The sequence below is a fragment of the Ruegeria sp. YTSC325 genome, assembly GCF_059609525.1.
On record NZ_JBXWLY010000001.1, the window covers coordinates 503146 to 551664 of the forward strand.

A 48519-nucleotide genomic window follows, 5' to 3' on the forward strand; every position below is an offset into this window, starting at 1 on the left:
CTGCTATTTCCGTAGTACCTCGCTCATATAGCGGATAGCCACTCTCATCGAAGACTGGCAAGTCGATCCATCCAAAATCGCGGTGAAACCCAGTTGCATATATGACGGTTGAAACATTTGCTGCAGCCAAGTCGAAGAACGGCGGTTCAGGTTTGGGCTGCCAGTTGATCGGGACAACAATTTCCTTGGGATCATCGAGCCCATTCTCTGCAACGAACGTGTCGATGCTCTCCATTTCCGCGCGACACACATCGTCCACTGTCTTGAGCGTCTCTTCAAGTCCGCCCGCCAAAATCAGACACCCGTCTTGTACACCCTCAACCTTGCTGTGTAGCTTGACCCCGTCGAGCGCCATCTGGCGCAGATCAATAATACGACCACCCTCTCGCCCAGAGAGATGTGGATGGGCTTTGAACCGGATAGCTGTCCCTTTGGGATGGTCTTTTACCGCCATGTTCATGTACCCAGTCGCCAAGTCCCATTCAAAAATGTCGCGCCCCCTATAGCGACGTGGGATGCGGCCAGCACTGCCCACTGCGAGATGTACGTCGCGCCCGGATAAGTGCAGGTCCTCGGCGACCTGACACCCTGACTGACCACTTCCAATAATGAACACCGCACCATCCGGTAGGCTCGCTGAATTGCGATAGTCACACGTATGTATGCCAGTAACTCTTTCGGGCAGATCGTAGTGCCAACTTGGTATATTCGGGTGTTGATGCGTGCCAACGGTGACGATCAAGTTCTGCGCTCTGATTTCGCCATCTGATGTGGTTAGTTTGAACCGACCCGGTCCTGCACTTGCCTCGATTCTAGCCACCTCGACGCCCCCTCGATAGGGCGGACCAAAACTGCTCGCATAGTCTTCGATGTACTTGACGATCTCATCGCGGAGCATGAAACCATCGGGATCATCCCCATCGTAATGGAAACCTGGAAGTCGGCAGAGTTTGTTAGGAGAGACCAGGCAGAACGAGTCCCAACGGTTACGCCATGTGTCGCCAATCTGCCCGCGGTCCAAAACAACGTGATCATGACCAGCCTGCTTTAAGTGCCAGCTAACGGAAAGACCAGCTTGACCTCCGCCCACAACCACAGTGTCAATCAGGGTGTACATAGCAGCAAACCTCTCTATGAAACTCTATCGGCGACAGCTAGTTGCTTCAACGTATCAATGTCCGCTCAGGGCTCAAAGCTGTCATTCGCTGCAGCGCCGCGCAACGTGGCCGTCTGAACGACCGCTTTGCGGACAAAGCGGACCTTGCAAAGTTTGGTGGTCGAGGCCAACTTTGGGCATGGTTTATGGTAAGATCCTTGCATGGCCTGCGAGGGAAGGTACCATGATCGACGCCGAACAGCGATTGATAGACCACAACATCATTTTACCTGCGCCGCTGAAATTGCCTGTTGGTATGGTGTTGCCATTTCCGTGGATTAACGTTCGGGGCGACCGGGCGTTCATATCTGGTCATGGACCACAAGAAACAGACGGTACACCTGCCGGTCCATTTGGAGCAGTCGGAGAAAATGTGTCTGTGGAAGAGGGCTACGCCTCAGCACGCAAAGTCGGGCTTTCTATTCTCGGCAGTCTAAAGCGCGAACTTGGCAGTCTAAACAGAATAACGGGGTGGTGCCGAGTTCATGGGATGATCAATTGCAAATCTGGCTTCAGCGATACGCCTGCGGTTCTCAACGGTTTCACGGATTTGATCATTGACGTCTTTGGAGAAGAGATTGGCCGCCATTCACGTACGGCGGTCGGGGTGGCAGGTCTACCAATCAACTTCCCAATTGAAATCGAAGCAGAGGTTATTGTCTCAACGGTCTAGAATACACGTGGATCCGGAACGACATACTGGTCAAAAAGTAGCAGGAATGTCGCTTCGCCGAGCAGAAGTACTGTATGGAAGAAGGCATCTGGGTGAGCCAGAAAGGAGACTTCATGATTAAGTTTATGCCTAAGTTTCTGATTGTAACGGCGCTTTGTACGATCCAATACTCTCAAGAAGCACTCGCGCAAAGTCACACCCACGACGCTGAAGTCACACCGTACGCCGGTCTGCAATCCCGGACCATCAAAAGCTTATCAGAGACCGATTTAGAAGAGCTGCGGCGCGGCGGAGGTTGGGGTTTTGCTTTACCTGCGGAGCTGAATGGCAAACCGGGCCCAGCACACTTGCTCGAATTGCAAGATGAACTTGGACTTTCGAAGGATCAGGTGGAAAGAATTGAAGCGATCTATTCAGAAATGCGCAAACAGGCAATCGTCGCAGGCGAGCGGTTTATTGAGGCCGAAGCGGCGTTAAGTGAAGCGTTTGCCGGTGACCAGCTTGACTTAGCCGAGCTAAACAAACTTGTTAAAGAGGCCGAAGCTGCCAGGGCCGAACTACGACTGGTTCATCTGTCCCGGCACCTGCAAACAACACCGCTGTTGAGCGCTGATCAAATCCAGCAATACAACATTCTAAGAGGGTATGCGAACGACCCGTGTTCTAGTGTGCCTGAAGGCCACGACCCAGCCATGTGGAAAAAACACAACGGTTGCAGCTGAATCGTTTTGAAATCAGAGCAAACTAATGTTGGACATAGAGCTGGGAAATCTGATTGCCCTTCATCCAATCTCTCAGCTGTGCCGAGCAAACACACTCGTCGTCCCATCCAGACCAACGAGCAAGGTTTCGTAGGGCTCTCGTTCGTCTGAAAAATCCATGCCGGGCGATCCCATTGGCATGCCTGGAACTGTCAGGCCGAGGCCTTCAGGATGTTCGGACAAAAGCCGATAGATATCTTCTGCCGGGACATGACCTTCGACAAAATAGTCCCCAACAATTGCAGTGTGGCAACTGGAAAGCCCATCTGAGATTTTCATTTGTTCTTTAAGCGACCACAGCTGCTCCTGTCCCACGTCTAGCGTATCGGCGCGAAATCCTGCGGAAATCAGGTGATCTACCCACGCGGAACAACAGCCGCAGGTTGGCGTCTTGTAGACTTTGATGAGTGGGGCTTCTTGTCCGACGGAAGGAGTGGCCAACACTGCTGCTGTACCCGCTAGTAAAAATTCGCGTCGTTTCATTGGTCTCTTCTCCGCTTCCTCATGGGACTACAAGGATATTGTGCCAGGGCCAAAGTTTTCAATGTTGCCGGACTAAGCATCAAACGGGCAGTTTCGATACAAGATCTGAATCTCAATCCAAATAACACTGGTCGCCAAACGTTTTGTGAGTTGCGTCGCGTATGGCTCAAGTTCACTCGAGCGTTCGGCAATTGACCTCGCGATCAACGTCGTGGTGAGGTCCATAGCAACCTTCTAAGCCGTGGCCATGCCAATTGCCTTGGTGGTGCCTGCCCGTGCACCCTGACAATGCAATCACTATGGCCAAGAATGCCGCTCTGCGCGAGTGCTTGATCCAACTGTTCTGTTCCATGTGCCAACCAAACTAGCTGCAATCAGGAGACCTATGCTTTGACGTAGGTCAACACCCCATTGCAGCGGCTTCTCAACAGCGGCAGTTAGTAGACGTCCACCTGTTGGCATTCGGAAAAGAGGAAGGCGACGACATCGCTCGGCTTGCCGAAGACTTCCTCGAACGCCCGGGCACGATATCTGTCAGCGGCAAACGCGACGGGAAGATCGTAGGCAACGTGCTGTTTACTCCGTTTAACTTCGTAGATCACCCAGAGGCGAACTGTTACCTGCTGGCTCCTTGCGGGGTGCTACCAGCGTATCCCCGCGTCTTTCCCTGAGTAACACGCGGTGGACGGAAGCGGAATTTGGTGTGTTGTTGTGTAACCGATATCCGAACTACCCGCCCAAACGAAATACCAGCATTCTTAAACCACAGAACCTTCAAACGAGACAGCCCGGCCGAGGCTAGCTTGGACTGCAAACTCTGGTTGTTTCTTCTGTTCTGCTAGCAAACGGTATCTGTCTGAAATTGCTGCCCACACTTGTCCCAAATTCGCAAGCGCGTAAGGTGGAGGGAATTTGCAACCGGGGCAGAAAACGCTTTGAAGCCTAAGAAGAATGAACGCTTTGTGTTTGTCTGTGACCAAGCCACAAGGGAGATTGGTCAGGAAACTCTGGCCCGTTTGCTGCGTAGGGTTGGGGTTGATCCGAAGCAACAGGACAAGATCGGCATAACAGCTCAACAGGAAGCCACGCTGATACGGGAAGTCTGCCGCTCGCTTGGCGATATCACCTTTGCCGCCCGTGCCGGACAGGAGTTTCGGCAGGCTCACACCTTAACGGCCTATATCGCCAGGAGTTCCGACACTTTGCGCCAGGCGATTGAAAATTCTGCCCGGTTCTACGTCCTGGCTGACCCGGCCATTGAGCTCCGTCTTTTTCGCACGGATGAAAGAGATGCCATGGGAGTTTCCGGCACCGATGGCGCTTTGCTGCGTCATCACCGTTTTCAGGAGTTCCTTGTATTTGGTCTTCTGGCTCGGCTGAGAACTCTTGCAGGCGCTGATTTTCACCCCCATAAGCTCTGTTTTCGCCACGAGGTTGGGACGGATCCTCGTGTCTTCGAGAAGCTTGTTGGCGGTCCCGTGGAATTCGGTGGCGACTTCAACGGAATTGTGTTCGGCAAGACAACTCTGGACATGCCGCTTGCCAACCATGACCCGGATTTGGTCGAGTACCTTTCCGAACTGGGGGCTGCCCAATTGAAGAAGGGTGGATATGGGATGGACAGCCTTCGCGCCCGGATCGAAAAACTCATCATCGAGCGTCTCCCCGGTCATGTGCTGTCAGCTGACGAGGTTGCTGCGGAACTGGGTTTGAGTCGACGCACGGTGACCCGCCAACTCGGTACAGAAAACACCAGCTTTCGCGAGGTGGTTGAGGATCTTCGGTTCGACCTCGCCAAGACCTATCTGGCCGATGGTCTCAGCATTTCAGAAATCGCTTTCTACCTTGGCTATGGAGATCATGCGGCGTTTTCAACGGCCTTCCGCCGATGGGCTGGTGTAAGCCCCCGAGACTATTTGAAGGCACTGTAGCCACTTGGGTTCCTCCCCTACCAGACAGCAACAAACCCGGCGGGAATTGTCCCAACCGGGTTTGAGGCAGAAGGTCAGAAAACTCTGACCCAGGTTGGAAGGTGTAAACCTTTCCAGGTGTTCTTTTTGCACCGGAAATCAGCGCTTCTTGTGGTGGCTCTTTACGTTTCCGTGGCCGTTGTTGTCGAAGTTGTCATGGCGATCTTCGAAATCATTCTTTTGCACGGCACCGGCAACGGCTCCGACGGTGGCTCCAACTACTGCGCCTTCAGCCGCGTCGCCCCCAGTGGCTTCAGCTACCACCGCCCCTGCTACTGCACCTTTAACGGCTTTCTCGGCGACATAGTCGGCTTGAGCTGACATGGTCAGCGTCAGCAGCATAGCGGCGGCGAGAGCGGAAAGTAGAGTGGTTTTCTTTGCGTTTGTCATGGTTCCAACCTTTCTGACAGTGGCGTCCTTCGTGTCCGCCTTCTGACAATCAATTTGATGGAAACACGGGTGATATTCTTGTCGCACTGGGACGGATATGTTTGAATTTGGGACATTAGTCGGATCAGCATTCTGATCACCTGAGGCAGAATTAGTTGATTGGTAAGAAAGTTGCCGATCACATTGGAATGCAGAGTCTGCCAAAATGATCAGGCACAGTCACTCTACCCCAATCATCTGAAATCGACTGAGCATCTGCCATGGTAAAACCCCCGTTAAGCGCAAAATTGATAACACGAAAATTCGCTAATCGAGAAAATTGCGGTTAGAAACGAAGGGGGTTTTAAAGCTTCAAGTGGTAGATTGCGCTCTTCGGCTCAGTGGTAGGTCGCAGCCCTAAACCGACATTCGCAACTAGGCCCTGCATTTCCCAAGTTGCAAACGAAGTGATCGCTCGCCGATTGCCGCTGTCGCCTACCTTTTCAGGCGTTCCCAAACCAAAATACCCCGTCCTTGTTTTCCCCCGAAAACGACCCCTTCCGCTGTCAATTCCAAAAGCTCGCCAATTAGCTTCACGGTTCGCAATTTGTCCTGCCCGGCCCAAGATGCCTCGGTCGCAGCATGAACCCGGTGCCGAACGACTGCGCCTTCAATTGACCAATCACCGCAATACGAGAAGTAACTGGGGTCGCCATTTGAGTTCGTTCCCTCGACATGCGTGTCGGGGTTCCAAAGATGAGCCGACATGAATCCATCGCCCGCGTAGATAATACGGCCCTGCGGGTTGTCGCCATAGGGCAGGAGAGTGGAGCCGTCGTCAAACTCGGTGACAAAACTCTTCAATACCCATGTTCCGATTATCGAGATGGTCGTCCTCATTCTGCCAAGGCTAACTCAGCAAATGGCTACCCGGCAACGACTGGGTCGGGCTCGGTCCTGTCATTCCCTGCGCTGGACACAAAATCGACCTCGCAAACTTTGCTGCCGCTCCATTCCATCATTGTTTTGCTTGGCCGACTTAGTTGTTTATCAACAATGCCATGAACCCAAGCCAATCAATCTAAAAGGCACCAAGCGTGAACTAGGGAAGATTTTCTGACCCGGGATGACGCCAGAGTTGCATCGCTCCCAGCACAGGGTGATGAAAAGGTGCCTCGAATTTAGCACCCAAGCGTTTTGCCAGGGCAAATGACCGGGGATTGTCTTCGACAATCAAGCTGATTGCGGTCGTCCAACCGAGAGTTGAATACGCAAACTCGCGAGCCGCAATCGAGGCTTCGAAAGCGATGCCCTTACCCTCGCCGCCTTCGAAAACAGACCAAGCTACTTCAGGCTCAGGCCAACCTTCGGGAAACCACAACCCTACCACGCCAAAAGGCTCATCAGATAAGCGGTCGGCGACGATCCAACGACCAAATCCACGCAGAACCAAATGGCCAAACAGTTCACCGAATTGAGCATAAGCCTCTGTGCGTGTGAAAGGACCGCCGACCGTCACCGCCCGTTCTGACATCCGGAACTCGGCGAATGGCTCGAAATCAGACGCCCGCGGTGCGCGAAGGCGTAGGCGCTGTGTTTCGAGAATTGGGATATTTGCCAAGTGCGGTGTCATGTTTTCTCAGATGCTGATTGTCTTAATACCACCCATTTTAAACTTCAGGCTATTTCTGTTTTGGGCTCAGAGCGGTCGTTCGCTGCGGAGCGGCGCAGTATTGTCAGATTAGGGTCCGCTAAGGGCTCGGTGCGGTCCTTCGCTGCGGTGTGCATCAATGTCCGCTCACAAGAAAACCAGGTGCAAAAATCGTCAGCTGTCACCCAAAATGTCACCCAGAACAGGGAAACATCGCTACTAGTGATGCCAGAATGCATCCAGTATTCTGATATTGTTAAGGGAATTTGGTAGCGGAGGAGGGACTTGAACCCCCGACACGCGGATTATGATTCCGCTGCTCTAACCAACTGAGCTACTCCGCCATGGGTGAGAGGCGATTTAAGCGAGGGGCCCAAGAGGGTCAAGAGGGAAATGGCCCCGGTGCCAGATTCTTTTTTGACCCAGTCTCACGTCGTTCCGGTATCGGAGTTATTCACCTCTACTGTGCTTTTGGCGATGCGACGTATGAAGTCGGCGCAGGCGTCGGGTGCGGTTATCGGGATCATGTGACCCAGCCCCTCAAGCCGCTCTTCGGCCAGGCCGAATTGAGCCATCGGAGCGCCATGTGCCTCGGGTGAAAGGATCGCGTCCTGTGCGCCATACAGGATGCCTCCGGGGGTTTTAAGGTCACCGTAGCGGGCCACTTGTCCCTCAAGGCTTTCGTCAATGCCGACAATGTCCTGCGAAGCGGTTATGAATGCCGAAGCGCGCAGGCCCAAAGCCCCACCAGCGCGGTCGAGAAAATCACTGGGCGCCGGTTCGGGATCAAACACCGCGCTAAGTGTATGTGGGGCAGTTTTTGCGGCAATTGGAACGGCAATGGTGTTGCCGATAAAGGTGCGCAGCCATTGGGTGCGGATCTCTAGCGGTTTAAACACGGCGGGCGGCCCGGGCATCACCTGTGTCAGCGGGGCCAGCAGGGCCAATGCTTTTGTTTTTTCAGGATAGTCCAATGCCATGGCCAATGAGACCGCCCCCCCGAGCGAATGCCCGACAAGGATTGCATCAGACACGCCTTTGGTGTCCAGAAACTCCTGTATCATGCGGCCCTGTTCTGGTAGCCGGCCCAGTTCAGCAGTATCGCGGGTCGAGTAGCCGCAGCCGGGGCGGTCCACAGCGAGGACGTGGTAATCATCGGCCAGCAGGTCGACCATCGCATAGGTATAGTGTTGCAGCTGCCCACCGAGGCCATGAATCAGCACAAGCGTCTGTTTGGAGGGGTCGCCTTTTTCGACATAGTGGATATTGCCCCCACGCACAGGAGTGATCTGACCCAGTTGAGGAACACGGACAAGCCCGTCGCGGGTCAGTTTTCGGGTCCAGACATTCATGACCACGAAAAATACGGCGATCAGAAGGACAAGGATCAGAATTACGTTCATCTCAATTCTCCGCGTGTTGGGAAGGAAGGGGTTGGTAATGTTCTAACCCCGAGCGCGCCATACGCTTTTCAAATTCGGATACAGTGCCGGGCCATAGCGTGGTGTTGCGGCCTTGGGCGTCCTGATACCATGACGTACATCCGCCAGCCTGCCAAACGCTGTCCGTGTGCCGGTCATGCATTTCTTGGGTGAAGGCCGCCTGTTTTTTGGGGTCGGGCGTTACAACCTGCAGACCGTCGCGCTGCATTTCGTCCGAAACACGGCCGATATGGCGAACCTGCGCTTCTATCATCAGCACCACAGAATTGTGCCCCAATCCCGTATGGGGCCCAAGCAGAATGAAGAAGTTCGGGAAGCCTGCAATCGCAGTACCCAGATTGGCTTTCATTCCGTCAGCCCATGCGTCGCGTAGGCTTACACCGTCGTCGCCCGAGATATTCAGGTACTCGATCATATCGGTGACGTGAAATCCGGTGCCCCAGATCAGTATATCGGCCTGTGATTGGGACCCATCCGCAGCTGTGATCTGATCGCCCTCGATTGAGGTCACGCCCTGCGGCACAACAGACACGTTGGAACGCGCAAGAGTTGGATACCAGTCGTTCGAGCTGAGGATACGCTTGCAGCCAATTTGGTAGTTGGGCGTAAGCTTGGCGCGCTCGTCCGGGTCACTGATCGCCTTTTCCATGGCAGAGCGCCACATCTTCATGGCAAAATTCACAGCGCCTTTTTCTCCGCGAAAAACCCGGTGGCGGTATTCGAATACCATGTAGATCAGCTTTCGGCGCAATTTCGGTAACATGGGAACACGCTGGTACAGCCTGCGGACCCACGGCGCGATTGGGCCATCCGGGCGCGGCAGAACATATGGGGCGCTGCGTTGGTAGATTGTGACATGCCCCGCCATTTTCGCGATCTCGGGGACGAATTGGACTGCGGAGGCTCCGGTGCCGATCACCGCGATACGTTTACCCGACAAAGAGACGTCGTGATTCCACTGGGCAGAGTGGAAACTTGGCCCGGTAAAACTGTCCGCGCCGGGGATGTCTGGAATGCTGGGCACGTGCAGTGCGCCTATGGCGGAAACCAGTATCCGCGACGACCAATGCTGCCCGTCTTCGGTTTCAACCTGCCATCGGGCTCCGTCCCACCGCGCGGACTTAAGCTGTTGATGAAAATGGCACAGATCGTACAAGCTTTCGTCTTGTGCGACTTTACGCAGATAAGCCTGTATTTCCGCCCCGCCTGCGTATGCGCGGCTCCAGTCAGGGTTCAGATGAGTGGCCATTGAATAAAGATGCGAAGGCACATCGCAGGCAACGCCGGGATAGGTGTTTTCACGCCATGTGCCGCCGATATCGCCCGCTTTTTCAAGGATCGCGATATCGGTAATCCCGCGCTTACGGGCCTCAATCGCCATGATCAGCCCCGAGAACCCGGCACCAATAATCAGCATGTCGGTCTTGTGTTCCACGCGCCCGCCCCTCCCAAAACGATCCAGATGGTATGTGAAGGATATAGGCAGGGCAGGGCGCGTGGATAGGGTCTCGTAGGGTCAGGGGTAGATCACGGTTCGATTAGGCGCGCAGTTTTTCACCTTTTGCATCGAACGGAGGCTCTTGCAGGATGGTGGCCTTGTGCGGGCGGCCCAGCACCATCACTTCGACCTCATCCCCGGGTTGAGCGTTTTTGACATAACCCAGCGCCAGGGACATACCGACCGTGTAGCCATAAGTGCCCGAGGTCACACGGCCGATCCCTTTTCCGTCCTTGAAGATCGGCTCACCACCGGTTGCGTCGGCATTGGACGCCGTCACGTCGGCCTCATCCAGATGCAGCAGGACCAGCTGCTCTCGGGCAGGGTTTTCAAGAACCTTTTGCGCGGCCTCCTTGTTCAGGAAGTCTTTGTCGAACTTGCACAAACGATCCAGCCCAACTTCGTGCGGCCAGTATTCGGGGCTGTATTCGCGGCTCCATGACCCATAGCCTTTTTCGACCCGCAGCGACATCAGTGCGCGACTGCCCACGGGGCCTGCACCGAATTCTTTGCCAGCTTCCAGCAGTGCCTCATATAGCTGCGCCTGATCTTCGGTCTTGCAATGCAACTCCCACCCCAGATCGCCGGTGAAGGACACGCGGAGGGCCAGAACTTCGACGCCTGCAAGCTCGATCATCGCGGACCGCATGAACGGGAAGTCCTCGGTTGCCAGCGACGTGTTGGTCAGGCGTTGCAGGATCTGGCGCGATTTCGGACCGGCGACGTTGAAGCCGCACATGGCTTCGGTGTGGCTGTCGAATGTGGTGCCTTTGGGCAGCGGAACCTGCTTGAAGAAGCGTTTGTGATATCGCTCGGCCATACCCGAGCCGATGATCCAGAATTCATCCTCGGCCACGCGGGTGACAGTAAAGTCCCCGGCAATGCCGCCGCGTTTCGAGATCAGCGGCGTCAAGCAAGACCGGCCAACCGCCTTGGGCATGGTGTTGGCGAAGACTGCATTCAACCAGTCCTCGGCACCCGGCCCTTTGCAGACGTATTTGGCAAAGTTCGAGATGTCGATGATGCCTGCTCGGTCGCGCAACATCTTGCATTCTTCGCCCACAGGGGCCCACCAGTTCTGGCGGGTAAAGCCGTTGGTATCCACCGTGCACGGCTCATCCGCGAACCATAGCGAATGTTCCCAGCCGACATTCAGGCCGAATACCGCACCCATGGCTTTTTGGGTTTCGTAGATCGGGCGCACGCGGGCAGGGCGGCCTGCGCTGCGCTCCTCATTCGGGAAGTGGATTGCAAAGCGGTGGGCGTATTGGTCCTGCACCTTGGCTTTGGTGAATTCCTTTGTGGCCCAGGTGTCAAAGCGGGCCATATCCCAGGCGAACATGTCGTATTGGGTTTCGCCTTCGATGATCCACTGCGCGGCCATAAGGCCCATGCCACCGGATTGCGAAAATCCGGGGATGATGCCGTTGCAGCAGAAATAGCCATCAACCTCGGGTACCGGCCCCATTAAGACATTCGAATCCGGAGACCAGATCATCGGGCCGTTGATGACACGCTTGATTCCGGCCTCACCTACAGCAGGAAGGCGTTCGATAGCGTTCATCATGTTCTCTTCGATCCGCTCCAGATCGTCGGGGAACAGGTCATGGGCGAAGTCCAGCGGCGTGCCGTCCTCGGCCCAGAATTTCATGTCTTTCTCATAGGCCCCGACCAACAGGCCGTTGCCCTCTTGCCGCAGATAATATTCTCCATCCCGATCACTGACCGAGGGCAGGCGGGTGCCATGCGCCTGCACATCTGCCATTGCCTCGGTCACAAAATACTGGTGTTCGGTGGGCTGCAGAGGCAGCTCGATTCCCGCCAGCCGCGCCACTTCGCGGCCCCACAGACCGGCGGCATTCACCACCCAGGGCGTTTTGATGTCACCCTTGGGGGTGCGCACGATCCAGCTGCCATCCTCTTGCTGATCGGTTGCCGTAACCGGAGTGAAACGATGAATCTCGGCCCCGCGCTGGCGCGCGCCCACCGCATAGGCATTGGTCACGCCCGACGGGTCCACATTGCCGCCATCGGGTTCGAACATCACGCAGCGGATGCCGTCATAGTTGACCAGAGGGTTCAGGCGTTGGGCCTCTTCAATGCTTATCTCATAGAAATTCATGCCATAGAGCTTGGCCTTGGCCGCCTGCAGGCGAAGCTGATGCTCGCGCTCTTGGGTCTGCGCCAGATAGAGCGAGCCGGGCTGGAACACGCCGCAGCTCTGGCCTGTTTCGGCCTCAAGCTCTTTGTACAGGGTCATGGTATAGTGCTGAATGCGGCTGATATTGGTGCTGTCATGCAGCCCGTGGATATTCGCCGCCGCGTGCCAGGTTGAGCCCGAGGTCAACTCGTCCCGTTCCAGCAGCACCACATCTGACCACCCCAATTTGGTCAGATGATACAGGATAGAACACCCGATCACCCCGCCGCCAATTACCACCGCCTGTGCATTCGTTTTCATGAGCCTGCCATATCCAAGTTGGGTTCTTCGCGCTTTGTGTCACCAAGGGTGTTGCGCGGACAACGGACATAAATTTCAAGTTGAGTTGAGCGAGTTTAACCTGACGCTAATCTCAGAATTCCAACCGATGAGCGCGCCCGTAGGCGGCCAGTCGTGCGTTCAGGGGCTCTGCCTCAGGCGCGCCGGATTCCAGAGCGAACACAAAGGCATGGGTCAGATAGAAACAGGCCGCGTCGATATCCTGCACCGCTTCGCGTTCGTCTGCGGCCATCGTGTAATAGCGAATGAGGGCGCCATGATCGTTGTGATCATGGGCCTCAAGCAGCAGGCGATCCAGATCGGTCTTGTCCATCGGGTCTCCGTCAGGGCCGATCAGCAAAAAGCCGACCAGCCCGCTATCTTACTCTGCGCGACCATTTTCGATCTGCGAGGCAACCCAATGGTGGAAGTTATGGGTCGGACCGTCCATCGCGGGCGAAAAACGACCTCCGTCGAACAACACTCCGTGGCGGCCTTTCTGCATCCCTTCGACTACAAAGACGTCTTCTTCGAATACGGTCTTCCACAGCTGCGCATTCGAGGCGCGCAAGCCGTCGTGCTGCGGTGTCTCGTCGATGCTTTTCGCATAGTAAAGCTCGATGTGTTCGACCGTGTTTTCGTGGTCAACCGGCTCCAGCACAATTGCGAAGGCGTGGTCTCGCTGCACGCCCAGCAGGACATTCGGGTACAGCGCCACATATTCCGCGCCCTCATTCCATTTGTCGCTCAGGCCGTCAAAATCATCAAAGGTAGCGCCGTCTTGATCGGTCAGCTGTCGATAGACCAATGTACCCTGGCCCGAGTAATGCCCGCGCTCTTCGATATTGTAATGGTCTTCCAACCGGGAATAGCTGTTCAGGCCGGGGTGGACCCAAGGCAGGTGATAGCTTTCGCAATAGTTTTCGACTGCCAGCTTCCAGTTGGTCTTGACCTCAAGCTTGAACGAAGAGGTCTCGCCACCGTGATGCACCGGTTTGTCGAACTCTTTCCAACGGTCCATTAGCGCGGCGTTGGCGTCCTCGAATGCGGGGGCGTTGCCGTCCACGTTAACAAAAATCACGTCACGCCAAACATACGAACGGACTCGGACAAGACCCAGATCCTTGCGGTCGACATCCTTGTGTGTGTTGTGGCCGGGGCCGCCCACATGAGGGGTCGCGCGTAGCTCGCCTTTCAGGCTGTAGCACCAGCTGTGGTAGGGGCAGCGGATCGCGCCGCCGATCTTGCGGGGGGTGTCGACCAGTATCATGCCCCTGTGGCGGCATGTGTTCTGGAATACACCGATTTCACCATCCCGGTCGCGCACGATCAACAGGGGCATGCCCAGAAAATCGACCGGTTTGGCATCGCCTTCCTCGGGAACGTCCTTGCCGAACCCGATCCCTGACCAGTTCGCATACAAGACGGACTTGCGTTCCTCGGCAAAGACGACCGGGTCGATGTAATGCTCGTTCGGCAGACCGTTGGCCACATTCACATCGGCCAGAACCGAGGACAGCGGGCTATATTTGTTCATCGGGCTCTCCTGAGGGTATTGCTGGATGCGTTTCATCCGTTTTGGCGGAAGGGCCTGCCTTTTCTCAATACCAGAAAACCTCATCAGTGGGTGACTTCACCTAAACCGAACCATCCCGTACCTCTTGAAGAATCCAGTTTTTCAACGCGCGTGCGCTTTCAGACAGTTCGTCATCCGGCCGCCCTACAAGGTAGAATTGGTTAGGCGCGGTCAGGTGATGCGGCCCAAGGGTCACCAGTTTTCCCGATTGCAGCATGGGTTGAATAAGGCGCTGCCAACCAAGCACCAGGCCTGCCCCTTTGCGCGCCAGCTGCAACGCGACCGAATAGCTGTTCACGCGGGATATGATCGGGATTTTACCGGGGTAGCCAAGTTGCTGGAACCATTCGGGCCACGTGGTCCAACTGCGGTCATCTGATTCAAGATGAATCAGGCGCTGTGCGGCAAGCTGTTCCAGATCGGCGCCGGTCAGTTGCCGGGCCAGTTCCGGGCTTGCCACAGGGGTCAAGTGGTCGCGAAACAGTGGTGTATGCGATAGGCTAGGGTCACTATCGCGACCATAGCGTATAAAAAAGTCGATATCCGGCCGGTCACGGAATGGTCTGTCCTGCGCAATTTGATCTACGTTGACCTCGGGCATCTCGCGCCAGAATCGGATCACAGCCGGCGACAGCCACAGGGCTGCTACGGCGGTCGTGGATCCGACAGTGACCTTACCCACCGACACGCGACCACGAATTGTGGCCAGAGTCTTTGAGATGTTGGAAAATGAAGATGACAGTGCCTCGAACAAGGCTTTTCCGTCTTCTGTCAGTTCAACCCCGCGATGCTTGCGTTGGAAAAGGGCCGTTTCCAAATCGCCTTCCAACGCCTTGATCTGGTGACTGACAGCACCGGGCGTCACCGATAACTCTTCGGCCGCATTCTTGAAACTCAGATGCCGCGCGGCGGCTTCGAATGCGGCAAGCGTTGTCAGCGGGGGTAGGTTGTAGTGACGTCTGGACATAATCGCAGGGACCTTGGGTGATGCATTCGCATGAGTTTGGTTCATGTCAATATCAAGACATCAGTGCAAGAAAACCAGTGTTCTCAGGTTTTTTGAAAGCGATTGGACAAAACGATCAACCGGCTTGCGGCCCCGCACGGACGCCCGGGGTGACGGTATTCAAAGCAGGCATCTGTGTCGTTTCCTGCAAACAGGTTTCGCAATCAGTGACGTAGGACGCCTCCGAATCCCTCAATCTGGACCACAAGATCGGAGGACTGCCCAATGAACATTCGCACCGCAACCCGCGCCGGAGGCCGTCAGGCCCGCCGCGCCCTGCGCACCGCGCCGAACTTTGACATGCTGCCTGGCCTGACTCGAGGCATTCCTTTGTGCGAAGTTATGGATGGTGCGCAAGTAGACCGTATCGATGCGGCCTCGATGGACATTCTGGAAAATGTGGGTGTTCAGTTTCGAGACCCTATCGCGTTAGAGGATTGGAAACGGGTTGGGGCCAAGGTCGAAGGAGAGCTGGTCTATCTGGACCGCGGGTTGGTGCGTCAGCTGATTTCCTCGATCCCAAGCGATTTCACCTATCACGCGCGCGATCCGCAAAAGAATGTGCGCTTGGGCGGACCGCATTCGATCTTTGTGCCAATGACCGGGGCGCCGTTTTTGCGCGATCTCGATGATGTGCGCCGCAATCCGACGCTGGATGATCTGGCGATGTTTCACAAGTTGTCGCATATGCTGCCTGCGTTGCATTCCAGCGCGCACCACATCGTCGAACCCTATGACCACCCGATCAGCCAGCGCCATCTGCGGATCACCTATTCGTCGATGAAACATTCCGACAAGACTTTCATGGGCATGACCACTAGCCCCAAAAACGCCGAGGACGTGATGGAGATGTGCGCCATTCTGTTCGGCGAAGACTACCTTGAGGATCACCCCGTCACGACCGGTAATTGCAACGGCAACTCGCCACTGGTCTGGGATGAGACGATGTTGGGCGCGATGCGGGCATTCTGCCGTCGCAATCAGCCGGTGCTGTGCTCTCCTTTCGTGTTGGGTGGGGCAAATACGCCGGCCTCGGTTCCGGCCACCGTGGCGCAGCTGAACGCCGAGGCGCTGAGCGCGCTGGCCTATACGCAGGTCATTCGCAAGGGCGCACCCGCGATCTACGGGCATTACCTGTCAACCGTTTCGATGAAATCCGGCGCGCCGATGGCGGGCACACCCGAGATCAGCCTGATGAATTTCATGATCGGCCAGATGGCGCGGCATTACGGGGTGCCGTGGCGGACCTCGAACACATTGGGCGGGGCCAAGACCTTTGACGCGCAGGCCGGATACGAATCCGCCACTACCTTGCAGGCGGTGATCCATGCGGGAGCCAACTATATCTGGCATTCGGCGGGCTGGAATGAGGCCGGGATGCACTGTTCCGTGGCCAAATTCATCGTCGATGCCGAACAATGCGCCATGGCCTATCGTATGGCCGAGGGGCCGAAGTGGGGTGATTTCGATCAGGCTTTGGCGGCTGTGCCGGATGTTGGCCCCGGCGGGCACTACCTCGGCCATCCGCACACGCAGGACAATTTCCAAAGCGCCTTTTTCATGCCCGAACTGTTCGACAACAACTCGATCGAGCAGTGGCAGGCCGAAGGCAGCATCGAGATTACGGAACGCGCCCTGAATCGCGCCAAAACACTGCTGGACGAATATCAGGAACCGAAACTGGACGAGGCGAAGGATGAGGCCCTGTTGGACTATATCGCCCGGCGCGAGCGCGAAATCCCGGCCGCCGACGAGTTGAATCAAAGCTACTGAAATCATCTCCCCCGAAACTTGCCCGCCCGTCCCCTCGGGTGGGCTTTTTCAAACCAGAGGTACTATGGACCTGACAGGAAAAACCTCCCTTGTGACCGGCGCCGCAGGTGGGATCGGAGCCGCCATCGTGCAACGCTTGCGCGCCGCCGGGGCACAGGTTGCCGTGACTGACCGCGACGTGGCCGGGATCGCTGCCGACGCCCACTTGCCCGGAGACCTGCTTGACGCATCTTATGCCGACTCGCTGCCGCACGCCGCCTCGGATGCGCTGGGCGGGTTGGACATCGTGATCAATAACGCAGGTGTCATCACGCGCGGGGCCGTGACCGAGACGACGGACCCGGACTGGGTGCTGTCGCTGGGCGTGAATGTCGAGGCCCCGTTCCGCATCTGCCGTGCTGCCATTCCGATCATGGCTGCAGCGGGGGGCGGGGCCATCGTAAACACTGCGTCTTGCTGGGGCCTGCGCCCCGGCCCGAAACATGCCGTTTATTGCATGACCAAGGCCGCCATTGCCTCGCTGACGCAATGTATGGGGATGGATCACGCCCATCAGGGTATACGTATCAACGCAGTTTGTCCGAATGAGGTGAACACGCCTATGTTGCGCTCGGGCTTTGAAAAACGCGGATTCGATCCCGACAGCGCAGTTGCCGAGTTGGGCCAGACCGTCCCGCTCGGTCGAATTGCCGAACCCGAGGACATTGCGGATGTGGTGATGTTTCTGGTCTCGGACGCGGCGCGGTATATCTGCGGGGCCTTGTTGGAAGTGAACGGAGGCAAACCCGTCGCATGACCCGATTTGAAGGAAAAACCGCCTTGGTGACAGGCGGGCGCAGCGGGATCGGGCGTGCCATTGCTCAGCGTTTGCGGGATGAGGGCGCGCAGGTGTTCACCGCGCAGCGCGGTGCGGATGCCAATGGGATCGAGGTCGATTTCAGCGATCCCAACGGCCCGAAAGCCGTGGTCGATCAGGTCGTCGACAGGGCGGGGCGGCTGGATATCCTGATCAACAATGCAGGCATGATGCAGGAGGCCCGCGTTGACGAAATGAGCCTTGAGGATTGGCAGCGCACTCTGACCGTCAATCTGACCGCGCCGTTTCTGCTGATCAAAGCCGCGCTGCCGCATTTGCGAAAGGAAGGGGGCAGCATCGTCAATATCGGCTCGATCGAGGGTTTGGGCAGCAATCCTGGCCACGCCGCCTATGGCGCCTCCAAGGCCGGGCTGCATGGTTTGACCCGCGCCGTTGCCGTGGATCACGGGGCCGAGGGCATTCGCTGCAATGCAGTTGCACCCGGTTGGATCGACACAGAACTGAACGTGGAATTCATCGCCTCGATGCCGGACCCCGAGGGGTTTTCCGAGGATATCAAACGCATCCATCCCGTCGCCCGTACCGGCCAACCCGCCGAGGTGGCGGCTTTGGTCGCGTTTCTGGCGTCGGACGAGGCCAGTTTCATCACCGGGCAGGTCTATACGGTTGACGGCGGGCGTATGGCCAAGCTCAGCTTGCCCTGATTATTCATCCCGCGCCCGCCACTCCTTCCAGCGCAGTACCACATTCGCTCCAAGCTCGCGAAAAGGCTGTGGAGGCAGGCGTTTTGGCGGTTGTTCCTCCTCAAAATGGCGGGTGATGTCGGATTGATGTCCGCAAGCACGTTCCGCCGCAGCGATACCCGTCAACGTGCCGCGCGCGGTGCCCAGCCCGTTCTGAACGCAGCCCGAGAAGACACCGGGTTCGATCTGCCGCGCGACCGAGACGCCGTTCAGGCTCAAGCACAGATGGCCCGCCCATTGGTATTGCATTTGCAGACCCGCCAACTGCGGAAAGCGCTGATCGAACTTGCGTTGCATGACGCGGGCGGCCCGGTTCAGATCGCGCGCTTTCACCGCCATACCGGGGCGCAGCGCGGCGCAGGTGCGGGTAACGATCCGGTTGCCGCCCTGACCGCTATCAATCCTACGCATCGTCGTTCCCATCGGGTCGGACGGTGTTACACCCCAGCGTGACTGCCCGCCGATATGGGCCATCTGCTCGGCGTCCAACTCGGTTGTCATGGCGGCAAACAGGAACAGTTGCATCAGCCGGTCGGTCTCGATCCCGAAGCTTTCCAGATGCCCGTTCACCGTTAGGATCACCGTGCCCGTGCTGACCGACCCGTGCGCCGTTTGAACTTGCCACGCGTTGTCTTGTTTCTGAAACCCCGTGACCGCCGAGTTTTCAAACACCGCGACCCCATGTTCGACCAGCCCCTCTGCCAAGCCGCGCACATAGCCCGCCGGTTGCAGCATCACCGTCCCCGGCGTGTAAAGCCCCGAGCGATAGTGGCGAGACCCGGTCAACTCATGCATCTGCTGTGGGTCCAGCATTTCACTGGTCTCGCCGAGACTGGCCAGATGCTGCGCGTAGCTTTCGTTGTGAGCGTGACCGGCTGCGCTGGCTGCGCCGTTTACCTTGCCCGCCGGGTCGAAATAGTTCGGGTCGATCTGATATTGCGCGACGGCCTCACGCGCAAAACCGATGGCCTGCCGGTTCAGCGCGATCATCGCCCGGTCATCGCCCGCGCCCGCATAATCATCCGAGGCCAGATCATGCGGCAGATCGATCATAAAGCCCGAGTTCCGCCCCGCAGCCCCCTCGGCGACACGTCCGGCCTCTAGCACCACGATCTTGGCGTCGGGCTGCAATTGGGTCAGTCGCCGCGCCGCAGACAACCCGGCAAACCCGGCACCGATGATGGTGAAATCGGCGGTGATGTTGTCGCTGAGTTCCAGCGCTGGCGGAGGATCGCCCAGAAGGACGCTCCACGCCGCTGGCCCGCGGTGGAGGGGCAGGGAGCGAGCGGTGTAGCTTCTCAATCCACCGCCTCATCTTCGTCATCGGCCAGATCAATCCAGATGGTCTTCAGCTGGGTGTATTGATCATGCGCGTGAACGGAATTGTCGCGCCCGCCAAAGCCCGATTGCTTGTAGCCGCCGAAGGGCGTGGTGATGTCGCCCTCACCAAAGCTGTTCACCGTGACCGTGCCCGCCCAGATCGCCCGCGCACCGCGAATGGCGCGTTTGACATTGGCCGTGAAGATCGAGGCGCACAGGCCATACTCGGTGTCATTGGCGATCCTGATGGCTTTATCAAAGCCTGAGACCTCGATAACCGACAGCACCGGGCCAAAGATCTCCTCTTGCGCCAACACCGCATCGTTTCCGGGCACTTCGACCACCGTGGCCTCGACAAACCCATCCTTCGCGGTGCCACCGATTACGACATTCTCGGCCTGTTCAAGATAGCCGCAGACCTTGGCGAAATGCCCCGCGCTCACCAGCGCGCCCATACGGGTTTCCGGGTTCAGAGGGTCGCCGATATTCCACTGTTTCGCGTGATGGGCGATGCGTTCCAGCAGTTCAGCCTTCACGTCCTTATGCACGATCAGGCGGGACGCGGCCGAGCAGTTCTCGCCCATATTCCAGAACGCGCCATTGACGATATGCGCGGCTACACGGTCGAGATTCTCGGCATCCTCCATCACGATGGCGGGGTTCTTGCCACCCATCTCAAGCACCACCTCTTTTGCGTTGCTTTCCGCCGAATAGGTCAGGAACCGCTTGCCGGTGACGGTGGAGCCGGTGAAGGACACCATGTCGATATCCATGTGCCGGCCGATGGGCTCGCCCACCTCGGTCCCGCCACCGGGCACGATGTTCAGCACACCGCGCGGCACCCCGGCTTCCATCGCCAGTTCGGCCAGCCGCAGGGCGGTCAGCGTCGTCTCGGCCGCTGGTTTTACCACTACCGAACAGCCTGCCGCCAGAGCAGGCCCGATCTTCCACGCCAGCATCAGCAAAGGGAAGTTCCAGGGCAGCACCAGACCCACGACGCCAATCGGCTCACGCACCACCATGGCGATGTGATCGTCGCTGGCGGGCGAGACCTGATCGTAAATTTTGTCGATCGCCTCGGCGTGCCATTTCAGGCAGTGAATGGTCTCGGGCACGTCCACGGTTTCGCAGTCATAGATGGTCTTGCCGCTGTCGATGCTCTCCATCACCGCCAGCTCGCGGGCATTTCGCGTCATGAGCTTGCAAAGACGGATCAGCACGTCCTTGCGTTCGGACGGGTGGAGTTTCGACCAACGGCCATCATCAAACGCCTCGCGCGCCTTTTCGACGGCAAAATCCACATCGGCCGCACCACAGGCGGCGATATCTGTCAGTTTCGCGCCTGTTGCGGGGTTCACCGTCGAAAACGTCTGGCCCGAGATCGCGGGGCGATAACCACCGTCGATGAACGCCCCGGTGGGCAGGTCCAGCCCTGCGGCGATGGATGTGTATTCGTCCTGTGTCAGCAGTTCCATGCTTTATTCCTCCGCCACGATGTCAGCGATTGTCTTTTTCAAAACGCGCGTCACCTGTTCCAGCGCGCGCTTGTCATCCTTGTTCAAACCTTTCAGCGGAGGCCGCATCCCCCCCGCATCAATCCCGTTCATTGTGACGCCGTGCTTGATTGTCTGGATGAACTTGCCGCCCTGTTCCAGCACCCGCATCAGGGGCATCATCGCTGACATTATCCGGCGACCTTTGGCGAAATCGCCTTCGACCACGCAGGCTTGATACAGAGCCACATGCTCGGCAGGCAGAAAATTCGATCCGCCGCAGACCCAGAAGGGCGCACCCCAGGCGAAGAATTCCAGTGCCTGGTCATCCATGCCGCAGCCCAGCTGGATATGAGGGTAGTCGCGCGCCAGCAGATGAACCCGGTTGATATCGCCCGAGCTTTCCTTGATGCCGCAGAAATTGCGGCTACGGCCCACGCGGTCAAGGAACTCCTCTCCCATCATCGTACCGGTGCGGTGTGGATAGTTATACAGCATGACGGGCAGGTCGGCGGCTTTGTCTATGGCCAGCGCGTTCAGCGCGTTTTCCCGGTCGGTGGGCACCGCATAGGGCGGGCTGGCCAGCAGGATCGCGTCCGTGCCGATCTCTCGCGCGCCCGAGGCCAACGCAATCGAATCCGCCGTCAACATCGCACCGGTGCCGACCACCAAGGGCAGACGGCCCTTCAACTGCTGATGCGTGAAACGTGCCAGTTCCAGCCGTTCTTCGACCGTTTGGGCATAGTTCTCACCCGTTGATCCGCCCGAGATCAGCCCATGCACGCCATGGTTGATCAAAAACTCGATCACCTGCGCCAGAGCATCCCAATTCACGGACCCATCGGCGTGGTAGGGCGTGACTACGGGGGTATAGATCCCCTCAAACTTGAAAATCGGGTTCATTGCGTCCTCATGCAGGTTTCGACAGGGGCGCGCCCATGGGCACATCCAGCGCGTCAGGCATCACGAACAGCTCAATCTGATCGCGTGACAGGTTCCAGTGGTCCTCGGCCAGCTGCGCAGCAGCCGCCTCATCGCCCGCCTCGATGGCGGCGATGATGGCGTCGTGCTGGTTGCTGGCCTGGGACAGGTTCTCGGTCATTTTGGCTGTTTGAGGCCGGTAAAACGTCATCCCGATACGGGCGTGGTCAATCAAAAGCCGATTGAACGAGGGCAACAAGTAGACATTGCCCGACATCTCGCCGGTCACGTCATGGAACCGGTTGTTTGCCAGCGCGCGATCTTCGGCGGACCCAGCACGCAAAGCCGCCTTGAACGCCTGCTGCGCATCCTTCAGGGCGTCGATCTGCGTTCCTGTGGCGTTCTGCGCAGCCAGCCGCAGGATGGCGCCGTAAACCATCGGTGCGGCCAGAAAGAAATCGCGTAGGGTGGTATATGACATCTCGGACACGCGCGCGGATCGGTTGGTGCGCAGGTCCAGATAACCCTCACCGGCCAGTTGCCGGAACACCTCGCGCAGGGGCGTGCGGGACAGGCCGAACGCATCAGACAGATGTGCCTCATCCAAATCGGTTCCAGGCTGCAGGCGCAGGGTCAAAATACCGACCTTCAGATGTTCGGTCAGGTCCGCTTTGCGGGATTTGCTGTCGTCTTTCACCTGGTCCGCCCCATTCTTGATCGATTCGTGTCTGGTCTTTCATTCTGTATTCTATAAAAATACAAGTTGTATACAGAAAAGAATCGTGCAGCATAGCGCCCCATAGAAACCGGATCTGTTCATGCGCAAAACGCGGCACATCACCTTCATCTTGATCGAGGAATTCTCGCACCTCGCATTCTCCTGCGCGGTCGAACCCTTGCGGATCGCCAACCTGGTGAGTGAGCAGACGCTTTATGATTGGACGTTAATTTCAGAAGATGGAGAGAGGGCTGTTTGCTCGAACGAACTTGTGACGCTGGTGCATGGTGGTTTGGGCGATCTGCCAAAGACGGATCAGTTGTTCGTTTTGTCCGGCATTCATATGCGCAACCACGTCACCCGTTCGCTTTTGGCTACTCTTCGCCGGGAACGGGCGAGGGGAACCGCCATTGGTGCCTTGTGTTCCGGCGCGTGGCTGCTGGCCGAGGCGGGGTTTCTAGACGGAATGCAGGCCGCGATCCATTGGGAGTACCATGACGCCTTCATGGAAGCATTCCCCGAGGTGAATCTTGTTCGCAGTGTCTTTGTGGCGGATGAAAAGCACATAACCGCATCCGGTGGCACAGCGACTGCGGACCTGATGCTGCACCTGATTGAGCGGGATCACGGCGAAGAGCTGGCTGTCGCTGTGGCCGACCAGATGGTTTACAACGCCGTGCGAAATGCGACCGCTAAACAACGCGTATCGCTGCAATCGCGCAACGGGATGCGCAATGCCCATCTGGCCAAGGCGATCCACATAATGCGCGATTGTATCGAGTTTCCGATTTCTCCATCGCAGATCGCCGATGGGCTTGGCATTTCAACCCGACAGTTGGAGCGTTTGTTCGGCAAATACCTAAACACCTCACCTAAGAAGTATTTCATGGAACTGCGGCTGGAAAAGGCGCAAAGGCTGTTGCTGCAGACCGAAGCCTCGGTCACAGAAGTTGCCATGGCATGTGGTTTCGAAAGCCCCGGTCATTTTTCGCGGGTGTATCGCTCAAGTTTCGGGGTCACGCCTCATGCGCAGAAAAGCAAGATCGATTGATTTGTGGTGACGGGGGGAGCCGCTCTGTCAATTGGCGAGGTGGGCTGGACATGCGCTCACCCCCGTGTTCCCGCTTGTACCCCCTCGTTAAAATCCAACTGGTCAACAATTCCGCGAGATTGACTGTGTTTAAACCGTAATATGGGCGTAACTATTGCCAGAACATGTCAACTCCGCGCTGTTTTTTGGCGCGGAAACGATCATCCTGCCTCATTTCAAATGCCTCTTCTGGGCCACAGTTTGGCCCTTAAAGATAAGTTAATCTTAGGCATGTTTGCCTTAAGCACGAGTTTGTGGCACTTTTGTAAAGTCAGAAATCAGACTGACATGTTAATTTATGGCAGAAAATCACATTCGAATGGCCTTGAAGTTTCCCATGTCCTTCTCAGGAGTTAAAGCTGGAGGACCGAAATGAATTTAGAAACTCAAGAAACTGCAATTTTCTCGGGTTTGCACGGCTTGCCTGTCGAACAGCGCGAGGCGCAGATTTGTGAAGCGGCACACTCGGCCCAAACGGCATTCGAACAGATTTCCCAAAGCGCATCCTGCAACATGGAAGCGAGTGGTGATTTCCAGAAGCGGGTTTTCAAAATCTTTCGGTGGTATTTCTTGTCTGCCTTCTGCACCCGGTTGTTGTCCGAATCCGTCCATCGGCTTGAGCATCAGACCCTGCAGGTATCTATGGATATATGCAGCGCGGTCAAAATGATCCTGTCCGAAAGCGATGTGGAAGAGTCGATGGCGCTGGTTCGGGTTGAAAAGACTTCTCCGATGGTGGTCAGGGCCAACGACATCGGTGCGCGCGGACATACTGTGGGATGGGTCGCCGCTGGGCTGCACGAAAAAGGCCGGAGCTTTCCGGGCGAGATTGAAAATGCTCTGGCAGGAGCGTTGGCTGCGTCCCGCCGTCTGAACTAATACATAGCTCTGAGGTGTTCAATTGCGCGGCAAATGGCGGTGATGCTGCGCAATAACGCATTGTCGGCGCAGGGACATTAGGCTTAGTATCCGCACATCTACATATTGTACTGTAAGGTGGTGCTGCTGGAGAGAATTGAACTCTCGACCTCTCCCTTACCAAGGGAGTGCTCTACCTCTGAGCTACAGCAGCGCTGTGGGCGGGTGATTAGACTCAAACGAAACGCGGCGCAAGGGTGTCTGGACGGTTTTTTTCGCCTCCTGTAGAGAAAGATCATGGCAGACAAAGATACACCAAAAAAACACGGCAAATCCGGCGATCCGCGCGAGGAGCGACTGAAGGCTGCGCTTAAAGCGAATATGGCGCGACGTAAGGCGCAAGCCAAGGCGCGGGCGATATCCGGAGAGAAGACCGACAAGGACGAGGGATAAGAGCACATGGATTCGATTCTGGTTACGGGCAATGGTCCGTTGAACGGTCAGATACCGATTGCGGGGGCCAAGAACGCATGTCTGACGCTTATGCCAGCGACGCTGCTAAGCGAAGAGCCGCTGACGCTGACAAACGCACCCCGGCTGAGCGACATCAAGACGATGACTGCCTTGCTGCAATCGCTGGGGGCCGAAGTGTCGGCCTTGCAGGACGGACAAGTGCTGGCCATGTCCAGCCACAACCTGACCAGCCATACCGCTGATTACGAGATAGTGCGCAAGATGCGCGCCTCGAATCTGGTGCTTGGTCCGCTACTGGCGCGCTTTGGTGAGGCCGTGGTCTCGTTGCCCGGCGGCTGCGCGATTGGTGCGCGACCTATGGATCTGCATGTCGAGGGACTTGAGGCGCTGGGCGCTGAGATCGAGTTGAAAGACGGGTATCTGCACGCCAAAACGTCGGGTGGGTTGAAAGGGGCCGTGCATGAGATGCGGTTTGCCTCTGTCGGCGCGACCGAGAACATCGTCATGGCTGCCACGCTGGCCAAAGGCGCCACCGTGCTGAAAAACGCCGCGCGTGAGCCCGAAATCGTCGATCTGGTAGAGTGTCTGCGGAAGATGGGTGCGCAGATCTCGGGCGAAGGGACTTCGACAATCGAAATTCAAGGCGTCGACCGGTTGCACGGTGCGACCCATCAGGTTGTAACGGATCGGATCGAACTGGGCACTTATATGTTGGCACCGGCGATCTGTGGCGGCGAGGTTGAACTACTAGGCGGACGGATGTCTCTTGTCGACTCTTTCGCCGCTAAGCTGAATGCCGCAGGCATTGAGGTCACGGAAACCGCAAACGGGCTGAAAGTTACGCGCAAGAACGGACGCGTACGGTCTGTCGATGTTGTCACCGAACCCTTCCCCGGATTTCCGACCGATTTGCAGGCGCAGATGATGGCGCTGATGTGCACTGCCGAAGGCGTGTCCGTTCTTGAAGAGCGGATTTTCGAGAATCGGTTTATGCACGCTCCTGAACTGGTACGTATGGGGGCCAATATCGAGGTCCATGGCGGTACCGCTACGGTTACGGGCGTCGAGCGTCTGAAAGGTGCACCGGTGATGGCGACGGATCTTCGCGCCTCGGTCTCGTTGATTCTGGCCGGTTTGGCGGCCGAAGGTGAGACGACTGTAAGCCGGGTCTATCATTTGGACCGGGGATATGAACATGTGGTGCGCAAGCTGGAAGGCGTGGGTGCAAAGATTGAACGGATCAAGGGCCAGTAATGACAGATGCAAGTTTCCACGACGGTCGTGAGGCCCCGCTGAACCTGGGGGCAGAGGATGCGGACGACCTTCAGGTGATTTCGACGCTGACGCAGGACGCGGTGTTCCCCATCACCGAGATGACATGGCGTCCGTCGGAGCGTCGATTTGGTCTTTTGCTGAACCGGTTCCGCTGGGAAGACAAAGATGCTGCAAGCCAACGCGACCGTCCGTTTGAACGGGTCCAAGCGCTGCTTGTTTTCGATTCCGTCCTGTCGGTTGCCAGCCAGGGGGTGGACCGCAGCGACAAGGACACGGTTATGTCCCTGCTGTCGGTTGATTTCGAGCCCGGCGAAGATGGCGCCGGTCATATTGTTTTGACGCTGGCCGGGGACGGAGCGATCCGTTTGACGGTCGAGGCTCTGGACGTCACCCTCAAGGATGTGACCCGGCCCTATCAGGCGCCTTCTGGTCAGGCTCCACATCATCCGGAATAAACGGGGCATAGCACAAGCCTTTGCCGGACCCTCAACGGGTCTGGTTTTGCGTCCGGCGACCGTGTTCGACGTTTTTCAGATCAGTCAGGTTTTGATCCGGTCGATTACGTACCTTGGTGCAGCAGATCATCGGAAAGATCCCGATCTGCTGGCGGCGTGGAGTGCAAACAAAGACCCCCAGACGATCCGACGCTGGTTGCAATCGGGAACCGAACTTTGGTTGGCCGAAATGGACGGCCAAGTCTCGGGCGTCGGGGCTCTGCGCTTCGGGTCGGAAATCGCGTCGTTGTATGTCGATCCGGCCTATGTTCGGCGCGGTGTCGGGTTGGCCCTGCTGGTTCGAATGGAGCACGAGCTTGCGCAGCAAGGCTGCACAATTGCGCATCTGAACGCCACCGCAACAGCGCGTGCATTCTATCGCCGATATGGTTGGCAGGATGCGGCTGCGCCCGAACATTGGTGCGGAATGCGACATTATCCTATGCGCAAATCGTTGCACCCACCCGACGAAGGGTTGAGACCATCTGCTGCGGGCGATATGTCCCGGTAAAATCCCGTTCGGAGTGCCTGCTCATGCCCGTTTTCCTTGATACGACCTCGCCCGAGTTCGAGCTCGCCTTTCAGGCGTTGTTGTCAGCAAAACGCGAGGACAGCCCGGATGTAGACGTGATTGTGGCTGAGATCATCGAAGATGTTCGCAATCGGGGTGATGCTGCGGTGATCGAGCTGACCGCGAAATTCGACCGGCTTGAGTTGACGCCTGACACTCTGGCCTTTTCTGCCGAAGAAGTCGCAGCTGCGGTGGCGAAGGTCTCGGATGAGGATCGCGCCGCGCTGGAGCTGGCCGCCGCGCGTATCCGCGCCTATCACGAAAAGCAGTTGCCCGAGGATCACGAATGGACGGATGAAGCCGGGGCGACTTTGGGCTGGCGCTGGTCGGCGGTGTCTGCTGCGGGGCTTTATGTGCCCGGCGGGCTGGCGTCTTACCCGTCCTCGGTTTTGATGAATGCGATTCCGGCCAAGGTGGCAGGGGTCGAAAGCCTAGCCATCACGGTGCCGACGCCCGACGGGGTGGTGAACCCGCTTGTCCTGCTGGCGGCGCAGCTTTCAGGTGTGGATACGATCTATCGTATCGGTGGTGCTCAGGCGATTGCAGCGCTGGCTTACGGTACTGATTCCGTCGCGCCGGTGGACAAGATTACCGGCCCCGGCAACGCCTTTGTCGCTGCTGCAAAACGTCGTGTGTTCGGCAAGGTGGGAATCGACATGATTGCGGGCCCGTCCGAGATTCTGGTCATCGCCGACAAGGACAACGACCCAGACTGGATCGCGCTGGATTTGCTAAGCCAAGCCGAACATGACGAAAGTGCACAGTCGATCCTGATCACCGATGATGCGGCGTTCGGGCAGGCGGTGGCCGAGGCCGTGGACAAGCGGCTTGAGACATTACAACGCCGCGCAATAGCTGGCCCCAGCTGGCGTGATTTTGGTGCGGTTATCACTGTGTGTGATCTGGACGAGGCAGCAGGCCTGTCCAACCGGATCGCCCCGGAACATCTTGAGCTTTGCGTGGGCGACCCTGTGGCGCTCAGCAAGAAAACTGTTCACGCGGGCGCAATTTTTCTGGGTCAATATACTCCTGAGGCCATCGGCGATTATGTGGGTGGTCCTAACCATGTTCTGCCCACGGCGCGCTCGGCGCGGTTTTCCTCGGGGCTGAGCGTGATGGACTTTCTCAAACGCACGACACTCAGCCAGATGACACCTGCTGCGCTACGGGCCATCGGCCCTGCGGCCGAACAGTTAGCTAAGTCGGAAAGCCTTGAGGCACATGGCTTGTCGGTCGCTGCAAGATTGAAACGCTTGAACGACTAATTGGCTATGGTTTGAGGGTCACAACGCCCTGCGCCATTCTCATTCATTAAACAATATGTCTTGATCTTACTCACGGAACGGAGGCGTCTTGCTGACGTGACAACGTCGGAAGAAGTAAGTTTGGAACGTGTAGCAACATTGTGGATAGGCAGGCGGTTCAGCTATCTGGAGCACCTTTGCCTGAAATCCTTTGCGGATGTCGACCAGACGCCCATTGTTTACCACTATGGCGAGCTTGAAGACATTCCGGACTACGTCGAAGCGCGTGATGCGCGGGAAATCTTTGATGTTTCTGAAATCTACCGTGACCCGATCACGCGATCAGTTGCCGTTCATGCCGATCTTTTTCGTCTAAAGCTCATGCAACAGACCGACTATATCTGGGTCGATGCGGATGCCTATGCCCTTCGGCCATTCGAAACCAACGCAGGATATCTTTTTCCAAAAGCGAATTTGGCGCGGCAGCGCATGATGAACGGCGTTGTCGCGTTGCCACGCGACAGTTCTGCGCTGCAAAAGATGTGTCGGTTTGCCTTTGAAAGCGATCTTGTTCCATTCTGGTGGTCGGAGGATCATCAGAGGGTGTATCGCGAACTCTACGGCCGTTCCTCATATTGGAGCCTCCCATTGTCGACTCTGGGACCACCACTTTTTTTCCATTGCCTTTATGGCTCGCCAGAACACGAGATGAATTCGGCCCGAACCGAGCTGTACGCCGTGCCTTTAAGGCATCGCAGGTTGTGGAATGAACCGGATATGTCAAAGCTCGATTTTTTGGAGTGGCAAAACAAAATGTCGATCCATTTCTTTGGTTCGTGGTTCCGAAAGATGTTTCGTGAAATGGAGATCAACCGGGGGTCTTTGGTCGATACCCTCCTGTCAAAGCACGGGATTGACCCCGCCAAACATCCTTTATGACGAATTGGCATAGACCGATTTTCTGCGCGTTGCCCATTCACTTTTCTTACGATATGGCTGTCTCAACCCTTATGGACCAGACACCCATGACCCGTATTTCGCATATCGAACTGGACGACCGAAACCTACCTCCGCCGACGCCTGAGATCGAACAGGAGCGCAAGGTCGCGATCTATGATCTGCTTGAGGACAACAGCTTCGCGCTGCCCAAACGCGATGACCGTGTCGTGCCTGATGGCCCCTACCACCTGCAGTTGTCGATCCGCGACAAACGGTTGGTTTTTGACGTTGCCACTGAGGCCGAAGAAAAGGCGGCCGAGTTTCACCTTTCGCTGGGGCCCTTCAAGCAAGTGGTCAAAGACTATTTCCAGATTTGCGAAAGCTATTTTGATGCGGTGAAGTCGTTGCCGCCCAGTCAGATCGAAACCATCGACATGGCGCGGCGCGGCATACATAACGAAGGCAGCCGGGTCCTGCAGGAAAGGCTTGATGGCAAGGCCGAAGTGGACACCGATACAGCCCGCCGCCTGTTCACGCTGATTTGCGTATTGCACTTTGGGGGCTGACGGGTGACGTCTCTGCCGCAGTCCATTCTGTTCTGTTGCGACCACAACTCGGTTCGGTCCCCGATGGCCGAAGGCATCATGAAAAAGTTCTACGGCACCGGTACCTATGTGCAATCTGCCGGTGTCCATAACGATCTGGAGATCGACGGTTTCTGCGTCGCCGTCTGCCAGGAAATCGGCGTTGAGCTTTCGCGACACAGGTCGCGTTCCTTCGACGAGATGCAGGAATGGGGCGATGACCTCAGCTCGTTCGACCTGATCGTCGCGTTGTCACCCGCCAGCCAAAGGCGAGCGTTGGATTTGACCCGTATTTTTCATCTGGATGTCGATTATTGGCCAATAATGGACCCTACTGGGCTGGGCGAAAGTCGCGAAGACAAGCTAACTCACTACCGACAGACCCGCGATCAGATCATCAAACATCTGAAGGACCGCTGGGGCGAACCGACGGAGTGACCATGAACCAGACCGTGAAAACCTATTTCGATGCCTTCAATGCAGGCGATGTCGATGGCATGTTGGCCTGCCTGTCCGATGACATTGCCCATCACGTGAATGAAGGGCAGATTCGTGTGGGCAAAGAGAAATTTTCCGCCTTCTGCGCCCATATGAACCGCTGCTACCGCGAGAACCTGACCGATATCGTGGTGTTCGACGCCGAAGGTGGAACCCGTGCTGCGGCCGAGTTCATCGTGAACGGCACCTATCTTGAAACAGACGAAGGCCTGCCCGAGGCGCATGGTCAAACCTACCGTCTGCCCGCCGGGTCGTTCTTTGACCTGAAGGACGGGAAAATCACCCGGGTCACTACCTTCTACAATCTGGCTGACTGGACCAAGCAGGTCTCGAATGGCTAAGGTCTCAGCGGTCCACCCCCTGACCGGAGCGGCGCTTGAGGCCGCGCTGGACGATGTGGCCCGGTTGCGCATCAAGGTGTTTCACGCTTGGCCCTATCTCTATGATGGGGATCTGGGCTATGAGCGGAAATACCTGCAAGCCTACCGCGACAGTGCCCGATCCATCGTGGTAGGGGCCTTTGACGGCGACCGTCTGATCGGGGCCTCGACCGGCGCGCCGCTGGCCGATCATGCCGAAGATTTTGCTGCGGCCTTTGACGGGTCAGGTGTGGGTTTGTCGGATGTTTTCTATTGCGCCGAATCTGTTCTGCTGCCGGACTACCGGGGGCAGGGTGTTGGTCATAAATTCTTCGATCAACGCGAAGCCCATGCGCGCGCTTTGGGCTTTACGAAATGCGCCTTTTGCAGTGTGCAGCGCCCTGTCGACCATCCGATGCGACCAGAAAGCTATAGGCCTTTGGATGCGTTCTGGCGGGCACGCGGGTATGAACCCTTACCCGGTGTCGTGGCGCAGTTTTCGTGGAAGGATATCGGAGAAGACGGTGAGACGCAGAAACCGTTGCAGTTCTGGATCAGGGATCTGAACGCGTAGCTGCGCCTTTCGGTGTCAGTGTGTCTGTTTGCGGCTGAGAAGGCCGTACTTCACCGCCCATCCGCGAAAGGACCGGCGTTTGGGTTTTTCCAGTCTAACCTCGGATTTTGTCTGTGCCCCGCCTTTGCGATTGAATTCGAACACGTCAATGACACGCTCGGCGCAGCCGCAGGCCTCGCCCATACCGACCTTGGCGAAATAGAACTTTTCGAAGCTTTCGGGGTTTTGCATGGTGATCCTCCTGACCCTATTGAACCAAGTATGGATCGGTAAGCCAATTCACTTTCCCGTCGGATCTCGGCCGGGTCTATACATATCGCGCGATCCTGTCCTAGGGTCGCTCCAATCCAATGCTGAAGGACGCAGCCCATGAAAGTCGCAACCGCCGCCTATGACCTCGACTGGCTCGACAGTTGGGCGCAGTATGAGGACAAGCTGAACCGCTGGGTCAGCGAGGCCGCCGGGCAGGGGGCCGAGTTGCTGGTCTTTCCGGAATATGGCGCGATGGAGCTGTCGACATTGGACGGGGCCGATGTGGCAGGTGATCTGGAACGTTCGATCCGCGCGGTGTCGGACCGGATGGCAGATGCGCAGGCCCTGCATCAACGGCTGGCGCGCGAATATGGCACCTATATTCTGGGTGCGTCTGCGCCGGTTGTGGATGGGCCGGGCCGCCCGGTGAACCGAGCGGCGCTTTATGCGCCTGATGGCCAGCAGGATCACCAAGACAAGCAAATCATGACCCGGTTCGAGCGTGAGGCTTGGGATATCGCCCCCGGCGGCCCGTTGAAACTGTTCGACACCAAGCTGGGCAAGATCGGCGTTCTTATCTGCTATGACAGCGAATTTCCCCTACTGGGTCACGCGCTCAATGACGCGGATCTGATCCTTGTACCTTCATGCACCGAGGCACTCTCGGGCTATTGGCGGGTGCGGATCGGTGCGATGGCACGTGCGCTGGAAAACCAGTGTGTGACGGTCATGGCGTCGCTGGTTGGTAAGAATGAGTGGTCCGAGGCCGTGGATATGAACACAGGCACCGGTGGCATCTTCGGCCCGCCGGACAAAGGGTTCCCCGGCACCGGCGTATTGGCTGAAGGACAGTTGAACCAGCCCGGCTGGACTTACGCCGATATCGATCTGTCGGCCATTGCAGAGGTCCGCGCCGATGGCCATGTGCTGAACCGAACCCATTGGGATGAGCAAACGCCCCGAGTCGAATCGGTCACAATCTCTGCTCTTTCGTGATTCCGGCCTTGAAATAAGCCCGAAATAGGCTCATTTAAGCGCACATCCTCGCAGATTCTGCGAGTGCAACGTAAATGTGGAGACAACATGGCCAAGGAAGATACGCTCGAATTTCCCGGTGTCGTGAAGGAACTCCTGCCTAATGCGACGTTTCGGGTCGAGCTGGAAAACGGCCATGAGATCATCGCACATACGGCAGGCAAGATGCGCAAGAACCGCATCCGTGTTCTGGCTGGCGACAAAGTTCAGGTCGAGATGACCCCCTATGATCTGACCAAGGGTCGGATCAACTACCGTTTCAAGTAACGCTTTTTCTCATGGCGTTTATCCTCGGATCGGGCAGCCCAAGGCGGCTGGACCTGTTGGCTCAGCTTGGCGTGCAGCCCGATGCGATCCGCCCCCCTGACATCGACGAAACGCCCCTGAAGGGCGAACTTCCGGTTCCCTATTGCAGCCGCATCACGCGCGAAAAAGTGCAGGCGGTGCAGGCGGATAGCGATGACGTTACCCTGTGCGCGGATACCACCGTGGCGCTGGGTCGCCGCATTCTGGGCAAGCCCGAAAATGCAGGCCAAGCGGCCGAGTTTCTGCACGCCCTGTCCGGGCGTCGCCACCGGGTAATCACCTCGGTCGCGGTGCGGCGCGGGGATCGGGTGCTGCAACGCGACGTGGTCTCACAGGTTAAGGTCAAGCGCCTGTCGGATGTTGAGATCAACGCCTATCTGGCGACAGGAGACTGGCAAGGAAAGGCGGGCGCATACGCTATCCAAGGCCCCGCTGGCGCGTTCATCCCGTGGATTTCGGGCTCGTTCACCGGTATCGTGGGTCTGCCCCTGTCTGAAACCGCCGCCCTTTTGCAAGGCATCGGCTATCCCCTATATCGTGAGGTCTCATGAAGGGTCGCACTATCGTTCTGGATCACATCAACGATCGCGAGGCGGCCGCGTTGATGGTCGACGGCAAGTTGGATGATTTCCTGATCGCCGCCGATGCGCCTGCACCGGGCACAATCTACCGTGCTCGCGCAGATCGGCCCGTAAAAGGGCAGGGCGGCATGTTCCTGTCCACGCCCGACGGCCCCGCGTTTCTGCGGCAGGTCAAGGGGCTTGCCCCCGGTGCGCTGCTGCTGGTGCAGGTGACTGGCTATGCCGAGCCGGGCAAAGCCCTGCCCGTGACCGATCGTGTCCTGTTCAAAAGCCGCTATGCGATTGTCACCCCCGACGCGCCGGGCCTGAACATCTCGCGCTCGATCCGCGATGAGGATGAGCGTGACCGCCTGCTTGAGATCGCGCACGAGGTGATGGAAGGCAGTGATTACGGCCTGATCCTGCGCTCGTGCTGCGCGGGTGAGGATGCGGGTGAGGTTGCTGAAGATATCAGCACCATGCTGGCCCACGCGGACGCTGTAGTGAATGACCCCGGAACCGAGCCGGAACTGCTGCTTGAAGGCGACGGGCCTCATGTTCTGGCCTGGCGCGACTGGACCGACCCGGCCGAGGTCGAAACCCGCGCAGGCAGTTTTGACACCCATGGCGTGCTGGAGGCATTGGACACGGCCCGCGGCATTTCTGAGCCTTTACCCGGCGGAGGGCACCTGTTCATCCAGCCCACCCGCGCGCTGGTCGCCGTTGACATCAATACCGGTGTTGACACGTCCTTGGCCGCTGGCACCAAAGCCAATTTCGCCTGTGTCAAAACGCTGGCCCGCGCCTTGCGGGTACGCGGGTTGGGCGGGCAAATCACGCTCGACCTGGCGCCAATGCCCAAGAAGGACCGTCGAGGGTTCGAGTCCGCTCTGCGCGCCGCCTTCAAGTCTGACCCGATCGAAACCACCCTGGCTGGGTGGACGCCATTGGGACATTTCGAGTTGCAGCGTAAGCGAGCGCGGCTGCCCTTGCTTGAGGTGCTTAAATGACCTGTCCGATTTGTGCTGAAGACACTGTTCAGGCGTACCGCCCGTTTTGCTCAAAACGTTGTGCTGATCTGGACCTTGCCAAGTGGTTGAACGGTTCATATTCGGTCCCTTCTCAGAGGGAGGAGGACGTTGAGGCCGATGTCGAGACGGAAGAAACTGATCATTCTCGTCCGCATTGAAAAAATGTTGAAAAAGGCTCTGGACACTGCCAGTGGCAAGTCATAGAACGCCTCCACCCAACGATGAACATCGTTCCGATGCCCGGGTAGCTCAGGGGTAGAGCAGTGGATTGAAAATCCTCGTGTCGGTGGTTCGATTCCGCCCCCGGGCACCATTCTTACTCAGGACGAAAGCCAGAATGATCGCAAACGGCCGCTCGTCCCACCAATGGGCCCCTTTCGGGGAGTGACGAACTGCACGTCTTGCGCAGTATTGATTCGCAAACTAATGGACAAATGCGGACAGCACAATATATTGTTGATTGTTCGTCGATACATACTGCATGTACGGCGTGATAACTTCGAGCTATTACGCCTACAAACTCCGTGGGTTGCCGAAGGAGGGCACCCCGCGCGGTTTGGGGAACAGGTGCTGGATGCGTTTCAGGTGCTGAAGGTCGAGCCAGAACAAGTGCGACATAGACAATCCTCCTGCCGCCCTTGAATCACGACGGCTTTGCAGATGGAATCGGCCAATGCTATGGCCGCTCAGAGCGGCGAACCGGTCATCCGACGAAAAGCCTCAGATGACGGCAGTGAGCCCATAGCGAACGATGTTGAGGTTGCCATCAACGCCAGAGATGCGCAGAAACCGGACATTGCAAAGACTATTAGACCGCCCAGAGCGGCCACTCGGCGCTGCACCGCGCGTCGAGCGCTTGTGAGTCCTGAACGCAGCTGCGCTGGTTCATTTTGGTGACGACAACTATTGCAGTTGGAACACGGAATTGCGCATCTCTTTGAGTATGACGTGTTCATCGATCCAAAGCTGCGAGGATTCGAGCATCTCGTTCGTATGGATCCTCACGGAAATGAACGGCCCCATCTTCGACCCAAGCAGTCCAATAGGTCAAAAGGACCGGCATGGGCTCAGGTAGGTTAACACGCGTTGTCTTCCCGCTATCCAAAATAGATTGCATCTTTTGCCGACTCCAGTCGGGCTCTCCCTCCATCAAAAGGCTGGCAAATTCGAACGGATACTCAAGACGAACGCAGCCGGAACTCAGGTTCCGCTCATTTCGGTCAAAAAGACTACGGTCGTTGGTATCATGCAAGTACACTGCGTATTTATTGGGAAACATGAACTTGACTAAACCTAACGCATTGTCTGGGCCCGGCTGCTGAACCAAAGTCACGGCGGGGTTCTTTGCCCCCCAGTTGACAGCGTTGGCAGGAATTGTCTGCCCGTCTTTGTTCCGAACTACGTAATTGTTGCGCGCCAGATAGGCTGGATCCTTGCGGATCCGCGAAAGCTTGTCCTTCCGAAAAATCGAGGCGGGAACTGTCCAAGTCGGATTGAATTCCATGTATTGAATTTCATCTCGGAACACTGGGGTTTTTCGGTAGGCTGATCCTGTGATCGACCGGCTGGTCCAAACCGTCCCATCGGACTTGACTAAGTAAGTACGGGCTCCTGCAATGTTTACTAGCACGAATTCTTCGTCGATTTCCCGCATGAGCCAGCGGCCTCGCTCCAGGCTGAGGCGCAACTTATTTATGCGATCTTCGACAGGTTTGTTGAGAGACGCGAAAGTCTTACCACCAACGACGCCATCTGCCTCCAGGCCGTGACGATTTTGAAAGATTTTTACCAGTTGCACCAAGTAATCGTCATAAACCCAAGCTGGATTTATGCCGTTTTGGCTGATTTCTTGAAATTCATTTGTTCCCTCGTAGCCTTCTGTCGCTAGCCTTTTGCGCAGTTCGGCGACGGCAGGATCCACCATTTCCGGCTTCAGAACCGTTTCTTCGGGAACTTTGTTCCAGCCTCCCTTTGATGCAATAGCTCTGTATTTGCGCAATGCATCAACGAGCATCGTATATTGCGCATTGTCGATATCGATGCGTTCAATCAAAGCGCTGAAGCCTTCACCTTGAAGAAATTGGCTCAATACAACGGAAGGGTCTTGTTGAATTACTGGCTTTGAGAAATTCCAATCGTCGTCTAGCGCATTTGGATCGACTTTTCCAAACACCAAATGGTGTACGAGTTTCACGGCCGCGTCAGTCGCCAGAATATCGAATAATGCTCGACTGGAGGCATCGCCACCCTGTGAAGCTTTGAACGCGGATCGAAGCTCCTCTAGTTTGAAGTCACTCGGCGTAAAGCCCTGATCAATTGCTCCACCCAACTCCTCAAAAAGCTCGTCAACCAATTCAATACTGGTCCAAGCTGGCGTAAATTCTCTAGCCGTATAGAAACGAGGTACAAGGATTTCTGCGTCCAAACTCTTGCTGTTTGAAAGTGTACTACTCGCATTCGTATTTGACCTTAGAAGCGCTTCTATCTGTTCCGAGACTTGGTCTGCTGCGCCTAAATTGGGGCATGTCATCAACGTTGCAGTTAGTGCAATTGCAACTACTGATTTAAGACCTTTCATCATCCGCCCCGCCACCTTCAATCTATATATTGGTTCTCCATCGGAAGATACTCCAACATTATGTATAATCAAATTGGAATTTATTGGTCTCGGATCTTGCTCGCGCCGCATCGACGACAATTATTTGCGAATGGCTGCGTTGCCCGTAGAACAGACGGCGGGTGAAAACTTGAGAACGTCTGCTTTGGGCCAAAACAGTCGTTGCCGATTGAAGCAATTAGCGATTGCTTAGAACCTTTCGAGAACAGTGCGCCAAAATTGGATCTACCTTTGGCACGTTTTGTCTGCGGTAGTTTACGAGCTTTGGCATTTGGACCAACTCTACGGCTTAACACCAGCTTTCTTCAGGCCTTCGACCAAAAGCGCATTGTGTTCGGGTAGACGGAAGAGGATCAAAGCGCCGGAGACAATGCTGTCTAGAAACGCTGGGGCAAAATCCGCCAGCGCCTGCTCATGTGGCAGGCCTGCTTCGGCACGCCCGAGGTGGGCGGCACTGGCGATCATAAGAGCCCGGCGGATCGGCGCTCGCGGCGTCATCTGAATCGCGTGCTCACCCCAACGCATTGCGTCTTCAAAATCAGCGTCGGCGAAGGCAGCTTGGGCGAGCGCCAGATAGGCGTCTCCTACCCAGAGATCAGTGTCGCGTGGGGAAAGCTGGAGGGCAAGGTGGGCATGTTCGCGCGCCTCTGTGGTTCGGCCGACCAAAGACTCATGCCAGGCCATGAAGAAGATGTTCCGGGCAAAGTTCGGGTTCAGTGTGAAGCCCAAACTGAAGTCGGCGTTGGCCCCGTCAAAATCCCCACGGAAATGACGAACCACACCGCGAACGCATAAGGCGCGAGGGTCGAGTTGACCACCAAGAAACAGAGGTTCAACGCTTTTCTCAGCTAGGCCCAGGTTTTCGGTGGGGTCCTCATCGAACTGGTATAGATAACGCATCAGGTAGGCAAACGCTTTGATCCAATGCGCCTGGACATTGCGCGGGTCGAGATCAATGGCGCGATCAGAGGCCGTTATGACCTCATCGAACTTTTCCTGAGAGTAGAAGCCTCCTGCGTAGAAGATCGCCATCGCACGTAGCGAGAGGTCGTAGGAGTTGAAGTCGATATCTCGAGCCACAGACGCGCGATCTATTTCGGCAATGGATATCTGGGGGGCGATGGCGCCGACCACGCTGCGTGTAATCTCATCCTGTAACGCGAAGATGTCGTCTAGCGTGCGGTCGTAGCGCTCGGCCCAAACATGGGCTCCATTTGTGCAGTCGATGAGTTGGGCAGTAATGCGTACGCGGTTTTGGGCTCGACGTAGGCTACCCTCTAGCATGTAGCGAACACCGAGTTCACGAGCGACATCTATATGGGTGACGGGGCGACCCTTGAACGAAAACGAGGAGTTGCGGGCGATGACGAAAAGCTCGGGAAAGCGCGAGAGCTCTGTGATGATGTCTTCGGAAACGCCATCACAGAAGTATTCCTGTTCTGGATCATTGGACATGTTCTGGAAGGGCAAGACAGCGATTGATGGTTTGTCAGTGGGTTGCGATTGGTATTGCGTGGAATCAGATTCGCCCTCCATCGCCAATTTGTAGGCGCGAACTGGCTTCGAGATGTTTTTGAGCGCTACTTCGCCAAGGTCTATGATGTCGTGTTCAATTTTGCCTCGAACCTGCCGGCATGCGTCGTCAGACAGAATGACACCGCCTGGGTCAGCGACGCCTTCGAGTCTGGCGGCAAGATTAACACCCTCGCCATAAATGTCGCCCTCGTCCAAGATTACGTCTCCAATGTGCAAGCCTATTCGGAAGCTGATCCGGCTTTCGGTGGGGCTCTCGGCTTCGGCGACGTGCAGCGCCTTCTGGAGCGCCGCTGCGGCCTCAACGGCAGAAACGACCGAGCTAAAAAGGGCAAACAGGCCATCACCGGTAAGCTTGATAATCTCACCTCCGGCACTTTCGATACCTGGATTGATGATGTCCCGGCGTAGGTCTTTGAGGCGAGCAAGTGTTCCCGCCTCGTTAGCCGCCATAAGCCGTGAGTAGCCGACCATATCGGCGGCAAGTATGGCGGCAAGTCGGCGTGTCATGCGCATTTCCCAATAGCAACCTTTTTTCGAATCTATCAAGTTCGGTAGTAGCGTGCCAATTTTCGAAAATGTCCGGTTTGGGCTATCTACGGTCCTTCGGTGAAAGCGGGTCAATGGCGGCGAAGTCCGCATAGCAGACGTTCAGCAGATTTCAGCGAATGTCCGCTGCCGTTCAATGCAGACCTTCGGGCGAAATTTCTCGGAATTACCACCAACAATGACCGCTTTCCGTTCCTAAGCAGTCATCTGACAGAACGACTCAGATGACCGCATCGAGCCCAAAGCGAACACTCGCTCAAACTTGGTTTGGGGGCCATTATTATCACAAAACCGTCTATTTGACTGACCGGTTGCCAGAATCGCAGTCTTAGGTGATCCTTCAAGAAATCGAAGGATCGCAATATGTTTAGGTTTCTATTAATTGCATTCGGTATTTGCGTATCTACTTTCGCGTTAGCGCAAGAGTCGTCCGAAGATGTGGCGGGAAAAGATGATACCTCGGCAACCTCGTCCAGCCTGCTAACTGATGCTGAGTTGCAGACATTGGTCGCCCCGGTTGCTCTTTATCCCGACACGTTACTCATACAGATATTTGTCGCGGCCACCCAGCCATTGGAAATTGTTAAGGCTGAGCGGTATTTGCTGGATAACGCCGACCGCGACCCCGTTGAACTTGAGCCGGAAATCGAAGCAATGGGATGGGATCCTTCTGTCAGCGTGTTGGCAACGGCGTTTCCCGAAGTTGTTGGGCAGATGGCCACCCATATCGACTGGACCGAGACAGTCGGCACAGCCATGTTGGCCCAGTCCGATGATGTGATGGATGCGGTGCAGGTGATGCGGGATCAGGCAATTGACAGCGGCGCTCTTGTTTCAGGCCCCGAGCAAACTGTCGAAGTGTCTGACGACGACACAGTAGTAATTACACCGACAGAACCCGAAACGGTATACGTCCCACAATACAATCCCGAGACGGTTTATACTGGCCCGTCAACCGGGGATGTTGTGGGCGCAGCACTACTAACGTTTGGCGCCGTTGCCCTGATCGACGAAATTTTTGACGACGACGATGATTGGTATGACTACTGGGGGTGCCGAAATTGCGGTGGCTGGGGCGGCGGTCCGATTTACAGAAATCCAAACATCGACATAGACGTCGATGGCAACGTCAATATCGGCAATGATATAGATTTAGGTGACCGAACGGATGTCGGATGGAACCCCGATCCTGACCGGCAACAGGAGGCCCGGAACAAAATAGCAGACCATAAAAGACCTGAAAGTGGCCGCGGCGACTTGCCGGTTAGCCGTCCTGACGGTCGCACGGATGAGCTGCGTGCAAAGTTGAGCCGAGAATCTGGTGCTGCAGATATCAGCCGGGACCGCGGGGCGGCAGCAGCTGCGGTCGGCGCCGGTGCAGGGGCTGTAGCAGGCGGGGCACTAGCGAACCGGAGCAACGCAAATCGGGATAAGGCCGCTGCAAAGCAACAGGCCATTGATCGTACTAAACGTCCAGATGCAGCGAAAAAGCCAGTAGCACAAAGACCCCAGACCGCCAAGAAGCCGCAGGCGAAGAAAGCCGCATCAACGCAGCGCAAGCCCGCGGCATCCAAAGGGCAAGCGATGAAGAAAAAGGCGTCCGGCAGCAGAACTCAAAGCGCGTCCAAGCGTGGACACGCCGCTAAAGGCAAGCGGAGACGGTAAGATGCGTAGGTCAGTATTTTCAATTTTGTTGCTTGCCGCGACCACCAGCCCGGCTCTCTCTGAAGGAGCCAGATTTGATACGCCGCAAACCGCACTGGATGCTTTTGTTGATGCGTTGAAGGCTAATGATCAGAGCAAGCTGATCGAAATTTTCGGGCCTGAAGCCGAAGATCTGGTTGGAACGGGTGATCCGGCGGAAGATCAAGAAAGAAGGCAGGAAATGCTTAGCATGTATGCCGAGGGGTATCGTTTCCGGCCTGAGGACGATGGTGTTGTACTTCTTCTGGGTGAAGACGGTTGGCCTTTTCCTATCCCAATTCTGCGAAAAGATGCTGGTTGGCGCTTTGACCTGGAGGCTGGTATCGAGGAACTTTCAGCTCGTGAAATAGGCTTGAATGAGTTGGAAGTGATCGAATTGCTTGAAGCCTATGTTGACCTGCAGGCAGCTTTCCGGCTTGTGGACCATAACGGGAATGGCGTTATGGAATTCGCTCAGACGATCATTTCTGATCCCGAAGAGCAAAACGGACTATTCTGGCCCGGTAAAGACAGCTTTGTCGGTGCAGCTCTCGCCCGCGCTGCAGCTTCGGGGTGGAGTGACGGTCAGGCTGACTATGAAGCCGAGCCGTTTCTTGGCTATTATTACACAGTCCTGCAAGAGCAGGGCCCTAACGCTCCTGGGGGTGCCTACCCTTATTTCGTCGGGGATCACTTCGTTGCAGGACATGCCCTGCTGGCAATACCGGCAGACTACGGAGAAACTGGTATCCATTCCTTTCTGGTTGGCGAAAACGGCATAGTCTACGAGGCAGATTTTGGCCCGGAAACACTCAGTATTGCTGCTGAAATAACTGCCTATGATCCAGACACTAATTGGTCACCGGTCGAGTAATGTTTGGATTGATAGTGGCACTTAAACTCTGCTGCTTTGCTGAGGCCACTATTTGCGGATCGTTTAACAAGCTTCAATTCGATGGTTACGTGTACCCGAACAGGTTCAGCCTGGATCGCTCTTGCAACACACATTGTGACTGCTAGCAAATTGCCCATCTTACGGTTTGATCCATTCTTCTGCCTTAACACGTTTAAACTGAATGATCGGATAGTTCGCAGAGCGGTCTTTCATCTGAAATTGCCGAATGACTGCTGTGCGCCCAGAACAGACTAAGTGATTTTTAGTCTTAACCTGATATCACTCATCCCTGGGTGTGTACCAAAGTGGTGATGTGTAGGCCCGCTCCTGTATCGAGTGCGGTGCTTCGTCTGGGATCTCCGTTCCGAACACCTTTGCATCGTATGTCGTCCATCGCGGCGTTGGTATTGCCAGCACTCTGACATAGTAAAACGCGTTTTGCGTTGGGTCGAAGTTCGGGTCTTCCCAATATCCGGTGAGAATTGCCTGGCCGATGTCATTTGTCCAAGACGCGTTTTCTACATCCACCGTATTGCCAACCGGGCCGTCACACCCCGCGTTTAGAAGTTCACGCCCGCCACAAGCAACATCATAAACACGTTCCGACGTTGTGCCGTCACTGTTCAGCCGGCCTTTGACAATCTGAATACGGTCGAGGTTAGCCCCATCGGGGTCACGGAGCGCACGGATGAGGAGGCGCGGAGACCGACCGTCTCTATCCGCTGGCAAATCCGCCCCCATCGGGACGCCATTCTCATATCCATATGCGGCAAAATCCGCACGTGGCAGGTCTGTTTCGTCGAATTCAAATCCGGCAAAAACACGAATACGCATGAGCGGCCCCGTGGTCGCATAGACTTCCTTCCGAGCAAAAGCATCCCAAATGGCCTCGCGGGTGTTTTCCCTTGCCCAAACGGCCGCCAAACCCGACGCCGAAGTCTGCCATGCATATTGGGCAACACTCTCGTCCCCACCAATGCCGCCGACGACTTCTTCAAATCGGATCGGGTCAGCAGTAGGTTCAACAGCCGTGACTTTCCCGAAGAAATTGTCCTCGCCAACCGTGGACAGCGATGTATGAGCGTCAGTTGAGCCGATCACGCCAAATTTGAATGGGTTTGTCCCTGTTTCCGCCTCGTATCCAAGCCCCCGCCGCAATGCAGCCCGCGCATACTCGCGTGGAAGCATCTCCGGTGTCTTGGGCTCTGGTCCAAGTTGTCCTTTGTCCCACGTTTCGAAGTCAGCAAATTCATCGTCTGGTGACAGCATGGGATGTGCTTCGCCGTCACCTTTCATTTGCGTGATTTCGTAGATCGGTTCCCACTTGGCACGCTGTTTGAAATACTCAACATCGAACGGTTCGCCGGACAAGCGCACTTCGTCGAACATCAACCCGTTGGACAAATTGCCATTGTGCGGGATCGCAAGCAGCTTTTGGCCTGTTGTCTCTTCGGCTTGTTCCATCCATGCCCAAAGGTCTTCGGGGTCGAAGCTATCAAAGTTCGAGAACGGGATGATCTTGTCAGCGCCCTATTTGCCACCGTTGAATATGACATTCCTGTGCAGGTTGTTCCGCTGTGGGTTTGAGGTCCACTCGAACCCGATAAGCGCGGTAAACAAACCCGGTTGGTTGTGTGCCTCAGCGGCAGAGGTAATGTTGCTCCACGCTGTTTGGTAAATCTCCTGATAATCTGCCAATGGGTCTGTGCCAGTGGACTTGGCTTGGCTCCAAATCGACCATGCGCCAACGGGATCACCGGCCTCGACAGCCGCGTTCAGTTGCTGGCCAAACTCCGTGGAGAGCAGCGTGGCATCTTTGGCTGAGAGCAGCGGCGCAAGACCAAGGTTCTCGGCGTGATCGGCAACAACCAGAAAATCCAATGGTCGGCGCAACCTCGCTTCGACACCGGTGCTGGATGTAACGACTTCCCCTTTGGCAAACCTGTATGCTTCATCAGGGCCAAGTACATTGCCGATCATACCGGCATCGGCAGAGTATGATGTATGCAAGTGAGTGTCGCCGAAATAGACCTGATTAGGGAAGTTTTGTTGTGGGTAGGGGGAATATTCTCTGTCGCCAGGTTGAGTGCTTGGGACGTCCTCGGCGTACGCACCAGCCGCAAGCGCGATAGTCAGAATAGATGCTAAACGGATCATTTCCTAACCTCATATTTTGCTCAAAGTTTACAACGCTCAATACAAGTAACTATGACGCATAATCTGAACTCTATTCGTCCAGCACAGCGGCCGCTCAATTAAACTCTGCAAACGATGGCTGCGACCCCAAAGCGGCGTACACGCAATAACTAAAGCACGCACCTGTATCGAAGTCTCAAATTAAAAAGGTATTTTAGCGTGGTATGCTTGCGAACGTTGAGGTTTCATCAACTTTTTGCAGTTTGACGACGCGCAATCTCCTGTCGAATTAGGCCTATGTGCAAACGTGCATCATATGCTCCCTGGCGGTATGCGAGCGGCAGATTCAGATTTGCAAGGGCGGTGTCCACGTTTTCGATATTTTTGGCGACTTCTTCAAGCTCAGTTGAGGTCTGTGCCTTGCTGAGTTCCTCCTCAAGCGCCGTGATACGCTGATAAAAACGCCAGACCCGGCGCTTTTGAAACCACACGTAACTGGACGGGACGATCCGTAAAAACGGTACTAAGAACAACAAAGGCAACAGCAATAACAGCACGCTGCCAAACTGTGCTGCGATCCAATATGGCAAGACGCCATGCAAAAAGTTTGGCCCAGAGTTTATGAGTTCTGTGGCAATTTTGTTCAGTGGTACAGGCGGTGAAGCCGTGTTCGGATACTCGCGCGCACTTTGCAAAATACTAGGTTCGCTATGAATGTTCTTTGCTGCATTCACTAACCTATCGGTTACTGCAGGGTGCAGATCGGATGCGGCGATAAGTGAAGCTCGCAATGCCAAGATCTTGACGTCCTCTGGTGGTCTCGGAGGGTCAAGTGTGATTGATCCTGCCGGTACAGTTACCGAATTTGCTCCGGAAAGTTTCAATGCAAGGGCATCGACCAAAGCCATGGGGACGAAAATGATTTCTGGATCAAAAATTGCATCCATAAGGTAAGGTGCATCGAGTGGAGCGACAAACAACGCCGCATCCGCTTCGTTGGCATATAACGCCTTTATCGCATCATTGCCCCCGACGTCGACGAGGTTTATGCCGACATTTTGCAACTCGGCGGCCTCAATTAGCGCTAAAGCGGCGGCACGAGTACCGGACGCCTTGGTTCCTGCAGCTAAGCGAATATCTCCCCATTCTCCTGCATTGGCCCCGACTGGACTAGACTTTCCGCGGAACACCACCATGGGTTCAAGAAAAATGGCGCCCAAAGACTGTAAGTTTTCGTCCTGAGGTATTTCCAGGCCACCCTGAACAAATGCGGCATCCACTTCGCCAGAAACAAGTTTCTGAATGTTCTCAACGGACCCCTCGGTTTCAACTAAAATTACCTGAATGCCGTCACGTGCAAGTTCTGCTTTGTAGAGTTGTCCAACTTGCCAATATCCGCCACCGCTTATGCCAGCAGCCAGCTTAATACTGTTGGGCGGTTTCAAGCCAAAGATCAGAAAAACAAGCAACCCGACAAACATAATCGGAAAGAGAATGAAAAGAGCTAAGCGCATTTATTCTCACATTCAGATGATCGGAACAGATAATTCGTTCTCATTTGATAGCAGTCTTTTTGCCAACGAGAAACCGATCACAGTGGGTGGCACTCGAAAGTTCGAATTCTTCGGTTCAAGTATCCCTGAAGGCTAAGTTGGTAGCGCAAAAAACCAAGAGCGCTTGAACTAGGTTGAGATCAAAAACTGGCCGTCTAAGCAACGGTTTATCCTATCGTAAACCAGAGTTTAAGTTTTGTCTTTTTTGTCGGCAATGTCCCGCATCTCGGAAATTGCAAAATCTTGTTGCGAATGTCCGGTTTAGGCTGTCTGCGGTCCTTCGGTGAAAGCGGGCCAATGGCGGCAAAGTCCGCATAGTGGTCGTAGCCAAGATTTGGGAGAGCGACCGCTTTTGGTGAGAGCGGTCGTTCCTGATCGAAACTCCGAGTTTCCGGGGGTGCGGCCGCACAGCGATCACTGATGCACTGCGCAGCGAACGACCGCTTCGAGCCCAAAGCAGTCTTGGTTTAGGAGTTGCCAATCCTACGATTGCGTAGGGTTCAACATTTTCACTGTTGAATTAGGCGTATCCGACTGCGACAGTTTCTTATGCAACGTCGCCTTACCACCATCGTTGCCGCCGATTTGGCGGAATACTCTCGTCTGATGGCTATCGATGAAGAAGGCGTTATCCGGCGTTTGCGCGCAACACGGAGCGACGTGATTAACCCGGCGGTGGCCGAAGCCAACGGGCGGATCATCAAGACGATGGGCGATGGCATCTTGGTCGAATACCCCTCGCCGGTCGAAGCCATGCGATCGGTGATTTCAGTCCAGGAACAAATGGTGGCGCGTGAAACCGGCCCCGCGGACCAGCGCCTGCGCTTTCGCGTCGGCATAAATGTCGGCGACGTTGTCGAAGACGGCGATGACATCCTCGGCGACGGCGTCAACGTGGCGGCACGGTTAGAAAGCCTCGCGCCGCCGGGCGGGATATGCATCTCGCGCAGCGTCCATGACCAGCTTCGTGGTAAGATTGATGCCCCCATGACCGAACTTGGCCAGCAAATGGTCAAGAACATCCCCGAACCGGTCGAGGTTTGGCGGGTCGAGATCAATGGCGTTAATGCGCCGGCGCAGGAAGAAAAAACCGAGCGCCCCTCGATTGCCGTTCTACCATTCGACAACATGTCTTCGGATCCCGAACAGGAGTTTTTCGCCGACGGAATCGTCGAGGACGTGATTACCGAACTCAGCCGGTTCCGAAACCTATTTGTCATCGCCCGGAACTCGACCTTTGTTTACAAGGGCACCGCGACCGATATCAGGCAGGTCGCGCGCGAATTGGGCGTGCGCTATGTCGTCGAAGGCTCCGTACGGCGTGGGGGCAACCGGGTGCGCTTGACCGCCCAGTTAATCGAGGCGGAAACCGGATCCCATGTCTGGGCCGACAAATGGGACCGCACTCTGGATGATCTCTTTGCTGTTCAGGACGAGTTGACCGCTGCCATCGTCACGGCTGTCGAACCTGAACTGGGTGCCCACGAACGCACGTTGGCGCGTAAGAAACCCTCTGAGAGCCTCACAGCATGGGAAATGTGCCAAAGAGGGATTTCCGAACAAGTGAAATTCACGCCCGAGGCGATAGACACCGCCGACACCTTTTTCCGGAAAGCAATTGAGAGCGACACTACCTTTGCCGATCCGCATGTGATGTTGGCGCGCAATGGGTGGGTGCGCCTTGGATCTGGGTGGAGCAAGGATCCCGCGTTGGAACTCAAGAACGCGATAGACAGCGTGAAACGCGGATTGGAGTTGGACGACCGACAGGAAGTGGCGCATCTCGTACTGGGTGTCTTGCTGGCAATGGCGGGAGAGCCGCGCGATGGATCGGTCTCGGTGAACCGCGCCCTTGCGCTTAATCCAAACAATGTTCAGTGTCACTATGCGATGTGCATGGTAAGCTTGTTCGATCCCGCCACAGATGGGGACCTGATGCTCAGAAGCGCGCAGGAATGCCTCAAGCTGAACCCCAAGGATCCGCGCGCCACAATGTACCATTTCTTTTCCGCCTTGGGGCGCTGGGTCGAAAACGGGTTGGTCCCTGATGACGCCTATATTGCAGACATGGAAGCGGCGTGCAGGTACACAAATGCGCCTTGGTTCGTATTTATGATCTGCGCGGTGGGTTGTGTGCGAATGGGGTTCACAGATCTTGCGAAAAAGCATCTTTCGGCAGCGCTGCAGCGACGTCCGGAACTGACAAAAGAAAATTACAGGAACGCGTTTCTTCAGCCAAGCTGGCCGGAATGGTATGAGAACGATCTCGATGCGCTTGAGACACTTGTCGAATTAGGATTGCCTCGCGACTAATGCAGCTTAGTCCGCAACTCGGACGTAGGTCCCGTTCAAACCAGCGTCCGGTTCCAGCACAAGCGGTCAGTGAGACGTCAAAGCAGAAGGCTCCGCGTGCCGACTGGTAATGAGCGTTCGGTTTCGGCTGCTTTGTGGACATCCGACAAAAGTGCTCAGATGACCGCCTTGAGCCCAAAGCGGACAGCAAGGTGAATTTCGTTCAGCGGCCTCGCAAGCCGAACGCAAAGCGGAGTTCGGTTGTGCT

46 protein-coding genes, 3 tRNA genes and 1 pseudogene (1 of these 50 only partly in view) are annotated in these 48519 nt (G+C 56.2%); 28 read left to right on the forward strand and 22 right to left on the reverse strand.

What is annotated here, in order from left to right; genetic code table 11:
* On the reverse strand, positions 1 to 1117 hold the 5' portion of the coding sequence (locus AC2FF7_RS02545) for a flavin-containing monooxygenase (protein WP_480714496.1). 116 nt of this gene lie to the left of the window's left edge; the window shows 1117 of its 1233 coding nt (coding positions 1-1117); the start codon lies at positions 1115 to 1117; its stop codon lies beyond the left edge, outside the window.
* A 223-nt stretch (positions 1118 to 1340) separates the two neighbouring features.
* Between AC2FF7_RS02545 and AC2FF7_RS02550 the strand changes: the two genes are divergently transcribed.
* Together AC2FF7_RS02550 and AC2FF7_RS02555 are read left to right on the forward strand one after the other, a co-directional pair.
* Positions 1341 to 1829 carry a RidA family protein gene (locus tag AC2FF7_RS02550; protein ID WP_496748742.1) on the forward strand — a complete coding sequence of 163 codons (489 nt, stop codon included), beginning with the start codon at positions 1341 to 1343 and terminating at the stop codon, positions 1827 to 1829.
* 74 nt (positions 1830 to 1903) lie between these two features.
* Positions 1904 to 2551, forward strand: coding sequence for a Spy/CpxP family protein refolding chaperone (locus AC2FF7_RS02555; RefSeq protein WP_496905142.1), 648 nt, complete (start codon positions 1904 to 1906; stop codon positions 2549 to 2551).
* 72 nt (positions 2552 to 2623) lie between these two features.
* Here AC2FF7_RS02555 and AC2FF7_RS02560 read toward each other — a convergent pair whose 3' ends face one another.
* Positions 2624 to 3073 carry a DUF411 domain-containing protein gene (locus AC2FF7_RS02560; RefSeq protein WP_496748740.1) on the reverse strand — a complete coding sequence of 150 codons (450 nt, stop codon included), beginning with the start codon at positions 3071 to 3073 and terminating at the stop codon, positions 2624 to 2626.
* 455 nt (positions 3074 to 3528) lie between these two features.
* On the opposite strand from AC2FF7_RS02560, the gene AC2FF7_RS02565 reads away from it, so the two are divergent.
* Together AC2FF7_RS02565 and AC2FF7_RS02570 are read left to right on the forward strand one after the other, a co-directional pair.
* Complete coding sequence (locus AC2FF7_RS02565) at positions 3529 to 3744, forward strand: GNAT family N-acetyltransferase (RefSeq protein WP_496905143.1); 216 nt, start codon at positions 3529 to 3531, stop codon at positions 3742 to 3744.
* A gap of 264 nt (positions 3745 to 4008) precedes the next feature.
* The gene (locus AC2FF7_RS02570) at positions 4009 to 5004 is read left to right on the forward strand and encodes an AraC family transcriptional regulator (RefSeq protein ID WP_496905144.1); all 996 of its coding nucleotides are present in this window, start codon (positions 4009 to 4011) and stop codon (positions 5002 to 5004) included.
* A gap of 138 nt (positions 5005 to 5142) precedes the next feature.
* Here the strand turns inward: AC2FF7_RS02570 and AC2FF7_RS02575 are convergent, their stop codons facing one another.
* The 10 genes from AC2FF7_RS02575 to AC2FF7_RS02620 form a co-directional block, all read right to left on the reverse strand.
* Positions 5143 to 5433 carry a YMGG-like glycine zipper-containing protein gene (locus tag AC2FF7_RS02575; protein WP_496905145.1) on the reverse strand — a complete coding sequence of 97 codons (291 nt, stop codon included), beginning with the start codon at positions 5431 to 5433 and terminating at the stop codon, positions 5143 to 5145.
* A 474-nt stretch (positions 5434 to 5907) separates the two neighbouring features.
* Positions 5908 to 6312: a lipocalin-like domain-containing protein gene (locus AC2FF7_RS02580; RefSeq protein WP_496905146.1), complete on the reverse strand. Its 405-nt coding sequence runs from the start codon at positions 6310 to 6312 to the stop codon at positions 5908 to 5910.
* Between the two features lie 202 nt (positions 6313 to 6514).
* Complete coding sequence (locus tag AC2FF7_RS02585) at positions 6515 to 7045, reverse strand: GNAT family N-acetyltransferase (protein WP_496905147.1); 531 nt, start codon at positions 7043 to 7045, stop codon at positions 6515 to 6517.
* Positions 7046 to 7330: 285 nt separating this feature from the next.
* Positions 7331 to 7407 (reverse strand) — tRNA-Met (locus AC2FF7_RS02590).
* A gap of 84 nt (positions 7408 to 7491) precedes the next feature.
* A complete protein-coding gene (locus AC2FF7_RS02595; RefSeq protein WP_496905148.1) occupies positions 7492 to 8466 on the reverse strand; it encodes an alpha/beta fold hydrolase in 975 nt (324 codons plus the stop codon).
* Position 8467: 1 nt separating this feature from the next.
* Positions 8468 to 9940: a flavin-containing monooxygenase gene (locus tag AC2FF7_RS02600; protein ID WP_480867084.1), complete on the reverse strand. Its 1473-nt coding sequence runs from the start codon at positions 9938 to 9940 to the stop codon at positions 8468 to 8470.
* Positions 9941 to 10043: 103 nt separating this feature from the next.
* Complete coding sequence (locus tag AC2FF7_RS02605; protein WP_496905149.1) at positions 10044 to 12464, reverse strand: GcvT family protein; 2421 nt, start codon at positions 12462 to 12464, stop codon at positions 10044 to 10046.
* 112 nt (positions 12465 to 12576) lie between these two features.
* Positions 12577 to 12816: a hypothetical protein gene (locus tag AC2FF7_RS02610; RefSeq protein WP_170751500.1), complete on the reverse strand. Its 240-nt coding sequence runs from the start codon at positions 12814 to 12816 to the stop codon at positions 12577 to 12579.
* 48 nt (positions 12817 to 12864) lie between these two features.
* Positions 12865 to 14019: an aromatic ring-hydroxylating oxygenase subunit alpha gene (locus tag AC2FF7_RS02615; RefSeq protein WP_480867088.1), complete on the reverse strand. Its 1155-nt coding sequence runs from the start codon at positions 14017 to 14019 to the stop codon at positions 12865 to 12867.
* A 100-nt stretch (positions 14020 to 14119) separates the two neighbouring features.
* Positions 14120 to 15025, reverse strand: a complete 906-nt coding sequence (locus tag AC2FF7_RS02620) for a LysR substrate-binding domain-containing protein (protein WP_496905161.1) — start codon at positions 15023 to 15025, stop codon at positions 14120 to 14122.
* Positions 15026 to 15289: 264 nt separating this feature from the next.
* Between AC2FF7_RS02620 and AC2FF7_RS02625 the strand changes: the two genes are divergently transcribed.
* The 3 genes from AC2FF7_RS02625 (at position 15290) to AC2FF7_RS02635 (ending at position 18358) form a co-directional block, all read left to right on the forward strand.
* Complete coding sequence (locus AC2FF7_RS02625) at positions 15290 to 16837, forward strand: trimethylamine methyltransferase family protein (protein WP_480867090.1); 1548 nt, start codon at positions 15290 to 15292, stop codon at positions 16835 to 16837.
* Between the two features lie 64 nt (positions 16838 to 16901).
* Complete coding sequence (locus tag AC2FF7_RS02630; RefSeq protein WP_496905150.1) at positions 16902 to 17633, forward strand: SDR family NAD(P)-dependent oxidoreductase; 732 nt, start codon at positions 16902 to 16904, stop codon at positions 17631 to 17633.
* Positions 17630 to 18358 carry an SDR family NAD(P)-dependent oxidoreductase gene (locus tag AC2FF7_RS02635; RefSeq protein WP_170751493.1) on the forward strand — a complete coding sequence of 243 codons (729 nt, stop codon included), beginning with the start codon at positions 17630 to 17632 and terminating at the stop codon, positions 18356 to 18358. Before AC2FF7_RS02630 ends, AC2FF7_RS02635 begins: the two co-directional genes overlap by 4 nt.
* On the opposite strand, the gene AC2FF7_RS02640 is transcribed toward AC2FF7_RS02635, so the two are convergent.
* From AC2FF7_RS02640 to AC2FF7_RS02655, 4 genes are read right to left on the reverse strand one after another with little or no spacing between them, the layout of a single operon-like run.
* On the reverse strand, positions 18359 to 19699 hold the full coding sequence (locus AC2FF7_RS02640; protein ID WP_496905151.1) for an NAD(P)/FAD-dependent oxidoreductase: 1341 nt from the start codon (positions 19697 to 19699) through the stop codon (positions 18359 to 18361).
* A complete protein-coding gene (locus AC2FF7_RS02645; RefSeq protein WP_480867096.1) occupies positions 19696 to 21192 on the reverse strand; it encodes an aldehyde dehydrogenase in 1497 nt (498 codons plus the stop codon). The genes AC2FF7_RS02640 and AC2FF7_RS02645 overlap by 4 nt, the downstream gene beginning before the upstream one ends.
* A 3-nt stretch (positions 21193 to 21195) precedes the next feature.
* A complete protein-coding gene (locus AC2FF7_RS02650) occupies positions 21196 to 22113 on the reverse strand; it encodes a dihydrodipicolinate synthase family protein (RefSeq protein WP_496905152.1) in 918 nt (305 codons plus the stop codon).
* A gap of 7 nt (positions 22114 to 22120) precedes the next feature.
* Positions 22121 to 22828: a GntR family transcriptional regulator gene (locus AC2FF7_RS02655; protein WP_170751485.1), complete on the reverse strand. Its 708-nt coding sequence runs from the start codon at positions 22826 to 22828 to the stop codon at positions 22121 to 22123.
* Positions 22829 to 22949: 121 nt separating this feature from the next.
* Here AC2FF7_RS02655 and AC2FF7_RS02660 point away from each other — a divergent pair, with 121 nt between their 5' ends.
* Together AC2FF7_RS02660 and AC2FF7_RS02665 are read left to right on the forward strand one after the other, a co-directional pair.
* Positions 22950 to 23900 carry a GlxA family transcriptional regulator gene (locus tag AC2FF7_RS02660; protein ID WP_496905153.1) on the forward strand — a complete coding sequence of 317 codons (951 nt, stop codon included), beginning with the start codon at positions 22950 to 22952 and terminating at the stop codon, positions 23898 to 23900.
* 411 nt (positions 23901 to 24311) lie between these two features.
* Positions 24312 to 24818, forward strand: coding sequence for a hypothetical protein (locus tag AC2FF7_RS02665; protein WP_480867102.1), 507 nt, complete (start codon positions 24312 to 24314; stop codon positions 24816 to 24818).
* Positions 24819 to 24936: 118 nt separating this feature from the next.
* On the opposite strand, the gene AC2FF7_RS02670 is transcribed toward AC2FF7_RS02665, so the two are convergent.
* Positions 24937 to 25011: transfer RNA gene (locus AC2FF7_RS02670), tRNA-Thr, on the reverse strand.
* 83 nt (positions 25012 to 25094) lie between these two features.
* Here AC2FF7_RS02670 and AC2FF7_RS02675 point away from each other — a divergent pair.
* The 10 genes from AC2FF7_RS02675 to AC2FF7_RS02720 all read left to right on the forward strand — a co-directional run bounded on the left by AC2FF7_RS02675 (position 25095) and on the right by AC2FF7_RS02720 (position 31809).
* Positions 25095 to 25250 carry a hypothetical protein gene (locus AC2FF7_RS02675; protein WP_170751479.1) on the forward strand — a complete coding sequence of 52 codons (156 nt, stop codon included), beginning with the start codon at positions 25095 to 25097 and terminating at the stop codon, positions 25248 to 25250.
* A 6-nt stretch (positions 25251 to 25256) separates the two neighbouring features.
* Positions 25257 to 26525 carry a UDP-N-acetylglucosamine 1-carboxyvinyltransferase gene (gene murA / locus AC2FF7_RS02680; RefSeq protein WP_480867108.1) on the forward strand — a complete coding sequence of 423 codons (1269 nt, stop codon included), beginning with the start codon at positions 25257 to 25259 and terminating at the stop codon, positions 26523 to 26525.
* Entirely contained in the window at positions 26525 to 27001 is a 477-nt protein-coding gene (locus AC2FF7_RS02685; RefSeq protein WP_480867110.1) for a DUF2948 family protein, read from the forward strand. Before murA ends, AC2FF7_RS02685 begins: the two co-directional genes overlap by 1 nt.
* 46 nt (positions 27002 to 27047) lie before the next feature.
* Positions 27048 to 27551, forward strand: coding sequence for a GNAT family N-acetyltransferase (locus AC2FF7_RS02690; protein ID WP_234899362.1), 504 nt, complete (start codon positions 27048 to 27050; stop codon positions 27549 to 27551).
* 23 nt (positions 27552 to 27574) lie between these two features.
* Positions 27575 to 28876: a histidinol dehydrogenase gene (hisD, locus tag AC2FF7_RS02695; protein WP_496905154.1), complete on the forward strand. Its 1302-nt coding sequence runs from the start codon at positions 27575 to 27577 to the stop codon at positions 28874 to 28876.
* 120 nt (positions 28877 to 28996) lie between these two features.
* Positions 28997 to 29794, forward strand: a complete 798-nt coding sequence (locus AC2FF7_RS02700; protein WP_480867113.1) for a hypothetical protein — start codon at positions 28997 to 28999, stop codon at positions 29792 to 29794.
* Between the two features lie 86 nt (positions 29795 to 29880).
* Positions 29881 to 30360 carry a UPF0262 family protein gene (locus AC2FF7_RS02705; RefSeq protein ID WP_170353926.1) on the forward strand — a complete coding sequence of 160 codons (480 nt, stop codon included), beginning with the start codon at positions 29881 to 29883 and terminating at the stop codon, positions 30358 to 30360.
* Positions 30361 to 30363: 3 nt separating this feature from the next.
* Complete coding sequence (locus tag AC2FF7_RS02710) at positions 30364 to 30816, forward strand: arsenate-mycothiol transferase ArsC (RefSeq protein ID WP_170353273.1); 453 nt, start codon at positions 30364 to 30366, stop codon at positions 30814 to 30816.
* A 2-nt stretch (positions 30817 to 30818) separates the two neighbouring features.
* Positions 30819 to 31217 carry a ketosteroid isomerase-related protein gene (locus AC2FF7_RS02715; RefSeq protein WP_170751469.1) on the forward strand — a complete coding sequence of 133 codons (399 nt, stop codon included), beginning with the start codon at positions 30819 to 30821 and terminating at the stop codon, positions 31215 to 31217.
* The gene (locus AC2FF7_RS02720) at positions 31210 to 31809 is read left to right on the forward strand and encodes a GNAT family N-acetyltransferase (protein WP_170751467.1); all 600 of its coding nucleotides are present in this window, start codon (positions 31210 to 31212) and stop codon (positions 31807 to 31809) included. Before AC2FF7_RS02715 ends, AC2FF7_RS02720 begins: the two co-directional genes overlap by 8 nt.
* Positions 31810 to 31824: 15 nt before the next feature.
* Here the strand turns inward: AC2FF7_RS02720 and AC2FF7_RS02725 are convergent, their stop codons facing one another.
* Positions 31825 to 32040: a hypothetical protein gene (locus AC2FF7_RS02725; RefSeq protein WP_170353270.1), complete on the reverse strand. Its 216-nt coding sequence runs from the start codon at positions 32038 to 32040 to the stop codon at positions 31825 to 31827.
* A 138-nt stretch (positions 32041 to 32178) separates the two neighbouring features.
* Between AC2FF7_RS02725 and AC2FF7_RS02730 the strand changes: the two genes are divergently transcribed.
* The 6 genes from AC2FF7_RS02730 to AC2FF7_RS02755 all read left to right on the forward strand — a co-directional run bounded on the left by AC2FF7_RS02730 (position 32179) and on the right by AC2FF7_RS02755 (position 35306).
* Positions 32179 to 33057: a carbon-nitrogen hydrolase family protein gene (locus tag AC2FF7_RS02730; RefSeq protein ID WP_480552058.1), complete on the forward strand. Its 879-nt coding sequence runs from the start codon at positions 32179 to 32181 to the stop codon at positions 33055 to 33057.
* 87 nt (positions 33058 to 33144) lie between these two features.
* Entirely contained in the window at positions 33145 to 33363 is a 219-nt protein-coding gene (gene infA / locus AC2FF7_RS02735) for a translation initiation factor IF-1 (protein ID WP_005978431.1), read from the forward strand.
* Between the two features lie 11 nt (positions 33364 to 33374).
* Positions 33375 to 33953 (forward strand): Maf family protein, encoded by a 579-nt coding sequence (locus AC2FF7_RS02740; RefSeq protein WP_480867117.1) that lies wholly within the window; start codon positions 33375 to 33377, stop codon positions 33951 to 33953.
* Complete coding sequence (locus tag AC2FF7_RS02745; RefSeq protein WP_480867118.1) at positions 33950 to 34972, forward strand: ribonuclease E/G; 1023 nt, start codon at positions 33950 to 33952, stop codon at positions 34970 to 34972. The genes AC2FF7_RS02740 and AC2FF7_RS02745 overlap by 4 nt, the downstream gene beginning before the upstream one ends.
* Entirely contained in the window at positions 34969 to 35151 is a 183-nt protein-coding gene (locus AC2FF7_RS02750; protein WP_480867119.1) for a DNA gyrase inhibitor YacG, read from the forward strand. Before AC2FF7_RS02745 ends, AC2FF7_RS02750 begins: the two co-directional genes overlap by 4 nt.
* A gap of 80 nt (positions 35152 to 35231) precedes the next feature.
* Positions 35232 to 35306 (forward strand) — tRNA-Phe (locus AC2FF7_RS02755).
* A 639-nt stretch (positions 35307 to 35945) separates the two neighbouring features.
* On the opposite strand, the gene AC2FF7_RS02760 is transcribed toward AC2FF7_RS02755, so the two are convergent.
* Both AC2FF7_RS02760 and AC2FF7_RS02765 read right to left on the reverse strand, forming a co-directional pair.
* Positions 35946 to 37574, reverse strand: a complete 1629-nt coding sequence (locus AC2FF7_RS02760; RefSeq protein ID WP_496905155.1) for a L,D-transpeptidase family protein — start codon at positions 37572 to 37574, stop codon at positions 35946 to 35948.
* Positions 37575 to 37892: 318 nt separating this feature from the next.
* On the reverse strand, positions 37893 to 39659 hold the full coding sequence (locus AC2FF7_RS02765; protein ID WP_496905156.1) for an adenylate/guanylate cyclase domain-containing protein: 1767 nt from the start codon (positions 39657 to 39659) through the stop codon (positions 37893 to 37895).
* Between the two features lie 396 nt (positions 39660 to 40055).
* Here AC2FF7_RS02765 and AC2FF7_RS02770 point away from each other — a divergent pair, with 396 nt between their 5' ends.
* Positions 40056 to 41357: a DUF3300 domain-containing protein gene (locus tag AC2FF7_RS02770; protein ID WP_480870648.1), complete on the forward strand. Its 1302-nt coding sequence runs from the start codon at positions 40056 to 40058 to the stop codon at positions 41355 to 41357.
* Position 41358: 1 nt separating this feature from the next.
* Positions 41359 to 42249 (forward strand): DUF2950 family protein, encoded by an 891-nt coding sequence (locus tag AC2FF7_RS02775; RefSeq protein WP_496905157.1) that lies wholly within the window; start codon positions 41359 to 41361, stop codon positions 42247 to 42249.
* Positions 42250 to 42549: 300 nt separating this feature from the next.
* On the opposite strand, the pseudogene AC2FF7_RS02780 reads toward AC2FF7_RS02775, so the two are convergent.
* Both AC2FF7_RS02780 and AC2FF7_RS02785 read right to left on the reverse strand, forming a co-directional pair.
* A pseudogene (locus AC2FF7_RS02780) lies at positions 42550 to 44427 on the reverse strand (DUF3604 domain-containing protein).
* Positions 44428 to 44654: 227 nt separating this feature from the next.
* Positions 44655 to 45920 (reverse strand): TAXI family TRAP transporter solute-binding subunit, encoded by a 1266-nt coding sequence (locus AC2FF7_RS02785; protein ID WP_480870640.1) that lies wholly within the window; start codon positions 45918 to 45920, stop codon positions 44655 to 44657.
* Positions 45921 to 46508: 588 nt separating this feature from the next.
* Here AC2FF7_RS02785 and AC2FF7_RS02790 point away from each other — a divergent pair.
* Positions 46509 to 48272, forward strand: coding sequence for an adenylate/guanylate cyclase domain-containing protein (locus tag AC2FF7_RS02790; RefSeq protein WP_496748822.1), 1764 nt, complete (start codon positions 46509 to 46511; stop codon positions 48270 to 48272).
* The last annotated feature ends 247 nt before the right edge of the window (positions 48273 to 48519 follow it).

Excerpts from the sequence above, each read along its gene's own strand:
- AC2FF7_RS02550 (WP_496748742.1), top strand. The coding sequence starts at position 1,341 with ATGATCGACGCCGAACAGCGATTGATAGACCACAACATCATTTTACCT.
- AC2FF7_RS02555 (WP_496905142.1), top strand. The coding sequence starts at position 1,904 with ATGGAAGAAGGCATCTGGGTGAGCCAGAAAGGAGACTTCATGATTAAG.
- AC2FF7_RS02560 (WP_496748740.1), bottom strand. The coding sequence starts at position 3,073 with ATGAAACGACGCGAATTTTTACTAGCGGGTACAGCAGCAGTGTTGGCC.
- AC2FF7_RS02575 (WP_496905145.1), bottom strand. The coding sequence starts at position 5,433 with ATGACAAACGCAAAGAAAACCACTCTACTTTCCGCTCTCGCCGCCGCT.
- AC2FF7_RS02580 (WP_496905146.1), bottom strand. The coding sequence starts at position 6,312 with ATGAGGACGACCATCTCGATAATCGGAACATGGGTATTGAAGAGTTTT.
- AC2FF7_RS02585 (WP_496905147.1), bottom strand. The coding sequence starts at position 7,045 with ATGACACCGCACTTGGCAAATATCCCAATTCTCGAAACACAGCGCCTA.
- AC2FF7_RS02595 (WP_496905148.1), bottom strand. The coding sequence starts at position 8,466 with ATGAACGTAATTCTGATCCTTGTCCTTCTGATCGCCGTATTTTTCGTG.
- AC2FF7_RS02605 (WP_496905149.1), bottom strand. The coding sequence starts at position 12,464 with ATGAAAACGAATGCACAGGCGGTGGTAATTGGCGGCGGGGTGATCGGG.
- AC2FF7_RS02610 (WP_170751500.1), bottom strand. The coding sequence starts at position 12,816 with ATGGACAAGACCGATCTGGATCGCCTGCTGCTTGAGGCCCATGATCAC.
- AC2FF7_RS02615 (WP_480867088.1), bottom strand. The coding sequence starts at position 14,019 with ATGAACAAATATAGCCCGCTGTCCTCGGTTCTGGCCGATGTGAATGTG.
- AC2FF7_RS02620 (WP_496905161.1), bottom strand. The coding sequence starts at position 15,025 with ATGTCCAGACGTCACTACAACCTACCCCCGCTGACAACGCTTGCCGCA.
- AC2FF7_RS02625 (WP_480867090.1), top strand. The coding sequence starts at position 15,290 with ATGAACATTCGCACCGCAACCCGCGCCGGAGGCCGTCAGGCCCGCCGC.
- AC2FF7_RS02630 (WP_496905150.1), top strand. The coding sequence starts at position 16,902 with ATGGACCTGACAGGAAAAACCTCCCTTGTGACCGGCGCCGCAGGTGGG.
- AC2FF7_RS02635 (WP_170751493.1), top strand. The coding sequence starts at position 17,630 with ATGACCCGATTTGAAGGAAAAACCGCCTTGGTGACAGGCGGGCGCAGC.
- AC2FF7_RS02645 (WP_480867096.1), bottom strand. The coding sequence starts at position 21,192 with ATGGAACTGCTGACACAGGACGAATACACATCCATCGCCGCAGGGCTG.
- AC2FF7_RS02650 (WP_496905152.1), bottom strand. The coding sequence starts at position 22,113 with ATGAACCCGATTTTCAAGTTTGAGGGGATCTATACCCCCGTAGTCACG.
- AC2FF7_RS02660 (WP_496905153.1), top strand. The coding sequence starts at position 22,950 with ATGCGCAAAACGCGGCACATCACCTTCATCTTGATCGAGGAATTCTCG.
- AC2FF7_RS02665 (WP_480867102.1), top strand. The coding sequence starts at position 24,312 with ATGAATTTAGAAACTCAAGAAACTGCAATTTTCTCGGGTTTGCACGGC.
- AC2FF7_RS02675 (WP_170751479.1), top strand. The coding sequence starts at position 25,095 with ATGGCAGACAAAGATACACCAAAAAAACACGGCAAATCCGGCGATCCG.
- murA (WP_480867108.1), top strand. The coding sequence starts at position 25,257 with ATGGATTCGATTCTGGTTACGGGCAATGGTCCGTTGAACGGTCAGATA.
- AC2FF7_RS02685 (WP_480867110.1), top strand. The coding sequence starts at position 26,525 with ATGACAGATGCAAGTTTCCACGACGGTCGTGAGGCCCCGCTGAACCTG.
- hisD (WP_496905154.1), top strand. The coding sequence starts at position 27,575 with ATGCCCGTTTTCCTTGATACGACCTCGCCCGAGTTCGAGCTCGCCTTT.
- AC2FF7_RS02705 (WP_170353926.1), top strand. The coding sequence starts at position 29,881 with ATGACCCGTATTTCGCATATCGAACTGGACGACCGAAACCTACCTCCG.
- AC2FF7_RS02715 (WP_170751469.1), top strand. The coding sequence starts at position 30,819 with ATGAACCAGACCGTGAAAACCTATTTCGATGCCTTCAATGCAGGCGAT.
- AC2FF7_RS02720 (WP_170751467.1), top strand. The coding sequence starts at position 31,210 with ATGGCTAAGGTCTCAGCGGTCCACCCCCTGACCGGAGCGGCGCTTGAG.
- AC2FF7_RS02725 (WP_170353270.1), bottom strand. The coding sequence starts at position 32,040 with ATGCAAAACCCCGAAAGCTTCGAAAAGTTCTATTTCGCCAAGGTCGGT.
- AC2FF7_RS02730 (WP_480552058.1), top strand. The coding sequence starts at position 32,179 with ATGAAAGTCGCAACCGCCGCCTATGACCTCGACTGGCTCGACAGTTGG.
- infA (WP_005978431.1), top strand. The coding sequence starts at position 33,145 with ATGGCCAAGGAAGATACGCTCGAATTTCCCGGTGTCGTGAAGGAACTC.
- AC2FF7_RS02740 (WP_480867117.1), top strand. The coding sequence starts at position 33,375 with ATGGCGTTTATCCTCGGATCGGGCAGCCCAAGGCGGCTGGACCTGTTG.
- AC2FF7_RS02745 (WP_480867118.1), top strand. The coding sequence starts at position 33,950 with ATGAAGGGTCGCACTATCGTTCTGGATCACATCAACGATCGCGAGGCG.
- AC2FF7_RS02750 (WP_480867119.1), top strand. The coding sequence starts at position 34,969 with ATGACCTGTCCGATTTGTGCTGAAGACACTGTTCAGGCGTACCGCCCG.
- AC2FF7_RS02760 (WP_496905155.1), bottom strand. The coding sequence starts at position 37,574 with ATGATGAAAGGTCTTAAATCAGTAGTTGCAATTGCACTAACTGCAACG.
- AC2FF7_RS02765 (WP_496905156.1), bottom strand. The coding sequence starts at position 39,659 with ATGCGCATGACACGCCGACTTGCCGCCATACTTGCCGCCGATATGGTC.
- AC2FF7_RS02770 (WP_480870648.1), top strand. The coding sequence starts at position 40,056 with ATGTTTAGGTTTCTATTAATTGCATTCGGTATTTGCGTATCTACTTTC.
- AC2FF7_RS02775 (WP_496905157.1), top strand. The coding sequence starts at position 41,359 with ATGCGTAGGTCAGTATTTTCAATTTTGTTGCTTGCCGCGACCACCAGC.
- AC2FF7_RS02785 (WP_480870640.1), bottom strand. The coding sequence starts at position 45,920 with ATGCGCTTAGCTCTTTTCATTCTCTTTCCGATTATGTTTGTCGGGTTG.
- AC2FF7_RS02790 (WP_496748822.1), top strand. The coding sequence starts at position 46,509 with ATGCAACGTCGCCTTACCACCATCGTTGCCGCCGATTTGGCGGAATAC.